Source organism: Brotaphodocola sp., assembly GCF_983179755.1.
This window is the reverse complement of the sequence record NZ_CFAHBC010000015.1, coordinates 1-57,671: the sequence shown is the minus strand read 5'-3', so window position 1 is coordinate 57,671 and position 57,671 is coordinate 1. Positions and strand designations below refer to the sequence as shown.

At 47.6% G+C, this 57,671-nt stretch carries 51 protein-coding genes and 2 pseudogenes (1 of these 53 running past the window's edge); 33 read left to right on the top strand and 20 right to left on the bottom strand.

Annotated elements, in window-relative coordinates; all coding sequences use genetic code 11:
- From AC4EVX_RS07425 to AC4EVX_RS07385, 9 genes are all read left to right on the top strand, one after another.
- On the top strand, window positions 1-81 hold the end of the coding sequence (locus AC4EVX_RS07425) for an ATPase (protein ID WP_177976955.1). The gene continues 231 nt to the left of window position 1, outside the view; 81 of the gene's 312 nt are visible here — the last part of the coding sequence; the start codon falls outside the window, past its left edge; its stop codon occupies window positions 79-81.
- A 4-nt stretch (window positions 82-85) separates the two neighbouring features.
- The gene (locus AC4EVX_RS07420; protein WP_177976956.1) at window positions 86-1,129 is read left to right on the top strand and encodes a V-type ATPase subunit; all 1,044 of its coding nucleotides are present in this window, start codon (window positions 86-88) and stop codon (window positions 1,127-1,129) included.
- 14 nt (window positions 1,130-1,143) lie between these two features.
- Window positions 1,144-3,081, top strand: coding sequence for a V-type ATPase 116kDa subunit family protein (locus tag AC4EVX_RS07415; RefSeq protein WP_177976957.1), 1,938 nt, complete (start codon window positions 1,144-1,146; stop codon window positions 3,079-3,081).
- Window positions 3,082-3,257: 176 nt separating this feature from the next.
- Window positions 3,258-3,686 carry an ATPase gene (locus AC4EVX_RS07410; protein ID WP_177976958.1) on the top strand — a complete coding sequence of 143 codons (429 nt, stop codon included), beginning with the start codon at window positions 3,258-3,260 and terminating at the stop codon, window positions 3,684-3,686.
- A 4-nt stretch (window positions 3,687-3,690) separates the two neighbouring features.
- Window positions 3,691-3,999 carry a V-type ATP synthase subunit F gene (locus AC4EVX_RS07405; protein ID WP_177976959.1) on the top strand — a complete coding sequence of 103 codons (309 nt, stop codon included), beginning with the start codon at window positions 3,691-3,693 and terminating at the stop codon, window positions 3,997-3,999.
- Between the two features lie 81 nt (window positions 4,000-4,080).
- Window positions 4,081-4,686 (top strand): ATPase, encoded by a 606-nt coding sequence (locus tag AC4EVX_RS07400; protein WP_177976960.1) that lies wholly within the window; start codon window positions 4,081-4,083, stop codon window positions 4,684-4,686.
- Window positions 4,679-6,445 (top strand): V-type ATP synthase subunit A, encoded by a 1,767-nt coding sequence (locus tag AC4EVX_RS07395; protein ID WP_490159888.1) that lies wholly within the window; start codon window positions 4,679-4,681, stop codon window positions 6,443-6,445. Before AC4EVX_RS07400 ends, AC4EVX_RS07395 begins: the two co-directional genes overlap by 8 nt.
- Before the next feature lie 24 nt (window positions 6,446-6,469).
- Complete coding sequence (locus AC4EVX_RS07390) at window positions 6,470-7,909, top strand: V-type ATP synthase subunit B (protein WP_177976962.1); 1,440 nt, start codon at window positions 6,470-6,472, stop codon at window positions 7,907-7,909.
- 22 nt (window positions 7,910-7,931) lie between these two features.
- Entirely contained in the window at window positions 7,932-8,549 is a 618-nt protein-coding gene (locus tag AC4EVX_RS07385) for a V-type ATP synthase subunit D (RefSeq protein WP_177976963.1), read from the top strand.
- 51 nt (window positions 8,550-8,600) lie between these two features.
- Here the strand turns inward: AC4EVX_RS07385 and AC4EVX_RS07380 are convergent, their stop codons facing one another.
- From AC4EVX_RS07380 to AC4EVX_RS07365, 4 genes are all read right to left on the bottom strand, one after another.
- Window positions 8,601-9,383 carry an HAD-IC family P-type ATPase gene (locus tag AC4EVX_RS07380; protein ID WP_490159887.1) on the bottom strand — a complete coding sequence of 261 codons (783 nt, stop codon included), beginning with the start codon at window positions 9,381-9,383 and terminating at the stop codon, window positions 8,601-8,603.
- Between the two features lie 380 nt (window positions 9,384-9,763).
- Window positions 9,764-10,567, bottom strand: coding sequence for an alpha/beta hydrolase (locus AC4EVX_RS07375; RefSeq protein WP_490159886.1), 804 nt, complete (start codon window positions 10,565-10,567; stop codon window positions 9,764-9,766).
- 52 nt (window positions 10,568-10,619) lie between these two features.
- Window positions 10,620-11,921 (bottom strand): 2-hydroxycarboxylate transporter family protein, encoded by a 1,302-nt coding sequence (locus AC4EVX_RS07370; protein ID WP_490159885.1) that lies wholly within the window; start codon window positions 11,919-11,921, stop codon window positions 10,620-10,622.
- Window positions 11,922-12,442: 521 nt separating this feature from the next.
- Complete coding sequence (locus tag AC4EVX_RS07365; RefSeq protein WP_490159884.1) at window positions 12,443-13,273, bottom strand: LysR family transcriptional regulator; 831 nt, start codon at window positions 13,271-13,273, stop codon at window positions 12,443-12,445.
- Between the two features lie 271 nt (window positions 13,274-13,544).
- Between AC4EVX_RS07365 and AC4EVX_RS07360 the strand changes: the two genes are divergently transcribed.
- From AC4EVX_RS07360 to AC4EVX_RS07350, 3 genes are all read left to right on the top strand, one after another.
- A complete protein-coding gene (locus AC4EVX_RS07360) occupies window positions 13,545-14,522 on the top strand; it encodes a substrate-binding domain-containing protein (RefSeq protein WP_177976967.1) in 978 nt (325 codons plus the stop codon).
- 192 nt (window positions 14,523-14,714) lie between these two features.
- Entirely contained in the window at window positions 14,715-16,685 is a 1,971-nt protein-coding gene (locus AC4EVX_RS07355) for a sucrose-specific PTS transporter subunit IIBC (protein ID WP_177976968.1), read from the top strand.
- 111 nt (window positions 16,686-16,796) lie between these two features.
- Window positions 16,797-18,335: a glycoside hydrolase family 32 protein gene (locus AC4EVX_RS07350; RefSeq protein ID WP_490159883.1), complete on the top strand. Its 1,539-nt coding sequence runs from the start codon at window positions 16,797-16,799 to the stop codon at window positions 18,333-18,335.
- A gap of 148 nt (window positions 18,336-18,483) precedes the next feature.
- Here AC4EVX_RS07350 and AC4EVX_RS07345 read toward each other — a convergent pair.
- The 3 genes and pseudogenes from AC4EVX_RS07345 to AC4EVX_RS07335 all read right to left on the bottom strand — a co-directional run.
- Window positions 18,484-18,540, bottom strand: a pseudogene (locus tag AC4EVX_RS07345) (helix-turn-helix domain-containing protein); the annotation flags it as partial.
- A gap of 37 nt (window positions 18,541-18,577) precedes the next feature.
- Window positions 18,578-18,988, bottom strand: coding sequence for an IS200/IS605 family transposase (gene tnpA / locus AC4EVX_RS07340; protein WP_177976970.1), 411 nt, complete (start codon window positions 18,986-18,988; stop codon window positions 18,578-18,580).
- A gap of 80 nt (window positions 18,989-19,068) precedes the next feature.
- Window positions 19,069-19,701: a trimeric intracellular cation channel family protein gene (locus tag AC4EVX_RS07335; RefSeq protein WP_177976971.1), complete on the bottom strand. Its 633-nt coding sequence runs from the start codon at window positions 19,699-19,701 to the stop codon at window positions 19,069-19,071.
- A 410-nt stretch (window positions 19,702-20,111) separates the two neighbouring features.
- Between AC4EVX_RS07335 and AC4EVX_RS07330 the strand changes: the two genes are divergently transcribed.
- The 6 genes from AC4EVX_RS07330 (at window position 20,112) to AC4EVX_RS07305 (ending at window position 26,906) form a co-directional block, all read left to right on the top strand.
- On the top strand, window positions 20,112-21,038 hold the full coding sequence (locus AC4EVX_RS07330; RefSeq protein WP_490159882.1) for an ABC transporter permease: 927 nt from the start codon (window positions 20,112-20,114) through the stop codon (window positions 21,036-21,038).
- A gap of 38 nt (window positions 21,039-21,076) precedes the next feature.
- Complete coding sequence (locus AC4EVX_RS07325) at window positions 21,077-22,039, top strand: ABC transporter permease (protein WP_490159881.1); 963 nt, start codon at window positions 21,077-21,079, stop codon at window positions 22,037-22,039.
- A 107-nt stretch (window positions 22,040-22,146) separates the two neighbouring features.
- Window positions 22,147-23,154, top strand: a complete 1,008-nt coding sequence (locus AC4EVX_RS07320) for an oligopeptide/dipeptide ABC transporter ATP-binding protein (RefSeq protein ID WP_177976974.1) — start codon at window positions 22,147-22,149, stop codon at window positions 23,152-23,154.
- Between the two features lie 35 nt (window positions 23,155-23,189).
- The gene (locus AC4EVX_RS07315; RefSeq protein WP_490159891.1) at window positions 23,190-24,170 is read left to right on the top strand and encodes an ABC transporter ATP-binding protein; all 981 of its coding nucleotides are present in this window, start codon (window positions 23,190-23,192) and stop codon (window positions 24,168-24,170) included.
- A gap of 104 nt (window positions 24,171-24,274) precedes the next feature.
- Window positions 24,275-25,951: an ABC transporter substrate-binding protein gene (locus tag AC4EVX_RS07310; protein WP_177976975.1), complete on the top strand. Its 1,677-nt coding sequence runs from the start codon at window positions 24,275-24,277 to the stop codon at window positions 25,949-25,951.
- A gap of 16 nt (window positions 25,952-25,967) precedes the next feature.
- Complete coding sequence (locus AC4EVX_RS07305; protein ID WP_490159880.1) at window positions 25,968-26,906, top strand: S66 peptidase family protein; 939 nt, start codon at window positions 25,968-25,970, stop codon at window positions 26,904-26,906.
- Between the two features lie 293 nt (window positions 26,907-27,199).
- Here the strand turns inward: AC4EVX_RS07305 and AC4EVX_RS07300 are convergent, their stop codons facing one another.
- Window positions 27,200-28,513, bottom strand: coding sequence for an SLC13 family permease (locus AC4EVX_RS07300; RefSeq protein ID WP_177976976.1), 1,314 nt, complete (start codon window positions 28,511-28,513; stop codon window positions 27,200-27,202).
- Between the two features lie 15 nt (window positions 28,514-28,528).
- Window positions 28,529-29,683 (bottom strand): PrpF domain-containing protein, encoded by a 1,155-nt coding sequence (locus tag AC4EVX_RS07295; RefSeq protein ID WP_177976977.1) that lies wholly within the window; start codon window positions 29,681-29,683, stop codon window positions 28,529-28,531.
- Between the two features lie 417 nt (window positions 29,684-30,100).
- On the opposite strand from AC4EVX_RS07295, the gene AC4EVX_RS07290 reads away from it, so the two are divergent.
- Window positions 30,101-31,009, top strand: coding sequence for a LysR family transcriptional regulator (locus AC4EVX_RS07290; protein ID WP_490159879.1), 909 nt, complete (start codon window positions 30,101-30,103; stop codon window positions 31,007-31,009).
- Between the two features lie 101 nt (window positions 31,010-31,110).
- Here the strand turns inward: AC4EVX_RS07290 and AC4EVX_RS07285 are convergent, their stop codons facing one another.
- From AC4EVX_RS07285 to AC4EVX_RS07275, 3 genes are all read right to left on the bottom strand, one after another.
- Window positions 31,111-32,316, bottom strand: a complete 1,206-nt coding sequence (locus AC4EVX_RS07285; protein WP_177976979.1) for an amidohydrolase — start codon at window positions 32,314-32,316, stop codon at window positions 31,111-31,113.
- A 94-nt stretch (window positions 32,317-32,410) separates the two neighbouring features.
- Window positions 32,411-33,556 (bottom strand): alanine racemase, encoded by a 1,146-nt coding sequence (alr, locus tag AC4EVX_RS07280; protein ID WP_177976980.1) that lies wholly within the window; start codon window positions 33,554-33,556, stop codon window positions 32,411-32,413.
- Between the two features lie 206 nt (window positions 33,557-33,762).
- Entirely contained in the window at window positions 33,763-34,683 is a 921-nt protein-coding gene (locus tag AC4EVX_RS07275) for a LysR family transcriptional regulator (protein WP_490159878.1), read from the bottom strand.
- A 242-nt stretch (window positions 34,684-34,925) separates the two neighbouring features.
- On the opposite strand from AC4EVX_RS07275, the gene AC4EVX_RS07270 reads away from it, so the two are divergent.
- Window positions 34,926-35,789: a DUF6282 family protein gene (locus AC4EVX_RS07270; protein ID WP_177976982.1), complete on the top strand. Its 864-nt coding sequence runs from the start codon at window positions 34,926-34,928 to the stop codon at window positions 35,787-35,789.
- A 14-nt stretch (window positions 35,790-35,803) separates the two neighbouring features.
- Complete coding sequence (locus tag AC4EVX_RS07265) at window positions 35,804-37,117, top strand: SLC13 family permease (RefSeq protein WP_490159877.1); 1,314 nt, start codon at window positions 35,804-35,806, stop codon at window positions 37,115-37,117.
- 131 nt (window positions 37,118-37,248) lie between these two features.
- On the opposite strand, the gene AC4EVX_RS07260 is transcribed toward AC4EVX_RS07265, so the two are convergent.
- On the bottom strand, window positions 37,249-37,854 hold the full coding sequence (locus AC4EVX_RS07260) for a 50S ribosomal protein L25 (RefSeq protein ID WP_177976984.1): 606 nt from the start codon (window positions 37,852-37,854) through the stop codon (window positions 37,249-37,251).
- Window positions 37,855-38,272: 418 nt separating this feature from the next.
- On the opposite strand from AC4EVX_RS07260, the gene AC4EVX_RS07255 reads away from it, so the two are divergent.
- From AC4EVX_RS07255 to AC4EVX_RS07245, 3 genes are all read left to right on the top strand, one after another.
- Complete coding sequence (locus AC4EVX_RS07255; protein WP_490159890.1) at window positions 38,273-39,004, top strand: TIGR01906 family membrane protein; 732 nt, start codon at window positions 38,273-38,275, stop codon at window positions 39,002-39,004.
- A gap of 230 nt (window positions 39,005-39,234) precedes the next feature.
- Window positions 39,235-40,485, top strand: a complete 1,251-nt coding sequence (locus AC4EVX_RS07250) for an ROK family protein (RefSeq protein ID WP_177977049.1) — start codon at window positions 39,235-39,237, stop codon at window positions 40,483-40,485.
- 118 nt (window positions 40,486-40,603) lie between these two features.
- Window positions 40,604-42,211 (top strand): D-alanyl-D-alanine carboxypeptidase family protein, encoded by a 1,608-nt coding sequence (locus AC4EVX_RS07245; RefSeq protein WP_490159876.1) that lies wholly within the window; start codon window positions 40,604-40,606, stop codon window positions 42,209-42,211.
- A 264-nt stretch (window positions 42,212-42,475) separates the two neighbouring features.
- Here AC4EVX_RS07245 and trpA read toward each other — a convergent pair whose 3' ends face one another.
- Entirely contained in the window at window positions 42,476-43,252 is a 777-nt protein-coding gene (gene trpA, locus AC4EVX_RS07240; RefSeq protein ID WP_490159875.1) for a tryptophan synthase subunit alpha, read from the bottom strand.
- Window positions 43,245-44,435 (bottom strand): tryptophan synthase subunit beta, encoded by a 1,191-nt coding sequence (trpB, locus tag AC4EVX_RS07235; protein WP_490159874.1) that lies wholly within the window; start codon window positions 44,433-44,435, stop codon window positions 43,245-43,247. Before trpB ends, trpA begins: the two co-directional genes overlap by 8 nt.
- An 833-nt stretch (window positions 44,436-45,268) precedes the next feature.
- Between trpB and AC4EVX_RS07230 the strand changes: the two genes are divergently transcribed.
- From AC4EVX_RS07230 to AC4EVX_RS07200, 7 genes and pseudogenes are all read left to right on the top strand, one after another.
- Entirely contained in the window at window positions 45,269-45,514 is a 246-nt protein-coding gene (locus tag AC4EVX_RS07230) for a hypothetical protein (protein WP_177977053.1), read from the top strand.
- A gap of 211 nt (window positions 45,515-45,725) precedes the next feature.
- Entirely contained in the window at window positions 45,726-46,259 is a 534-nt protein-coding gene (locus AC4EVX_RS07225; RefSeq protein ID WP_177977054.1) for a transcriptional repressor, read from the top strand.
- The gene (locus tag AC4EVX_RS07220; protein ID WP_490159873.1) at window positions 46,249-47,403 is read left to right on the top strand and encodes a metal ABC transporter substrate-binding protein; all 1,155 of its coding nucleotides are present in this window, start codon (window positions 46,249-46,251) and stop codon (window positions 47,401-47,403) included. Before AC4EVX_RS07225 ends, AC4EVX_RS07220 begins: the two co-directional genes overlap by 11 nt.
- Before the next feature lie 110 nt (window positions 47,404-47,513).
- On the top strand, window positions 47,514-48,311 hold the full coding sequence (locus AC4EVX_RS07215) for an ATP-binding cassette domain-containing protein (protein WP_177977056.1): 798 nt from the start codon (window positions 47,514-47,516) through the stop codon (window positions 48,309-48,311).
- Window positions 48,298-49,101 (top strand): metal ABC transporter permease, encoded by an 804-nt coding sequence (locus tag AC4EVX_RS07210; protein WP_177977057.1) that lies wholly within the window; start codon window positions 48,298-48,300, stop codon window positions 49,099-49,101. The genes AC4EVX_RS07215 and AC4EVX_RS07210 overlap by 14 nt, the downstream gene beginning before the upstream one ends.
- 101 nt (window positions 49,102-49,202) lie before the next feature.
- Window positions 49,203-49,736, top strand: a pseudogene (locus AC4EVX_RS07205) (DNA-deoxyinosine glycosylase); the annotation flags it as partial.
- A complete protein-coding gene (locus AC4EVX_RS07200) occupies window positions 49,734-50,144 on the top strand; it encodes a metal-sensing transcriptional repressor (RefSeq protein WP_490159889.1) in 411 nt (136 codons plus the stop codon). The pseudogene AC4EVX_RS07205 and the gene AC4EVX_RS07200, both read left to right, overlap by 3 nt.
- A gap of 24 nt (window positions 50,145-50,168) precedes the next feature.
- Here the strand turns inward: AC4EVX_RS07200 and AC4EVX_RS07195 are convergent, their stop codons facing one another.
- The 5 genes from AC4EVX_RS07195 to nikB form a co-directional block, all read right to left on the bottom strand.
- On the bottom strand, window positions 50,169-51,182 hold the full coding sequence (locus tag AC4EVX_RS07195) for an oligopeptide/dipeptide ABC transporter ATP-binding protein (protein WP_177977059.1): 1,014 nt from the start codon (window positions 51,180-51,182) through the stop codon (window positions 50,169-50,171).
- 65 nt (window positions 51,183-51,247) lie between these two features.
- Window positions 51,248-52,030, bottom strand: coding sequence for an ABC transporter ATP-binding protein (locus AC4EVX_RS07190; protein ID WP_490159872.1), 783 nt, complete (start codon window positions 52,028-52,030; stop codon window positions 51,248-51,250).
- Between the two features lie 41 nt (window positions 52,031-52,071).
- The gene (locus AC4EVX_RS07185) at window positions 52,072-53,697 is read right to left on the bottom strand and encodes an ABC transporter substrate-binding protein (protein WP_490159871.1); all 1,626 of its coding nucleotides are present in this window, start codon (window positions 53,695-53,697) and stop codon (window positions 52,072-52,074) included.
- Between the two features lie 203 nt (window positions 53,698-53,900).
- Window positions 53,901-54,770: a nickel transporter permease gene (gene nikC / locus AC4EVX_RS07180; protein WP_490159870.1), complete on the bottom strand. Its 870-nt coding sequence runs from the start codon at window positions 54,768-54,770 to the stop codon at window positions 53,901-53,903.
- A gap of 52 nt (window positions 54,771-54,822) precedes the next feature.
- Window positions 54,823-55,779 carry a nickel ABC transporter permease gene (nikB, locus tag AC4EVX_RS07175; RefSeq protein ID WP_490159869.1) on the bottom strand — a complete coding sequence of 319 codons (957 nt, stop codon included), beginning with the start codon at window positions 55,777-55,779 and terminating at the stop codon, window positions 54,823-54,825.
- Between the two features lie 443 nt (window positions 55,780-56,222).
- On the opposite strand from nikB, the gene AC4EVX_RS07170 reads away from it, so the two are divergent.
- Together AC4EVX_RS07170 and AC4EVX_RS07165 are read left to right on the top strand one after the other, a co-directional pair.
- Entirely contained in the window at window positions 56,223-56,579 is a 357-nt protein-coding gene (locus tag AC4EVX_RS07170; RefSeq protein ID WP_177977063.1) for a hypothetical protein, read from the top strand.
- A 67-nt stretch (window positions 56,580-56,646) separates the two neighbouring features.
- A complete protein-coding gene (locus AC4EVX_RS07165; RefSeq protein WP_490159868.1) occupies window positions 56,647-57,213 on the top strand; it encodes a hypothetical protein in 567 nt (188 codons plus the stop codon).
- Window positions 57,214-57,671: the final 458 nt, after the last annotated feature.

Here is a 57,671-nt window from a genome sequence, read left to right as displayed (position 1 = left end):
CTTGCGCAGATGCAGACGAACTACGACAATCACCATCGGACGTATGTCCAAAAACTGTTTGAACAGTTGGTAAAGGAGTGATGGTATGAGCCTTCTGACTTACAGTGGAATCACAACCAAAGTAAGAGCCATGCAAAGCCATCTGCTCTCAGAGGAACAGTTTCACGAGATGGCAGGACTTGAGGATGTCCGCAGTGCTGCCGACTATCTGAAACAGCTCCCCACCTATGCGGAAATCTTTGCAGGTGTAGATGATTCCAACTTGCACCGCGGTCACATCGAACAACTGCTCACGCTGTCCGAATACCGGGACTTTGCAAAACTTTACCGCTTTTCCAATCTCCCACAGCGCAGATTTCTGGATCTCTACTTCATGCACTACGAGATCAATATCATCAAGCGAATTCTCAGGCACGTCATGGGACATCAGGAGACCGTTCTCGATCTCTCGATGTTTCAGGAATTCTTTGATCGACATTCCAACATTGATCTGCCTGCACTTGCACAGTCAGAAAATCTGGAGGACTTTCTCTCACGGCTGAAAGGTTCCCCTTACTATGAGTTTCTGTCTGAGCTGGCTTCAAAAGAAACCTGCACGATGTTCGATCTTGAGATGAATCTGGATCTCTTTTATTTCCGGACACAGTGGAAGGTCAAAAACAAGATGCTCAGCCGTGAGGAACGCCACGCACTCGAACAGTGCTTCGGATGTCGTCTCGATCTTCTGAACATTCAGTGGATCTACCGCGCGTGCCATTACTATCACCTGTTGCCATCCGACATCTACGCACTTCTGATTCCGGTCAACTACAAGCTGAAACCGGATCAGATCCGACATCTCGCGGAATCCGCAGACAACGAGGAATTCTTCTCCGTCCTGCGCGAGACGTTCTACTGGAAATTCCAGAAAGGCGAGATCACCAGAAAACCGGATATTGAGACGCTCTACCATCAGATCTGTAACCAGATCTACGCAAATGCGGGGCGCAGATATCCCTACTCCGTCGCGATTCTCGACTCCTATCTCTATTCTAAGGAACTGGAACTTCAAAAAATCATCACCACGCTCGAGGGCATCCGTTACCGGCTTGACGCCGGCGAGATTATCGCGCTGGTAGAGAAACAATAAGGGGGGTCTTACCTGTGATAGAAAAAATGAAATTTCTGCGTATCACCGGTCCCAAGGATGACATCGACCGAGTCGTTGACCAGTATCTCTCCAAATATGAGATCCATCTGGAAAATGCACTCTCCGAGCTTAAATCGGTGTCAGGACTGAGACCATATGTGGAAAGTAACCCATACAAGGGAGAACTTCAGACTGCCGTAGAACTTGCTTCTGCGTTTCATGAACCGCTTCCGGCATCCCCGAAAAAGGAGGTCACAATCGAGGAAGCTGTACGAATTGTACACCACCTCGATGAGGAGCTGAAAAAGCTCTCTGCAAAGCGGGATGCTCTGATCAAAGAGCAGGACAGAATTCAGACATCGATCTCCAACATCATTCCGTTTGCGGATCTGAACTATGAAGTCCGTGATATTCTGAATTTCAAGTATGTCCGCTTCCGTTTCGGACGCATGACACACGAGTATTACGAAAAATTCATGGCTTACGCCTACGACACGATCGACACCGTCGTTCACAAGTGTCAGGAGGATGCCGAGTATGTCTGGCTGATCTATTTTGTGCCGGACTCCGTTCACGAGAAGATCGACGCGATCTATGCTTCCCTGCATTTTGAGCGCTTCTTCCTCCCGGATGAGTACGAGGGCACACCGGTCGACGCAACACACAGCCTTGAAAAACAGCTTGCAGACACTGATGAACAGCTTCGCAGTCTCGAACAGCAGATCAACGAGATTCTGAATTCCCATAAAGAAGATCTCGCCTCGGCGAAACATCGCCTCTCTGTGTATGCCTCGAACTTTGATGTCCGCAAACTCGCAGCCTGCACAACGAACCACGATCACACCTTCTACATTCTGTGTGGATGGATGACCGAGGAGAATGCAACCGCATTCTGCAAGGAGATCGAGCAGGATGCTGATACCTTCTGCTTCCTCGAGGACGATCACGAAAACGTGATCAGCAAACCGCCGACAAAGCTGAAAAACCCGGGACTCTTCAAGCCGTTTGAGATGTTTCTTCAGATGTACGGACTTCCGTCCTACGGAGAGATCGATCCTACGATTCTTCTCGGCATCACTTACTCGATCCTCTTCGGATTTATGTTCGGAGATGTCGGTCAGGGACTCTGCCTTCTGATCGGAGGCTTCGTGCTCTACCGGACAAAGAAGATGAACCTCGCCGCGATCATTTCCTGCTGTGGAATCTTCTCGACGATCTTTGGTTTCCTCTTCGGAAGCGTCTTCGGTTTTGAGAACATCATCGAACCGCTCTGGCTCAGACCGAAGGAAGCAATGACGAAACTTCCGTTTATCGGAAACTTAAACACCGTCTTCGTCGTTGCGATCGCGCTCGGAATGGGAATCATCCTGCTGACCATGATCTTAAACATCGTCAACAGCCTGCGCTCCCATGATCCGGAGAAAGCATATTTTGACAACAACGGAATCGCCGGTATCGTCTTTTACGGATCTGCGGTTCTCACGATTGTCCTTTACATGACCGGACAGACCCTCCCGGCAACCGGAATTCTGCTCGTTATGTTTATCCTCCCTCTGCTGATTATCTTCTTCAAAGAACCGCTGACCGCAGTTCTGGAGAAAAAAGCAAAAGTCATGCCGGATGAGAAGGGCATGTTCTTCGTACAGGGATTTTTTGAAATGTTTGAATTGCTTTTAAGCTATTTTTCCAACACTCTTTCATTCGTCCGTGTCGGCGCTTTCGCAGTCAGCCATGCGGCGATGATGGAGGTGGTTCTGATGCTTGCGGGCGCTGAGTCGGGTGGAAATCCGAACTGGATCGTCGTCATCCTCGGAAACCTCTTCGTCTGCGGAATGGAGGGATTGATCGTCGGAATTCAGGTGCTTCGTCTGGAGTACTACGAGCTGTTCAGCCGTTTCTATCGTGGAACGGGACGCGCCTTCAAGCCTTATGGGAAGTCGAAGGAAGCCTGATAGATATCCAAATTCAAAGCACGGCTCCAACGGCGAAAGAAGTCATGCAAACACGGGTTTGCATTGACCTTCTCGCCTTTTGTCGCCGTTATAACCACTACAAGTTATTATAAGTAAGCTATAAAAAGCAAAGTTTTCACTCTCAACATTCAATTTATATAAAGGAGAAAACAGTCATGACCTTATTAGCAAAAATCACTTTAGCCGTAGCACTTATTTTAAGCATCGCCATTCCGTTCGGAGCTTTCGCAGTTGGAGAGAAGACAAAGGGACGCTATAAGACCGCTCTCGCTGTCAATGTCTTCCTGTTCATGGGAACTCTCGTCGTAGCAGGCGCAATGATGTTCTCCGGTCAGGCATTCGCAGAAGAAACTGCAACGGCTGTATCAAGCGTCGCAGGTTTTGGTTACCTCGCAGCAGCACTTTCTACCGGTCTTGCCTGCATCGGTGGTGGTATCGCCGTTTCCGCAGCTGCATCTGCCGCTCTTGGCGCAATCAGCGAGGACAGCTCAATTCTTGGTAAATCCCTCATCTTCGTAGGTCTTGCCGAAGGTGTCTGCCTGTATGGACTGATCATTTCCTTCATGATCCTGGGCAAACTTTAATTCTATGAAAATGTATTTAATCAGCGACAACATCGACACCTGGACAGGAATGCGCCTGGCAGGTGTCGAAGGCGTTGTCGTTCACAAAAAAAACGAGCTCAAGGAAGCACTCGATAAGGTTCTGACCGACCGTGAAATCGGAATCGTTCTTCTGACTGAGAAATTCGGCAGAGATTATCCAGATCTGGTCAATGAAGTCAAACTCAACCACAGACACCCGCTGTTTGTGGAGATTCCGGACCGCCACGGAACCGGTCGCAAGCCGGACTTTATCACTTCCTATGTGAACGAAGCGATCGGATTAAAGTTATAACATTCCTTCAAAATTACAGATAGCGTAAAGATAACATTATAAAATCGCTATAATATAGAATATAGAAAGCAGGTGACCGTCTTGACAACCGAGGAAAAATTACAGCATTTTCTTGATACCTGTATGGAAGATGCCAGAACCCGAAGCAACCGGATGCTGGACGAATATATGAATGCTCTCGAGGAGACCTTTAAACAGCATCAGGCTGACGCAAAGCGCCGTTCCGCCATGCAGATCGAACAGGAGACCGAAAAAATCGAAAGAGAGATCAATAAGAAGCTCGCTGTGGAGCAGATCGATATCCGGCGTGCGCTCGGTCAGAAGCAGGAAGAATTGAAAGACAAATTGTTTGTGGAACTGAGAGACCAGCTTGCCAACTTCCTCGAGACCCCGGAATATTTGAAACTTTTGGAAAAACAGATTGCAAATGCCGTCGAATTTGCCGCTGATGACCCGATCACGATCTACCTTGATCCGGTTGATGAGGACAAACAGAAACGGCTTTCTCTTCATTATGGACACGCACAGATCAAGATCAGCGAATTCTCTTTCGGTGGTGGCACACGCGCAGTCATTCCGACACGCCATATCCTGATTGACAACTCTTTTCAGACCCGGCTTGAGGAGGCAAGAGAAAACTTCCATTTTGATTTAAGCCTTGAGGAAGGAGACAGCGCAGATGAGTAAAACAGGTGTTATTTACGGAATCAACGGCCCGATCATCCATCTGAAAGGAGATCCGGGCTTCACAATGAATGAGATGGTCTATGTCGGCAAGGACAACCTCGTCGGCGAGGTCATCGGTCTGAAATCCGATGACACGATCATTCAGGTTTACGAGGAGACGACCGGTATCCGCCCGGGCGAGATCGTAACCGGAACCGGAGCTCCAGTGTCTGTCACCCTTGCCCCTGGCATCCTGACAAATATCTTCGACGGAATTGAGCGACCATTGAGCGAGATCGCAAAGACCGGCGGTGCCTATATCAACCGCGGTGTCCATGTCTCTTCTCTTGACACGGAAAAGAAATGGAGGACCCATATGACCGTCAAGAAAGGGGACCGCGTCTTCGGCGGAACGATCATCGCTGAGGTTCCGGAGACTCCGGCAATCGTCCACAAAGTCATGGTACCGCCGGACAAAGAGGGATTTATTCTTGACGTGGTTCCGGATGGCGACTATACGATCAGCGATCCGCTCGTGACACTTCAATTTGCTGATGGAACCGAGGAGAAACTCACGATGACTCAGAAATGGCCGATCCGAGTTGCCCGTCCGACCTCAAAGCGTTTCCCGGCAACGCAGCCCCTTGTCACCGGTCAGCGTATCCTCGACACGATGTTCCCGCTCGCAAAGGGCGGTACTGCCGCAATCCCGGGTGGATTCGGAACCGGAAAGACGATGACTCAGCACCAGATCGCAAAGTGGTCAGATGCAAACATCATCATTTATATTGGATGTGGAGAGCGTGGAAACGAGATGACTCAGGTTCTTGAGGAGTTCTCCCACCTAGTTGACCCGAAGACCGGCAATCCGCTGATGGACCGCACAACGCTGATCGCAAACACTTCAAATATGCCTGTTGCTGCGCGTGAGGCAAGCCTTTACTCCGGTCTGACTCTTGCAGAGTACTACCGCGATATGGGCTACCACGTTGCAATCATGGCTGACTCGACCTCTCGATGGGCAGAGGCTCTGCGTGAGCTCTCCGGCCGACTCGAGGAGATGCCTGCCGAGGAAGGTTTCCCGGCTTATCTTGCATCCCGCCTTTCCGCATTCTACGAGCGCGCCGGCATGATGCAGAACTTAAACGGAACCGAGGGAAGTGTGACGATCATCGGCGCTGTCTCCCCGCAGGGCGGTGACTTCTCTGAGCCGGTAACGCAGAACACAAAGCGTTTCGTCCGCTGCTTCTGGGGACTGGACAAGAATCTCGCCTACGCGAGACACTTCCCGGCAATCTCCTGGCTGACAAGTTACTCCGAGTACCTGATCGACCTTGCGCCGTGGTACACCGAGCATGTCGACAAGCGCTTCGTCGACTACCGCAACCAGATCGTCTACCTGCTGTCTCAGGAGAGCAGTCTGATGGAGATCGTCAAGCTGATCGGTGCCGACGTTCTGCCGGACGATCAGAAACTGATCCTTGAGATCGCCAAAGTCATCCGTGTCGGTTTCCTCCAGCAGAACGCCTTCCACAAGGACGACACCTGCGTTCCGATGGAAAAACAGTTCAAGATGATGGATGTCATTCTCTATCTCTACAAGAAATCCCGCTCCCTGATCTCTATGGGAATGCCGATGTCTGTGCTGAAAGAGGACTCGATTTTTGACAAGATCATTTCCATCAAGTACGATGTTCCGAACGATCATCTTGAGATGCTTGACGATTACAAGAAACAGATTGACCGCTTCTACGACGATGTCGTGGAGCGCAATGCCTAAGAAAGCACAAGGAGGGATTTTATTATGGCAATCGAATATCTTGGCCTGAGTGCAATCAATGGCCCTATGGTCGTCTTAGAGGGCGTTCAGAATGCCGCTTACGATGAGATCGTGGAAATGACGGTCGACGGCTCGAAAAAGAAACTCGGCCGTATCATCGAGGCTTACAAAGATAAGGCAATCATTCAGGTTTTTGAGGGAACCGACGGTCTCGGACTCAAAAACGTTCACACCCGCCTGACCGGTCATCCGATGGAGCTTGGCGTTTCCGAGGAAATGCTCGGCAGAACGATGAACGGAATTGGTGTCCCGATCGACGGTCTCGGTGAGATCTTCCCGGAAAAAATGCTCGACGTCAACGGTCAGCCTTTAAACCCGGTCACCCGTGAGTATCCGCGAAACTACATCCGAACCGGAATCTCCGCAATCGACGGTCTAATGACGCTGATCCGCGGTCAGAAACTTCCGATTTTCTCCGGAAATGGTCTTCCGCACGACCAGCTCGCCGCTCAGATCGTACAGCAGGCTTCCCTTGGCGATGATTCTGATGAGGAATTCGCAATCGTCTTTGCCGCAATGGGTGTTAAGCACGATGTCGCAGATTTCTTCCGCCGGACATTTGAGGAGAGCGGAGTTTCCTCCCACGTTGCAATGTTCATGAACCTCGCAAACGACCCGGTTGTTGAGCGTCTGATCACGCCGAAATGTGCGCTGACCCTCGCCGAGTACCTCGCATTCGAGAAAAACATGCACATCCTCGTTATCCTGACTGATATGACCTCATTCGCTGAGGCAATGCGTGAGGTTTCTTCATCAAAAGGCGAAATCCCGTCAAGAAAAGGTTATCCGGGATACTTATACAGTGAACTTGCAGCTCTCTATGAACGCGCCGGTATCGTGGGCGGAGTCAACGGCTCTGTCACCCAGATCCCGATCCTGACAATGCCAAACGACGACATCACGCACCCGATCCCGGACCTGACCGGATACATCACCGAGGGACAGATCGTTCTCGACCGCTCATTGAATGGTCAGTCGGTTTACCCGCCGATCAGCGTCCTGCCGAGCCTGTCCCGTCTGATGAAGGATGGCATCGGTGAGGGATTTACGCGCGCCGACCATCAGGATGTCGCAAACCAGCTCTTCTCCTGCTATGCAAAGGTTGGAGACGCGCGAGCACTTGCCTCCGTCATCGGTGAAGATGAGCTCTCCCCGATCGACAAGCAGTATCTTGTCTTCGGACGCGAGTTTGAGCATCGCTTCGTCGGTCAGGATCCGCACGAGAACCGAAACATCATCCAGACACTGACAATCGGCTGGAACTTACTCGGTCTTCTGCCACGGGCAGAGCTCGACCGTATCGACACCAAGGTGCTTGACCAGTATTATCATCCGACGATGATCGACCACAACGGCGACCTCGTACCGGCTAACGAAACCGCTCGAACTTCTGATGCGGAATAAGTGAGGGGAAGGAGGTTCCTCTATGAATTTAAACACCTTTCCCACAAAGGGAAATCTGATTCTCGCAAAGAATTCTCTCGCACTCGCCAGTCAGGGCTATGTGCTGATGGACAAGAAGCGAAACATTCTTCTGCGCGAGCTGATGGGACTCATCGATCAGGCAAAGGACATTCAGGCGGAAATCGACGCAACGTTCACCTCCGCCTACAAGGCGCTTGAGCGCGCAAACATCGAGCTCGGCATCAACTTTGTTCAGGAGATAGCGACCTCAATGCCAGTCGACGACACGATCCGCATTAAAACGCGAAGTATCATGGGAACGGAGATTCCGCTCGTCCAGCATGACCCGACTCCGCCCGCGCTGACCTACGCGCTTTACAGCACAAAGGAATCTCTCGACGACGCCCGGATGCAGTTTGAGAAAGTGAAGGAGCTGACGATCAAGCTCTCAATGGTCGAAAACTCCGCCTACCGCCTTGCCGGAAGCATCCGCAAGACGCAGAAGCGCGCAAATGCACTCAAGAACATCACCATCCCGACTTACCAGAATCTCGTCACGAACATCACGAACTCCCTCGAGGAGAAAGACCGCGAGGAATTCACGAGACTGAAAGTCATCAAGAGGATGAAGGATTCGTAAAAAATCCCCTCCCTTTCCCATACAATCTGTACAGGAGAGAGAGGGGGTTTTTTATTTTTTCCTCCATTTCAATAATAAAGCTGAATTGATAATCACAAAGACCGAACCACTGTTATGAACGAGAGCACCGGCGACCGGATTCAAAATTCCGGTGATTGCAAGGACAATCGCGATAAAATTCAATGTCATCGAGAATGTCAGATTACAGCGAATCGCGAACATCATTCTTCTCGCGAGAAGCAGAAGATGCGGAATCTCGCGGATCTCATCGTTGACAAGCGCAATATCCGCAGCATCGACCGCGATGTCACTTCCAACTCCACCCATCGCAATTCCGACATGAGCTTTTTTCAGCGCCGGTGCATCGTTGATTCCATCTCCAATCATGCAGACCGGATGACTTGATTTCTGACGCTCCTCGATAAAGCGCAGTTTGTCTTCCGGAAGACATTCCGCACGAAACTGCTTAATTCCAATTCGGTTTGCGATCGTCTTCTTTGCATCCGGACGAACGGTGTCAGACAGTGCAAGAAATCCTCCTGCCCTGCCTCCAATCACGAGATAAATGATCGTACATCCCTCTTTCCGATAAGTATCTGCCGACTCCTCGATCTCCTGTGAAAGTTCGATCTTTCGCTCACGCAGAAGCTCCTCATTTCCCGCAAGAATCTCCAGATCCATCCAACTATCTCCAAAACCATTTTCATTCTTATCGCCCAGATAACCTATCCCGTCAATTCTTGCGCGCACTCCGCGTCCCGGAATCATCTCAAAGTCTGCGAGTTCGGCAAGAGCACTCTGATTTGCGCTCTTCTCCTTTTTGAAACAGCGCACAACCGCCTTTCCGAGCGGATGCTCTGACTTCTGCTCTGCACAGGCCGTAAGCCAATAGACGGTCGTCTCTAATCAAACATGAGCAAAGTGTATCCAAGTCCAAAGCATGTTAAGCCGAAGATTACCAATGCTACGAAATCCATAATACTCATATGGCATCCCCCTCCTCCTATATTTTTCGTTACATCAAAATGTAATCGGAGGGTACGCATGCCCTCCCAAGAGAGCCGGACCGCCTACCGTTATGGTAACATCCATCTTTGAATTTTATCATATTTCTTCCATTCAGAAAAGAGATTTCTACAAAACACAAAAACCTCCGGCACAGTTTTCCCTGTCCCGAAGGTTTAAAATCATTCTTATTTTCTTAATGGAACTATCTAAAACTCTGGAAATACCCAGCGAAGCGCATCCGGAAAACGCATTCTCCATTCTCTCTGGTTGTGAATTGCGTCCTGGTATACATTGTATTTCATCGTTTTCGGAGTCAGACCTCCGCGAACGAAATAACTGCGAATGATCTCCGAGCCTGCAAGAAATTCCTCCTTCGTCGTCATTCTTCCAAACTCATTTGTTCCTGTATCCAGATACAGTCTGCAAATATGGGAGTAATCCGCTGTTTTCAGCACCTCTTCCAGCTTGTCCATCCAGATGCATACCGCTGCGCTCATAATGATTGCCCGGTGAAATGTCTCCGCATGTGCAAGCAGTGCATAGGTGCTGATCAAACCACCCGTGCTATACCCACAGATTCCGATGTGATCTGCATCCGCCAAAGTCCGGTATCTGCGGTCAATCGCCGGCTTGAGTTCCTTTGTCATCCACTCAAGATACTCTACACCTTTTCCCTCAATATGCGGTTCAAACGTCTTTCCCTCCGGAACGACAAAATCTTTCGTAAATGGCGAATACTGCGCAGTACGCTTCGCGTGATCATTCGGCGACTCAATCGCCACAAGAATCACATCCGGCACAAATTTTCCATAGTCTCTGTAATACTGCTCAAATCTGAGACTCTCCGCTCCCCAGAATGTCTGCTGATCGCAGAACAGATCCTGCCCGTCATTCACATAAAGCACCGGATATTGTTTTTCTCCCGACTCATAACCATCCGGCGTAAACACACGAACCTTCACCTCTCTGTCAAGAGGTGTGATACAGAAATTTAATGTCTCAATCTTCATCCGTTTTCCCTCAAATCCTCTCATCCATCATAAACATTAAAAAAACGCTTTCCTACATAAAGGTACTGAACATAAAACTTGCAATGACGAGCATAATCGCTCCTCCAATTCTTGAAGAAATCTGTGCATAGCTCATCAGCTCCATGCGGTGACTTGCTCCAAGAACCTGAATATCGCCTGCACCGCCTCCGTTTGCCATGCAAAGTGCTGCCGTGACAACCGTCTCGATTCGGAAGAATTTAAAGATCGGAGCCATCAGCCATGCGCCAAGCGTCGCACCAACGACAACCGCTGCAATGACAACAAGACTCTGGAAATTCAGTACTTTTACATAGTCCATCAGGTTCGTTCCGATTCCAACCGTAACCATAAGCGGAAGGGACATATACTTTACAAAGAACTGTTGCATTCCTCTTGTACCGGCGCGCACATTGTCCGGAACCAGACCGGAAATATTTAAGAGCGCTACAAGAATAATCATAAATGCAAACTGGTGAATCGAGAATCCAAGACCTGCATGGTTGATGATCGAAATCTTGGAAGAGTAAAATCCACTGAATACAAAACAGAAAAGACCAAGTGCCAGCCCCGATGCATAGTCAGCCACCGTCGGTTTGATTTCTGCTTCCTGTGTTCCCAGATCAGCCGGAGTTTTCATCAGCTCTCCGTTTCCGGTAAATTCCGGTTTCTTCTCTCCAAGTTTATTCATCAGAGCAGCAATCAAAACGGCAATCATGTTTCCAAGACTAAGCGTTGCAAATGCAGATGCATACCAGATCTGCGGGTCCTGTCCGCTTGCCTCTCCCCAGATCTTGCTCATTGGGATTGCGCCAGCACCATTTCCACCTCCCATAATCGGAAGTGCGTAATTTAAGATCGCATTGATCGGTCCGATCCCAACAACAATTCCTGCTATTCCTGCAAACAAAAATGCAAATACAATCGCAGAAAGAATGCACGGAATATATCCACCCAGAGAACGAATCAGGAGCTTTCTATTTACGGATAAAACCGATCCTGTGACAAGAACCAGAATATAGAGATTCAAAAATCCGGTACTGCCATTAAATGTATTCAGAGTCTCAACAAGGGAATCAGGAATCAGGTGGAACGTGGACATTGCTCCAGCTGCCAAACAGGTCAGAAGCATGCCTCCTCCGAGCCAGTCCTTCCAGATTGGAATCCGATCTCCAATAAATCCAATAAAAGTTCCAACAACAGTTGCAAAACAAAGTGCACCTACCATATCGCCCGGAATCGACTCCGTCATTCCAACTCCCCAAGTTACCACAAGAAGAATTAGGAACATCCAAAGTGGCATTCCAAGCAGTTTTACTTCTTTCAGCTTGCTCATCTTTTTATCCTCTCCTATTCACCCCGACAACACCCAGAAATGGTTGTTCTCTCATTTCGTTCATTTTTTTGTTTCGTTTGCTTTCACCGGTAAAAACGTTGCCTGTATTATATATAAATTTCTTTGAATTCTGCAATACTTTCGACTGCCCTCAGCTATTCAGGTTTTCCCCACCTCCCATAACCATTTTCTTATCCATTTTTGCCTGTCCTCCATTCCCTATGGAACTTTTTCTCCCTTAGTTCCTCATACCGCTCCTATTTTCTTCCATAATTTCTCAAAATTCACATAAAATAAGATAAAAAAGAAGTACCTGTCCTTCACTTGGACAAGCACTTCTCTCTCATTTCTATTTTCCCTTATTCCTCTTTCTTACACAGTCCATTCCAATTCGTTATGAACTCAAAAGGATATTTATGGGGTATTTACGGGGCAAACCTCTGACCCACCATAAATTTCCAGAAAAGTTCTGCTCCCGTTGACAATTTCCTTCCGCGTTTCTTTGCAATCACCACATATCGCTAGAAGGATTCTCCCTTTATCGTCGCATAGACCACTTGGTTATTTGTATAAAGAGATTTCACTGTCTGCAACGGCACCATAACAATTCCACCACCTCCACAGGCGATTGCGTAGCGCGTGTCGACATGATCTACATGAAGTGCATTTCCCATATGAATTCGACAGCGACGGAACATCTCCTGTTCTGCGAAAAAAAGACTGTGAGTCGATGTGGAAAGAACAAAACGGTTATTCGGTCTTCGCAGACACTTCACATCAATTTCTAATGGATTCTGATACGAATTTTCCCCGATCTCAACTCCCTCAAGTGCCGGACTGTCCTTCGGAATCACAAGAAGAAGTGGATCTTCCTCCAACGGGAGATATTCAATCCAGTCAGACTGAACCGGGTCTGTATAGACTGCAAGCTCCCTCTCCTCACTCTCAAGCATCTCCTCACAACTTCTCGCATCCGTATTGTGATACTCCACATGAATTTCCGGATGCGCATCAAGAAACGCCGAGGTGCGGACACCCGCATACATTCCTCCTCTACTCGTCGTCATCACAATCAAATCCTGATGTTTTTCTCCAGAAACGGCATCCAGTTTCTGTTGAAATTCTTTTTCCAGTTCCAGATATCTCCCGGCAAAATCCAGAAAGATCTCTCCCTGTTCCGTAATCCCGAGAGGATTCTTACTCCTGTCAAAAATCTGAAAACCAAGTTCCGATTCCAATTTTCCAATCTGTTTTGTCAGCGCAGGTTGTGACAGAAACAGCGTTCTGGCGGCAGATGAGATTGTCCCACATTCTTCCACTGCTACCACATAATGAAATAATCGACTGTCCATATCGTTCTACTTCTTTCCTCGTCATTTCTATGACCATTAATCTTTTTGCTTTTTATTTGCAACTCTATTTCCACTTGTTTTTGTGTAACTAACATTATAGCAACATTCTCCCTCTGTCGCAAACATATCCTCCGCTCCCCAAACACTCATCAGCAAAATCAACTTCCACCACAGTATCATACAAATTTTTCCCTTCACAAAATTCCTACCCGTGCACTGCAACTCGTGATATACTTGCATTACAAAACATTCCAAGGAGTTGACAGCATCTATGAAGAAATTTACTATGGCGGACATCGCTGAGATGTCCGGTGTTGGAAAAAGCACAATCTCCCGCTACTTCAACGGCGGCTATGTGAAAGAGGCGACTCGGGAGAGGATTCAGGCTGTGATCCGTGAATGCGGATATATGCCGAACTCATTTGCCCGCCTCAATGCCCGCGAGAGCAACATCATCGGCGTCGTCGTGCCGACTTTAAATTCCAAGATTACGGGGCGCGTCATCACAAGCATTGACCGTTATCTGCGCGAACAGGGATATGAAACGCTTATCAAGAGCTCTGACCACCAGATCGCCCTCGAACTCGACAATATTCGCCGTTTGATCAGTCTGAACGTCGGAGGAATTCTTTTAAGCTCGATCTCGATCACCGATCAGCACCGTGAGCTGATCGCAAACAGCCCGATTCCGCTCGTCGTGATGGCTCAGGAATTTGATGCCGGAATCTCCGTTGTCGATGACGATTATCAGGCCGGTTTTGAAATGGGAAAATACGTCGGCAAATCTCACCCAGAGCATGTTGTCTGGCTCGGAATCACCGACACAGACCGCGCCGTCGGAATCGTCCGCCGTCAGGGCGTTCTCGATGGTCTGAAATCCTGCGGAGTCTCCGACATTCGCCTTTTTTCCGGTGATTACAGTTATGAGAGTGGACAGAAGATGGCAAAAGAAGCGCTCGAGAATGGTCCTGTCACTGCAATGATCTGCGCGACCGACCGTCTCGCATTCGGCGCCTACCACACACTTGCACAGTTTGGAAAACGGATTCCCGATGACGTCTCGGTTGCAGGTTTTGGCGGATACGATGAGAGCGAACTTCTCTCCCCTGAACTCACAACACTGAAATTCGACTCCTATGCCCTCGGTCAGCTCAGTGCAGAGACAATCCTGCGCTTAATCCGCAATGAACCTGTCCCGGTCAAGCAGGTTATCGGCTTTCAGCTGATCTCCGGAAAGAGTGTAAAATGACGGTGCACGGTTTTGTACGTTTTGCACAAAAAATCATCTGATTTTTTGGTGGCTCAAACATGGTATCGATTCCATATTTGTATTGACTTTACGGCAAAAATGCTGTATGATTCAGCTATGGAACCGATACCATATTTTGTTTCATGGTTCATCGTTCAACTTATTCATCACCACAAAAAAGGAGAGGTTTTTATGGATTATGCAAAAATCGCCAGTGAAGTAATCCGACTTGTGGGCGGAAAGGAAAATATCCGCTCCGTTGCCCACTGTGCAACCCGTCTGCGCTTACAGTTGCGCAACAATGATCTGAGAGACGAGAGTGCTCTCAGCGATGTGGAAGGAGTCAAGGGGGTCTTCCTTACACAGTCACAGTTCCAGATTATTTTCGGAGCAGGCACCGTCAATCTTGTCTGCGATGAGGTTCAGAAACAGCTCGGTATCCAGAGTGAGGCAACCGAAAACGAGGCAGAGGAGAAAAAAGGCAATCTGCTTCAGCGTCTCGTAAAGATGCTGAGTGACATCTTTGTTCCGATCATCCCGGCAATCGTTGCCGGTGGTCTTCTGATGGGTATCAACAACATCCTGACCTCCAACCTGATTCATGGTCAGTCAATCATCGCTCTGTATCCGCAGTGGGCAGGACTTGCAACCGCAATCAACCTGTTCGCGGCAGCACCGTTCACCTTCCTGCCTGTTCTGATCGGCTTCAGTGCCGCAAAGAAATTCGGCGGTAACCCTTACCTCGGCGCTGCAATGGGTATGATTATGGTTCACCCGGATCTGATGAGTGCTTACCAGATCGGTGTCGGCACTCCGCCGGTATGGGACATCTTCGGACTTCATATCTCGGCTATCGGCTACCAGGGCACTGTACTTCCGGTTCTCGCCGTTTCCTGGATCATTGCAAATATCGAGAAGCGTCTTCACAAAGTCACCCCGTCCTGGCTCGACAACCTGACCACCCCACTGATCTCCATCCTTGTTACTTCCTTCCTGACCTTCATCGTCGTAGGACCGGTTCTGAGAGAGGCAGGAAACCTTCTCGCCGCTGGAATCACCTGGGTATACAACTCCCTTGGCTTCATCGGAGGAGCACTCTTCGGTCTTGTATATGCGCCGATCACACTGACCGGTATGCACCACAGCTTCATTGCGATTGAGACTCAGCTAATCGCAGACAGCGTTCACACCGGCGGCAGCTTCATCTTCGCAACCGCAAGCATGAACAACGTCGCTCAGGGTGCCGCAGTTCTGGCAGTTCTGATGATGACCAAAAACGAGAAGATCAAATCGATCTGTTCCGCTTCCGGTATCTCCGCTCTGCTCGGTATCACAGAGCCTGCAATGTTTGGTGTTACTCTGAAACTGAAATACCCATTCTACGCAGCAATCATCGGATCTGCTGTCGGAAGTGCTTACCTTGCAGGAACAAAGACTCTTGCTCAGGCAATGGGCGCTGCCGGACTTCCGGGCTTCATCTCCATGAAACCGGACCACTACCTGTACTTTGCAATCGGTCTTGTGCTCTCTATGGGCGTTTCCTTTATCCTGACCGTTGTATTCTGGAAGAAATTTAACATGGGCGCTATGGAAGGCGAGGGAACAACTCCTGCAAAATCCTCACAGACTGTTGCTTCTGCTTCTACTGCAACCGCTGTAACTTCCGCAGCAACAGAAACCGTTGAGAGTTCCGCAAATGCAAATACCGACGACGAAGTTCTCTTTGCACCGATGGCAGGTGAGATCCTTCCAATCTCCGAGTCCGCAGATGAGGCATTTGCAGCCAAGATGCTCGGCGACGGAATCGCTATCAATCCGTCCGAAGGCACAATCTACGCACCGTGCGATGGAAGCGTGAGCCTGCTCTTCCCGACCAAACACGCAATTGGCATCACAACCACCAAGGGAACCGACCTTCTGATCCATGCCGGTATCGACACAGTCAAGATGGAAGGCGACGGATTTGAAGTCTTCGTAAAGCAGGGCGACAACGTTCGCAAAGGCGACAAGCTCTTAAAAGTTGATCTCGAGAAAGTTCGCACCGCCGGATACAATCCTCAGACGATGATGATTCTTCCTCAGGCATCTGCCGATGTCACCTTAGAGGTTCACGCATCCGCAAATGCTGATCAGACCTGCAAGGCAATGACGATTAAACACTGATCGCCTGTCTTTAACAAACTGACTACAAATATCAGTCAGACGTAATTTCAGTTAATGCTAATCAACAAAGTATCAAGGAGCAGACACTTCCGTGTGTCCGAAGGAGGATTTATGAAATTTGAAAAATACCACAAAGTGACCAGAGAAGACTACGAGAAGTGGTATCAGGAAGAAGCAGATTTTCGCAAGTTCGTCAGCGAAGATCCCTGCCGACTCCATTTTCACCTGATGCCGGAAACCGGATGGCTCAACGATCCGAACGGACTTGTTCAGGCAGACGGCGTGTACCACATCTACTTTCAGTACACCCCGTTTGAGCCGACCGGCGAACTCAAACTGTGGAATCACTGCACAACCCGCGATTTCATTAACTATGAGGATCACGGCCCTGTACTCTTTCCGGATCACGACTTTGACGCACACGGTGTCTACTCCGGCTCCGCTTTCCGCGAGAACGGAACGATCCACTATTTCTACACCGGAAATGTAAAATACTTCGACCGCCCGGACTACGATTATATCAACGCCGGACGCGGAAGTAACACTGTCCATTTCGCAAGTCAGGACGGAACACATTTCTCCGAAAAAGAACTCCTGATGACGACCGACGATTATCCGTCCGACATCAGCTGTCACGTCCGCGATCCGAAAATCCTCAAATACAAGGATGCCTACTATATGGCACTCGGCGCGCGCGACCATGAAAGCCACGGTCTCGTCCTGCTCTATCGCTCAGAAGACCTCACCCACTGGTCTTACTTCAGCCGTATCCAGACCCTCCATCCATTCGGCTACATGTGGGAATGTCCGGATCTCTTCTTCCTCGACGGCACGCTCTGCCTGATCTGCTGTCCTCAGGGAGTCACACAGCAGGGTGTGAACTACGCAAATGTTCATCAGTGCACCTTCATGAAGATCGATGCCGATTTTGAAAATCGTAAGTTCCGTGTTATAGAGGAAACCCCATTCCAGCAGGTTGACCGCGGATTTGACTTCTATGCTCCCCAGAGCTTCGAGGATGAGCAGGAAAGACGGATTCTGATCGGATGGATGGGAATCCCGGAAGCTGATTATACAAACCCGACAACTGAGCAGGGCTGGCAACACGCGCTTACCCTCCCGCGTGAGCTCCATGTGCGAAACGGCAGACTGATCCAGCAACCGATCAAGGAGCTTCTCGACCTTCGCGCCGAGCACGCACACTTTACCACAAAAGAAGATCTCAATCAGGCAGATTCTCTCCCCCTTGAGAATTCCTTCGGATTCCCGGTCTTCGAGACGGAACTTACCTTCTCCGACTGCAAGCAGATGGAACTGGCGCTCCGCGATGGAGTCACCCTCTCTTTCTCCAACGGAGTTCTGACACTCGATCTCAAAAAAGGTGGCTTTGGGCGAACCTCTCGCAGTGTAGAACTTACCTCGCTGAGTCAGCTTCGTATCTACTCTGACACGACCTCCCTTGAGATCTTTGTAAACGGTGGTGAGGAAGTCTTCACAACCCGACTGTACAGTCAGATCAGCGATCCCTCAAATGATCATGATCTGTCCACCAACAGCAATGCCCGCCCCCTCACACTGACCGGAGATTGCAGTGCCACAGTTGATGTCTGGAAACTTCGTGCCTTTGAGGTTTCCAGAACACAGAACTAACCCCTCCCCCATATATAAAAAGGAGAAAAACGAATCCCCCTCGTTTTTCTCCTTTTGCTATTCCTGACTCTTTGCCACTACATTTATTCCATTTCCAGAGCCTCTATTTGACATTGCTCTCATGTTCAGACTTTCTGCACATACAACATCATACTGGATTGTAAACCTTTCGGCAACAACCAAACGTTTTTACAAAAAGTTCCGCTTATTCTTTGGTCGGATATAGTCGATATTTGATTGCTTTATTTGCTTTTCCTTTTTTCCCCCTGCGTTTGGATGTATTCTCTGACAATTTCTACGGCTGCATCTCCCGTTGTAAGCAGACAATAGCTTTGTGACCAAAACATCTCTTTCCATAAAGACTTTCTTATCATGGGAAATTCTTTTTTAATAAGGCGACTACTTGCGGATTTATATGCATTAATAAATTTACTGATTTCGGTATTTGGCTGTCCTCGAAACAAAATGTGAACATGATCAAGCTCATGGTTCCACTCTTCTAATTCGATATGATAATTCGGTGCTATATATTCAAAGATTTCCTTTAAACGACTCGAAATCGAATTATCAATCACTTTATTGCGATACTTAATGCACATAATCAAATGATAATTTAGTAAAAATACTGAATGATTATTTGTGTCAAGATTCATATTATAAATACCTCTTATGCTAGTTACGACTGAATGATAAAAATATTATAATGCAACCAAAAATAAAAGTCAACGCCGTGTTAAATCGCCCTCGGCAGATTCCACTTATAATGGCGTGCCAGCACACGGATCACCGTGACCAGAATCGCACTGACAACCATCGCCGGACCTTCCCCGGTATAATTCATCAAAATCACATAGCAGACCGCCCCGGCAATCGACGCACACGCATAGACATGCTTTCTCAACACTGCCGGTGTCTGCCCCGCCATCATATCTCTAAGGATTCCTCCGCCAACTCCGGTGATAACTCCGAGAAAAATCATCAAAAATTTATACTCTCCAAATCCCGCTCCAACTGCCGTATCAATTCCGACAACCGTGAACGCACCGAGTCCAATCGCATCGAGAAGATTTAAAACCGCCTCATACATCGGAGATTCCAGAATATCTGCCGACTGGTAAAAATATTTGACTGCCACAAACAGCACCATCACCGATACAAAAGCCGCAATCACATAAATCGGATCGACAAACAGTGCCGGCGGATGAATCCCGATAATAATATCACGGATCATTCCTCCTCCCACGGCAGTCGTCTCCCCGAGCACGATAATTCCCAAAAGATCAAGACGCTTTTCGATTGCCACCATCGCCCCCGAACAGGCAAACGCCACTGTTCCAATCATTTCCATAAGAAAAAATACATCCATTTCCGCTTCCCCTCACTCTCCCTGTCCCCCAAAGGGACAGCACAACTTATATAGTATAAGTGAACGTTCTCCTCCATGTCAATGTTCTGACTTCCCGCTTTTCTTTTTTAAGTCCGACAATGATTTTCCTATCCACTCTTTTTGGAATTTCGTCAAATCAGTACACTTGACTTTCTAAATGACGGTAGTATAATGATTAATAATATATCCTGGCAATGGCGTGAGGCTTCCTCAGCTATTGCCTTTTTTGTATCATCTGTGCAATCCACCGACCTCACAGACATCATTGCCGGATTATACAGAAAATACTCGTAACGATTCAATACCTTCTATATTTTCTTACGGTCAGCACAACAAATGCGCAGACCTACTGAACCGTTACAACTATTCAAAGAAATCGGGGGATTCTTATGGCAAAATACATTCTGAAACGTCTCACAGCAGGAATCGTATCTCTGTTCATTCTTGTAACCATCACATTTTTCCTGATGCACGTCATCCCGGGGGGGCCGTTCAGCCCGTCCGAACAGCGAAATGTCCCTGAAAAAATTCTCGTACAGATCTCTGACAAGTACGGACTCAATGACCCGTTGATCGTTCAGTACGGACGCTACATCGGCAACCTGCTCCACGGAGATATGGGAATTTCCTTTAAAAAGCAGGACACTACCGTCAATGAGCTGATCGCCACTGGATTTCCGGTATCTGCCCGCGTCGGTGCTCTCGGAGTCTGCACTGCTCTGATTGTCGGAATTCCGCTCGGAATCATCGCAGCTGTCCGGCGAGGCAAACTTGCAGATGGATTTTCGATGGTATTTGCGACGATCGGTGTCTCCGTCCCAAGTTTCGTCATCTGCGTTTTGATGATGTATTTATTCTGTGAAAAATGGAAAATCTTCCCATCCTACGGACTCAGATCCTGGAAGGGATACATTCTCCCCGTTTTCTGTATGGCATTTTCCCAGATCGCCTACATCACCCGACTGATGCGCTCGAGCATGCTTGAGACATTACGTCAGGACTACATCCGCACCGAGCGCTCTAAAGGCGTTCCGGAATTTCAGGTAATTGGAAAATATGCACTGAAAAACTCGATTCTTCCCGTAGTGACCTACGTTGGACCGATGGTGGCAAGCCTTCTGACAGGAACCTTTATCATCGAAAAACTGTTCAGTATTCCCGGTCTCGGACGCTATTTCGTGTCTGCAATCACAGACCGTGACTATTCCGTTGTCCTTGGACTGACCGTCTTTCTCGGTTCCATGATTATCATCTGCAACCTTGTGGTAGATATCATGTACGCAGTCATTGACCCGAGAGTAAAAATCACTGAGTAAAAACTGATCACCAGAAAGAAAAAGGAGGATCTTCCAAGATGCCGACGATTGAACCAAATGAACCAACCCACTCTCTTTCCATGACTGATGAGATTCCGGAGGCTCTGCTTGCCCCGCTCTCCGACTCGGAACGTGAGAAAGAGACGATCAGCCGTCCAAGCGTTTCCTACTGGAAAATGTGCTGGATGCGCTTAAAAAAGGACAAACTCGCAATGCTCGGGCTCACAGTTCTCGTGATTATGACATTGTTAGCAATCCTTGTCCCAATGTTTTCCCCATATACCTACGATCAGACCGATTTCGCCCATCCGCTTGAATGGCCAAGTGCCCTGCACCTGTTCGGAACCGACAAAATGGGACGAGACATCTTCGTCCGCACGATGTACGGAGCAAGAATCAGTTTGACAATCGGATTTACCGCTGCCGCAATCAACATGGTTATCGGCGTTCTCTACGGAGGAATCGCCGGATACCTCGGCGGTATGGTTGATCTCGTGATGATGAGAATCGTGGATATCCTGACCGGAATCCCGAGCCTGATCTACATGATTCTTCTGATGATGTTCCTCGGAAATAATATTCAGAGCATTTTGATCGCGATGTGTTTAACTTACTGGATCACGACCGCGCGCATGGTGCGAGCCCAGATCCTCACACTCCGCGAACAGGATTTCGCCCTTTCCGCAAAAGTCTGCGGACTGAGCAAATGGCAGATCCTGATCCATCATCTGATCCCGAACAGTATGGGATCGATTATCGTCACTGTCACCTTCCTGATTCCATCCGCAATCTTTCAGGAGGCCTTCCTGAGCTTCCTTGGAATCGGCATTCAGGTTCCGATGGCAAGCTGGGGTACTCTCGCAAACGACGCGATCGAGTACCTGTTCTCCTACCCATACATGATGCTCTTCCCGGCAAGTGCGATCAGCATCACTATTTTCTCTCTGAACTTCATCGGCGACGGACTGCGCGATGCACTTGACCCGAGACTGAAGAAATAAAAAAAGCAGAAAAGAAAAAGCGAGAAAGAAAAAAGTAAAAACAACTTGAACAGGTACAAACAGAGAAATAGAAACAAACGATAGAATAGGCGATAGGCGGAAAAACTATGAGTGAAAAAACAGGCGAAACATTACTAGAAGTCAAAAATTTGAGAACCAGCTTTCAGACTGATGCCGGCATTGTGCAATCGGTCCGAGGCATCAGCTTTCACGCAAACCGCGGAGAGAGCCTTGGAATCGTCGGAGAGTCCGGTTGCGGGAAAAGCGTGTCGATGCTCTCAATCATGCGCCTTCTCGCAGACAATGCTCATCTCAAAGCAGACAAGATTCTCTTTAACGGCGAAGATCTTTTACATAAAACAGCAAAGGAAATGCGCTCGATTCAGGGCAATCGAATCGGCATGATTTTCCAGGACCCGATGACGAGCTTAAACCCACTGTTTACGGTTGAGGAACAGCTCTGCAACCCGTTGATGCGCCACTTGAAACTCTCCAAAAAAGAGGCAAAAGCTCGCGCCCTCAAGATGCTTGAGGACGTCGGCATCCCAAGTCCGGAAAAACGACTCTCGCAGTTTCCTCACGAGCTCTCAGGCGGTATGCGCCAGCGTGTGATGATCGCAATCGCGATGTGCTGTCAGCCGGAGCTTCTGATCGCAGATGAGCCGACGACAGCCCTCGATGTGACGATTCAGGCGCAGATCCTTGATCTGATGGCACATATGAAGCAGGAGTATGGGACCTCCGTCATCCTGATCACCCACGATCTCGGCGTAATCGCAAGCATCTGCACCCGCGTCCTCGTCATGTACGGCGGACTCGTGATGGAGGAAGGCTCGATCGAGGACATTTTCTATCGAACCGGTCATCCATACACAGCCGGTCTTCTCGCCTCGATTCCGAAAGAGACAAAGGAAAAACTGATTCCAATTTACGGCACCCCGCCGGATCTCTTGAATCCACCGAAGGGCTGTCCGTTTACCGCAAGATGCCCTCACGCTATGGAGGTTTGCAGACAGTACCAGCCACCACTTGTTCCTCTCGGTGAACACCACAGCAGTGCATGCTGGTTGCACCATAAATCCGTAAAAGCAAAAATCGGGGAGGTGAAGCTCTGATGACAACATCGATGACAGAACATGCGACAGCGAACATGTCAGTGACCGAAAAAACCTGTATCGAAGCGCAGGATCTCAAGATTCATTTTAAACTCAAAAGCGGGCTCTTCTCAAAACCCCGCTACTTAAAAGCAGTCGACGGCGTTTCATTCTCGATCACACAGGGAAAGACGATGGGACTCGTCGGAGAGTCCGGTTGCGGGAAGAGCACCGTCGGACGCGCACTCCTCCGCCTGTATGATCCGGCAGGTGGAAAGATTCTCTTTAACGGAGAGGACATCACCCATTCAAGCGATGCTCAGATGCAGCCTTACCGCAAAAAGATGCAGATGATCTTTCAGGACCCTTACACCTCGCTCGATCCGAGAAAAAATATCCGCGACATCATCGCGGAGCCAATGTGGGCATTAAGACTCCACGAGGGAAAGGAGCGCGAGGACCGCATTCGGGAACTGATCGAGATGGTCGGATTAAAGCCGGACCATTTAAACCGTTATCCACATGAATTTTCAGGTGGTCAGCGACAGCGAATCGGCATTGCCCGCGCGCTCGCAGCCGAGCCGGAATTCATCGTCTGCGATGAGCCGATTTCGGCACTCGATGTCTCGATTCAGGCACAGGTCATCAACATTCTCGAGGAGCTTCAGGAAAAATTTCATTTCACCTATCTCTTCATCTCCCACGATCTCTCGATGGTTCGTCACATCTCGTCGGAAGTCGGCGTGATGTACCTCGGAAATCTTGTGGAGTATGCTCAGGTTGATGAGCTCTATGACAATATGATGCATCCGTATACAAAGTCCCTGCTCTCGGCAGTTCCGGTCGCAGACCCGATTCGAGCTTCTAAGAGCCAGCGAATCATCCTTCAGGGCGATGTGCCCTCCCCGATCGATCCACCGTCCGGATGCCCGTTTAGAACCCGATGCGCTTATGCAAAAGACATCTGCGCAAAGAAAAAACCACTTCTTCAAAATATAAATGACAAGCATAAAGTTGCCTGTCATCTATATAAATGATTATGAAACCGTAATTCAGAGTCGACTGGATTATTACGGAAACTCATAAATCATTCATTACAAATCATGCCGGAAAAATCCGGTAAATCAAGGAGGTTACGATTATGAAAAAAAGTCTGTGTGCACTTCTCTTCAGTGTGGCAATGGCAACTGCACTGACCGGCTGTGGCGGTAACTCAAACTCTGGTTCCGCGTCCTCCGCCGGTGGTACCGAAACATCCGCTTCTGCTTCTGCCGGAACCGATTCCTCCGCAGACGGAAAAGTTCTCAAGTACGTCATGTCAAAAGAGCCGGAAACTCTTGATCCGAACATGAACAACTACTCCACCTCTTCCTCCGTCCTTCAGAACCTCTTCACCGGTCTGATGCAGGTTGGCGCAGATGGAAAACTGATCAATGGCTGTGCAGAAAAGTATGAAGTCAGCGATGACGGTCTGACTTACACGTTCACACTCCGCGATGGTCTGAAATGGTCTGATGGTTCTGACCTGACCGCAGGCGATTTCGAGTATGCATGGAAGCGTGCTCTGAATCCTGAGACCGCATCCCCGGGCGTTGCTTATCTCTACTATGTAAAGAATGGACAGGCTTACAACGAGGGAAATGCAACCGAAGATGAGGTTGGCGTCAAGGCAGTCGATGACAAGACTCTTGAGGTTACGCTTGAGAATCCGACCGCTTACTTCCCGGATCTGACCGCTGTAACTGTATACTTCCCGACGAAGAAGGATGTCGTTGAGAATTCTATCCCGTGGACAAAATCCGCTGACACCTATGTCTGCAACGGTGCTTTCCGTCTGAAGGAGATTAATCCGCAGGAGAGCTACATCCTTGAGAAAAACCCGGAATACTATGATGCAGAGAATGTCAAGCTCGACGGTGTTGACATCATCTTCATCGAGTCCGCAGAGGCTGCTCTCTCCGCTTACAATGCCGGTGAGGTTGATGTCCTCGACAACGCAGTTCTCGGAACTCAGGCTCGTAGCCAGTACGATGGAAGCGATGAGCTTCAGTCCTACGATCTGATCGGAACCCGTTACTATGACTTCAACTGCTCCAAGGAATATCTGTCTGATGCCCGCGTGAGAAAAGCTCTCTCCATGGCTCTGAACCGCGAAGTCATCACCCAGACGATCGAGGCTTCCAAGCCGGAACCGGCTTACGCTTTCGTTCCTCACGGAATCACTTACGAGGGTTCTGATAAGGACTTCCGCGACACCGTCGGTGATCTGTTTGAGGAGAATGTTGACGAGGCAAAGGAGCTGATGGCTGAGGCAGGATATCCGAACGGCGAAGGTTTCCCGACCCTGACTCTGATCACACAGAACGATCAGGAGCAGAAGGATATGGCTCAGGCCATGCAGGCAATGTGGAAAGACAACCTCGGTGTCAATGCAGAGATCACAACCTACGAGTCCAAGGTATACTGGGATGAGCAGAGAAACGGAAACTTTGATATCTGCTACGATGGCTGGGTAGGCGACTATCCGGACGCAAGCACGAACCTTGAGTGCTTCACCCTGACAAAGAATGACTATCAGTGCCGTTGGCTCAACGATGATGCTCAGAAGTATAACGACATGCTGATGGAGGCAAGAAGCCTTGCAGACAACACAAAGAGAATGGAGCTCTTCACCGATGCAGAGAAACTGCTGATCGATGAGATGCCAATCATTCCGCTCAACTATCGTAATGCACAGCTCCTTGTAAAGCCGAACTGCCAGAACGTTCTGAAGACTTACATCGGACACACCCTGCTGAAATACGCAGACAAAGAATAATTTCGGAGGCATACCTATGATCGTTTTTCCATCTCCATTAAAGCCGGGCGATACCATCGGTCTTATCGCTCCGTCTTTTCCGATCAAAGAGGAAGAATTAAAAGACTGTATCGCCCTTCTTGAGGCGATGGGATACCACGTTAAGGTTGGAGGAGAGCTCGCAAAGCTCTCCAACTTCCACAACTATCTCGCTGGCGAAGCAAAGAAGCGCGCTGATGACATCAACGCGATGTTCGCAGACCCGGAGGTGAACGCCATCTTCTGTGTGCGTGGCGGATACGGAAGCTCGCAGATCATGGAATTTCTTGATTTCGATGTGATCCGCGCAAATCCCAAGATTTTCGTCGGATACAGCGACATCACAAACATCCTGTCTGCTCTTCAGATGTATGGAAACCTCGTCGCCTTCCACGGACCGATGGTCTGCTCCAATATGAGAAAGCATTTCGATGCATACACGAAAGAGAGCTTCTTTAAGGCGCTGAATCTCGGTGAGGAACCGATCAGCTTCACGAATCCACCGGACGAGGACGGTTTTCACACGATTAACCCTGGAACTGCGTCGGGTATGCTCGCCGGCGGAAATGTCTCACTTCTCGGCAGAGCCTGTGGAACCTTCTATCAGCTTGAGACCGCCGGAAAAATCCTCTTCCTTGAGGACGTTGAGGAGTCCATCCCGTCGCTCGACATGTATCTGACGCAGATGCGGATGACTGGTCTTTTCCAGAATGTAGCCGGAATTCTCCTCGGAGATTTCACCGACTGCACGAATGACCGCTACGATGGAAGTTACAAGATTGATGAATTTCTTCAGGACTGGTTCGGAAAACTCTCCGTTCCGGTTATGAGCCACATCCGCTCCGGTCACAGCAAACCGATGGGAACTCTCCCGATGGGAACGCTCTGCCGGATGGATGCAGACAAGAAAACGATTACGTTTGAGAAGTTTCGATAGGGACACACCCGAATCATATATCTGAATAAAATAAATCATATATTCAGAGTTACCATGATTCAACAGAACTTTAATTTAAGATCATTTCAGATTTTTCACAAGACACAAGAGCTCCTTCGACAGAACAGGGCATGCAAACACGCTTTCGCTCCGGGTTCGACGTAATGGTTCATAAGACTGCAAACTACGCAGTCTAAACACCAACGTCTCACACGGGTTTGCATTGCTCTTTCTGTCTCCGGAGCTTTTTTTCTGATCTTACATGAGTGTTATATCAATGTATCAGTCGTTTTTTACAGGAATAAACCGCCGAGACTGAACACTCCAACGACTGCCATCAGAACATTAATTAATACGTTTCCAACAGACAGCAGGAACAGCGTATAGAACATCTTGTTCATCTCCTCGGTTGTCGTCTCTCTCGCTGCGGAATAGGAGGACATGATGATCGCTCCACCTGTGGAAAGCGGGCTGATTGCTGCTGCAAAAGAAGTTGCGGTAATTGCAGAAATCAGTTCCACATAATTGACTCCGGCAAATCTCTGGCAGATCTCTGCAGAAATCGGATACAGAGTCGGCATCACGACTGCGGTTGTCGAGCTTACCCAGGAAAGAATTCCTGATGTTGCTGCCATGATCGGAGCTGCGGTACGCGCCGTCATGAAAGAAGCCAGCGTATCGGAAATCAGATCAATTCCGCCCATCACACTGATCATATTTACCAGAACCCCCACTCCGCAGATCATAATCAAAGTTCCCCACGGAATGCTCTTGATTGCCTTCTTCTCATCGGCACAGCCAAGCAGAATCAGCACAGCTGCCATGACGAAAGCGAAAAGACCGGTATCGAGTTTAAATCCGATACAACAGATAACCATAATCACAATCGAAGCCATCGTGATCTGCTGTTTCCGATTGAACTTCGGAATTTCAGAGAGTTTCATCGGATTGTCCGCTTTTACTTTATATCCTTTATACAGAATATAGACAACCAGAGTAAATACAAATCCCGACAGAAGCGTGCTCAGAAACAGATGAAGAGAAAATCCGTCATATCCGAGCGGAGTGGAGAGTTCTTTTGCAAGAATTCCCGTCAGGGACAGCGGAGATGCACAACCCGCATTTGCTCCAAGTTTTGCGTACAGAGCAGTCGCCATCGGATTGATATCCAGCTCAAGTGCCAGATAGACGGCGAATGTCGTCATCAGAATACCTGCTGCGATATGACCCGGACCGATTGCGGAAATAAATGCGGACAGGAAGAACATCAACACCGGAATCAGGTAGGTTCTCTTTCCGACAAGTGCTACAATCTTCTTGGAAAACAGATCAAGCGTGCCATTCTGGGAAGCCATTCCAAACAGAAACGTGACTCCGACCAACGTTACAAACATGGAACTTGAAAAACCTTTCGTCACATCACTTGCCTTTAATGCACGCATCGCTTCGCCCGCAGGAACCTGAAAATCGACCGCCATGCCAAGAAGCATCAGCAGAAATGCTGCACCGATTGAGAAAAATCCAATATTAATTTTTTTGATAAATCCAACTGCAATGACTGCTACCAGTACCAACAAAGAAATCTGTGGCAGAAACTCTCTGATCATTCTCCTCTTCCCCCTTTATCTTCTGACCATCGCTACGCCTTCCATGAGAAGGTTTGCCGTGCGAAAACCAAATGTATCCTCAATCACAGGCTCATCATCCTTTTTCTGGTAATCCACCCCACATTCCAGAATTCCTCCCGGATGACCAATGCGGATAAACTGTGTATCCACATTCGGATTTAATACCTGCTGTACCACACTTCCCGGAACCACAGCGGCACCTGCCGTACACATCGCCCCTGTCATCGCATAACTCGGATGTGTCTTCTGCATGGACATCATTCTTGAGAGAAGATCAATCTGGTCTTTCTCGATTTTCGTCCCATCTGAAGTCACATACGTTTCCGGTTCTGCGACAAAGGTCATTTTCGGAATTCCCGGTGTCTCCCAGGCTGATTTCGTGTAATCTTCAATCAACCCAAGTTTGACTGCGGAAAGTCCCCGGATCGTCTCAAGAAGATTCAATTTTTCTTCATCGGCATTCAGCTCATCCGGAAGTTCTTTTCCAGTAAGACCTAAATCTTTTGCTTTCACAAACACAAGCGGATTTGCTGCGTCTACAATGGAAACTTCAACCTTACCGTATCCCGGAACCTCCAAAATGTCAACTGCATGTCCGGTCGGCAAAAGTCCGTGTCCAAGAGTTCCTGCCGGATCAATAAATTTCAGACGGATCGGGGAAGCACTTCCCGGAACCCCGGCAATCTGAAAATCTCCGTCGTAAACGACAGCTCCCTCTCTCGTCTGCACATCTTCAGAAATAATTTTATCCGTGTTTGTGTTATAAATCCGGACGCTCGTCGTTTTCCCGTCCCCTTTTACCAGACCTTTCTCAATTGCAAACGGTCCGACTCCCGAGGAGATATTTCCGCAGTTTCCCTTGTAGCTGACGATCGGCTTGTCCACAGACACCTGTGCAAATGTGTAATCCACATCGGCATCTTCCCGCTTCGACACCCCGACAATCGCAACCTTGCTCGTCACGGACTGAGAACCGCCAAGTCCATCAATCTGTTTCTTGTCCGGACTCCCCATCATTCTCAGAAGAAGCTCATCCCATTCTCCACGATCCTCTGGCATGTCCTTCTCCAAAATATACACTCCCTTGCTTGTTCCGCCTCTCATGATTGTGACTGGAATCTTCGTCACATTCGACTGTTCTCCCCACATGAAATCCTCGCTCCCCTTCCATTCTCTTTCCTGTCCATCAGATTAATCTCTATTTCCTTTATTCACCGGCGTTGATTTCATTATAGGGAATGTTTTTATCTTTGTACAATTCATTGTTTTTATTTAAATTATAGTTTGAAAGAATAGTTTTTTGCATTTTTTCTGTTCTTCTCACATTTCCCCCGCATTTTTCACGGATTTTCAGCGAAAAGGATGTGGTCAAAATTCATATTTTTTATTATTTTCATAGTTTTTATGCATAATAGTAAAACAGGAGCTCACAGAATTTTTTTTTAAAATAGAATCTCGCTCTCAAATATGCTACATTTGTATTGTTCAAATAATGGTGGCAGTTCCATCATTCATCTTCACTCACACTACACAACATATTACATATAACACATAACGGGGGATTTTATGGATTTCAAAGATTTATCATACGTTCTTGCGATTGCAAAATATCAGAATATCACAAAAGCAGCCAATGCACTGTATATCACTCAGCCGACGCTGACAAAGTTTCTCCAAAATTTGGAGTCCGATCTCGGTCAGAAACTTTTCCGTAAACTCGGTCATCGCTTCGTCCTGACCTACGCCGGAGAACGATACGTCGCAAAGGCAACTGAAATTTTAAACTTAAAAAAAGAGCTGGATCAGGAGATGGGAGACATCATCAAGGACAATCACGGTTCTCTCAAGATTGCCTTTCCTACCATGCGCGGAACCTACATGCTTCCCTGCACGCTCCCGATTTTCAACTCTCTCTACCCAAACGTTCAGCTCAATATTTTAGAATCACACTCCAATCAGCTCGAGAGCATGATTCTGAACGGAGAGAGCGATCTCGCTTTTTTTAATCTTCCGATCAAAAGCCCTGATATTGACTACGAAATCATCAGCCACGAAGAGGTTCTTCTGATCATGCCCGACCATCACCCTCTCGCTGAAAAAGGAGTCCATCGGGATGGATGCAAATTTTCATGGATGGACATGAACCTGATGAGAGAGGAAAAATTTATTCTGCAAATTCCGGGACAGCGGACGAGACAAACCGTCGATCACCTCTTCAAGGAAAGTGGATTTACACCAAACATCAAGCTCCAGACTGCCAACATTCCGGCTATGATTCAGCTCGTCGCAAAGGGATACGGATGTGGGTTTGTCACCGAAACTCACTTAAAACACATTCAGCCACCGCCATCGGTTGTGCGCTTCTCTGTCGGAAATCCCTGCACAACCGTGGACTTTGTCGCCGCCTATCGGCGTGGCAGTTATCTTCCCTACCACGCGAAAGAATATATCAGCATCGTGAAAAATTTTACCTGATTTTTTATTCAGGTCGACACTCACAAAGACCTGGCGCGTGATTCTGGTCAGCTCTGCCGACATCTTCCAATCAGACAGAATCACTGCACATTCTCGCGGTTTTATCTGGTCAGAAGCTTCAGCACAAGCTCCGTCTGCATCCGCACTCCAATCGGAAGACAGCGCTCATCAAGATCAAAATGATCGCTGTGCAGAGGAGCTGTGATTCCCCGCTCTTTGTTTGCGCATCCCAGATGATAGAAGGCACCCGGTGCTTTCTCTAAGAAAAACGAGAAATCCTCAACGCCGAGACTCGGAAATTCTTTCTCGTGAACGTGCTCCTTTCCGAGAATTTCTGACGCTGTCTCTGCGATGAGATCCACGATCTCACTCGTGTTGATCAAAGCCGCATATCCCGGGACAACTTTAAGCCCTCCGCTTCCACCAAAGCCCTCGCAGATGCACTCGACCTGACGGCGGATCGTGTCGATGCAGAACTGTCTCGTCTGCGGATCGGTCGTTCGGAGTGTTCCGGTCAGCTCGACCTCTCCGGCGACGATATTTCCGGCTGTTCCTCCCTGAATCTTTCCGAGTGTGAAAACCGCATTGTTCAGTGGGGACACATTTCGACTCACAAGGCTCTGGAGCGCGTTGATGACTGTCGCTGACATCACGATCGCATCAACGCCCGTCTCCGGATAAGCGCCATGACAGCTCTTTCCGTGGATATAAATGTGAATCTCATCTGAGGATGCATTCAACTTTCCATGACGGACCTCGATCTCGCCGACCTCATACGTCGGCATCACATGAAGACCGAGCACATAGTCGACTTTCGGATTCTCCATGCATCCCGCCTTGACCATGCGGTCGGCACCTCCGATCGTCTCCTCCGCCGGCTGGAAGAAGACTTTCACACATCCGCTCCACTCGTCCTCATGCTCCTTGAGAAGTTTTACCGTTCCGAGCGCAATCGTCATGTGTGCATCATGACCGCACGCATGCATGACTCCCGGATTCTTCGAGCAGTAGGTTCTCGATGGGTCTTCATTTAACGGAAGCGCATCGATGTCAGCGCGCAGTCCGATCGTATTTCCCTTCTTCCCGTTATCGGCTACCGCCTTCTTTCCTTCGAGCTTTGCGACGATTCCCGTATCTGCAACCGGAAACTCATACGAGATTCCCCACTGATCGAGGTACTCCCGAATCTTTTCCCCAGTCCAGTGCTCGTTTGTCCCCAGTTCCGGATGCTGATGAAATGTCCGGCGAATCTGCGTCAATTCCTCCTGCTTTTCTTCGATATGTTCCAGCTGATCTCTGATTGTCATCTTTCTCCCTCAACTTTCTGCTGTCATCCTGTTGTCTTTTCCGTTGTTCTTATTCACCGTTCACGTTGACTTCGGCACTCAATATTTCTTAATTTCATTTATTCATACCCTGATCTCCATGCGTGTAGATTCTTGGAGAACGCCGTGTCAGGCGAGATACAATCTCATTCTTGTTCGTCCCTGCGAGCGTGCTGACCTCCTGCACATCCGGCGTGTTCTCACTTCCATCGCCGTAAATGATGACCTCATCCCCGATCTGCGCCTCCGGAACATCCTTCAAGTCGACCATACACTGATCCATGCAGATCACACCGACAATCGGAACCCGTTTTCCGTGAATCGTCACGATTCCTTTTCCGCGAAGGTTTCTTGGGTATCCGTCCGCATAGCCGAACGGCAGAGTTCCAATCCTTGTGTCCTCCGGTGTTGTCCACAGGAAATCATAGCTGACTCCCTCTCCCTTTTTCAGCTCCGAAATATGGCTGATTCTCGTCTTAAATGTCAGAGCCTGACGAATATCAAGCTGACCCTTGTGGAAGCCTTTCAAACCGTAAATAATCGCGCCTGCGCGGATCATATCCATGCGGTACTCCGGATAGTCGACCGAAGCGATGCTGTCCGCAATATGGCGGTACTTAAAACGGCAGTTCTCTTTTTCAAGCGCATTGAGAACTTTCGTAAAGCGCGCAAACTGCTCCTTGTTCGACTCATCATCTTTCAGAACGAGATGCGTGTAAATTCCCTCCGCCTCGATCCACGGCAGACGGCAGACGCTCACAATCTCTTTTATGCCGTTTTCTGTATCCGGAAAACCCAGTCGATGAAAACCTGTATCGAGCTTGATATGAATAACTGCCTTCTTTCCGCGCTTATGCGCCAGTTCATTTAAAATCTCTGCCTGATGAAGCGTGTCGATTGTCTGGATAATCCCATAATCTGCGACGACAGAGAGCAGACGATCCGGCGTCAGTCCCATAATCAGAACCGGATAATCCGGGTATGCCTCTTTGAGTTCAATCGCCTCCGAAAGCGTTGCAACCGCCAACAGGGTTGCGCCGTTTTCCATCAGCGTTTTTGCAATCCCCACTGCGCCATGACCGTACCCGTCCGCCTTGACAACGCCCGCAACCGCAGTTTTCTCTCCCACCATCGCTTTAATTGCTCTCATATTTCCGGCAATCCGATCGAGATCCACCTCAATCACCGTATCTCTCAAAATCATTTCTTCGTCTTTCTTCATTCTTCTTTATGCTCCTGTTTCCTGAGAAGACTGGCGATCCTCCATCTGTCAATGAGGAGTCATCCTCCCTGAGTTATTTAATGTGCTCTCGAAATCTCACAGTTCTGGTATCATTATAAAACTTTACACTGAAATTTCAATTTGCTTTTGTTTTCTCATACTTGCAGAGGAAATCCGAAGAAAGTTTCGACAAAATTTATAGTTCATCAATCATTCGATAAAATTTTCAAGAGAACCTCCTGCAAGGCCAACGCTGCCTTGGAATGATATCGTCCCGGCGGAAGCGCTGTCGCCAATTTTATAGAGGCAAGATCTGCTCCCAGAGATAGAAATTTGGCATCCCGGAAATAATGACGCGAACTGTAATAAGTAAAGGCAAGTCCATGACCGGCGGCAGCCAGAGCAGAGGCCATCAGCGCCGTGAGAGACTCATTGCAGGTAATCGGCTGGAGTCCGTTTCTGTTGAAAATATGGCGGGCTTCCCGACCAAGAATCGTATCATAATCACTCAAGAAAAATTCATATGGAATCGCATCTGCCAGATCTACATATTGCGGAATCCGGGAAATTTTTTTTCCTGTCGGTGCAAATTTTTTAGCCTTTTTCAAGATGGGATGATTTTCATGGGCAATCAGACAAATCTCATCATTCATGACAAAGGTCGGCTGAAGTCTGCTATCTGAAACAGGAAGCACCAACAAGGCGAGATCAATCTCTCCATTCAGCAACATCTGCTCGAGGATCATAGAATTTTGTTCCACAATTTTCACCCGAATCCCCGGATAATCCAGCTTAAACGCATTCAATACCGGTGGAAGCAGGTACGAACCGCGAAAACCGCTGATTCCAAGAATAACGCTTCCGCTTTTTAGTTCTTTGAGATCCTGAATTTCGTCCTGCGTTCGGTGATATTCCGCCAATGTGGCATACGCATATTTCACCATAATATTTCCCGCTTCCGTCAGACGCACACCTTTGGACGTCCGGACAAACAATTTGCTGTCCAAATTACTTTCCATCGTCTGCAAAAATTGACTCAGACTGGACTGTGCCATATAGAGTCGGTCGGCAGCTTTTGAGATACTCTTCTCTTCCGCAATCGCAATCAGATAATTTAATTCTTTCATTTCCAAAATAGCTTCTCCTCTTGTTCCCGGCTTTTATTCTCAGTTCCTATCATTTTTGCAGGATACCACTCTCTTATAACGCTCTTGCAATCCCATTTTCGCAAGATATGAGATCGGTTTTTCCGATAGGAAGTATAACATATTTTGCCTTTTCCTGCTATCAAAAAGCATTTACAATAAACGTGCTTAAGCAAATGAGACTCAAAAAGTAACACAATCAAGACAGAAAAAGAGGGAAATGTATGGGAAAAGTATCTTTGCAGGGTGTATGCGATATGCATGTGCATACAAATCCAGATTTAAGATTAAGAGCCTACGATGACTTTGAATTGGCGGATGCCGCTATCCGCGTGGGGGCAAAAGCCATCGTAATCAAATCGCATCTCGGTTTTACCGTCAACCGTGCTTATTTGACAAATCAGTATGTAAAACGTGTATACGGAGAGAACACCGGATTTACAATGTACGGCGGTGTTGTCATGAACAAGGTAGTGGGTGGCATCAATCCCGAAGCCGTAGAAAAGGGATTAAAACTCGGAGCGAAAGAGATCTGGCTTCCCACCCAGTCCGCAAAACGCCATCTCGAAAAAATGGGACAGAATCCGGCAAACGGAATTGAGCTGGTGCGGGATGGAAAAGTCGTGCCGGAACTGAATGACGTCTTCCGCTTAATCAAAGATTACGATGTGGTGCTCGGCACTGCACACGTTTCTCCGGAAGAAGCGTTTGTAATCATTGAATCGGCAAGAAATGCCGGGGTGAAAAAAATTGTTGTAACACATCCGGAATGGTGGGTGGTCGACATGAGTATCGACGACCAGATCCGCCTGGTAAAAGATTACGATGTCATTCTCGAACGTTGCTATGCTCAGAATATGGGCGGTGGCAAATATAAGAGCAATCTTCCGGACAATCTGGATCTCATTCATGCCGTTGGATATGAACATGTGATGGTCGATACAGATGGTGGTCAGACTGAAAATCCTCACTGGGAACTGGCTCTCGAAGAATATATGCAGTACCTTGTAGATCATGGAATTCCAGAAGAACAGGTTTATCATATGACAAAAACGATTCCATACAGACTTCTTGGAATTGAAGAATAGGGGAGGGAAACGCAATGTTGAGTGTAGCGATTATTCTAGCGATTGCACTGGCAATCTTTTTGGGGTACAAAACGAAAATCAATACGGGACTTTTCTGTATCGTATTCGCCTATATCATCGGCTGTTTCGTCATGGGGTTAAAACCAAAGCAGGTGATCGGTTACTGGCCAACCAGCACAATGTTTGTAATTTTATCTGTATCTTTGTTCTATAATTTTGCAGCGATCAACGGAACTTTGGAAAAAATGTCAGGAGCTCTTTTATATACGTGCCGAACCTTCCCGGGTCTTCTGCCGTATGCACTTCTCGCAGTGGCAATCATTCTCTCTGTTATGGGTGCAACTTACTTTACTGTACTGGCATTTCTCGCACCGATCACTCTGGTGATCTGCGATGAGTCCAAGATGGATAAATTAACCGGCGCAGTTGCAATCAACTGTGGCGCACTGGCAGGTGGAAACTTCCCGACCTCAAACCTCGGTGTCATTTTCCGTGGTCTGGCAGATACGGCATTTGAAGCCTCTCCTGATGTAACCGCAGTAGAAACCTTCGGCATGGAAATGAAAATCTTTCTTTTCTCCGTGCTGTTCTCTCTGATTCTTGTCACAATTTTCCGCTTTGGTTTTAAGGAAAACCGCAACATCGGAAAAGGCGTTACCTTCAAAAAACCAGATGCATTTACGAAAGATCAGAAAACAACTCTGACCCTGATGATGCTTATGATGGTCATCGTTTTAATCTTCCCGCTTTTGCAGGTTCTGATGCCTGGAAATTCTGCAATCAAATACATCAGCAGTAAAGTAGATGTCGGTCTTGTTGCAATTATTTTTGCAGTGATTGCTTTGTTATTAAAACTGGCACCGCAGAAAGAAGCAATGGCAAGAATTCCGTGGAACACGATTGTCATGATCGCAGGTGCTGGTATGCTGATTGCAGTTGCCGTAGAAGCCGGAACGATCGACGAGCTGTCCACCTGGATTGGTTCCAATGTTCCAAAACCTCTGGTGCCAATCGCATTCAGCATTGTCGGCGCAATCATGAGTTTCTTCAGCTCCACGACAGGCGTCGTTGCCCCGGCACTGTTCCCGCTGATTCCAAATCTGGCTGCATCCGCAGGCTTGAGTTCCTCTGCACTTTTTGCATGTACCGTAATCGGTGCGCAGTCCAGTGCCATCAGCCCATTTTCCTCCGGTGGTTCCTTAATCCTTGGATCAACTCCGAAGGAGGAAGATCGAAATATGCTGTTCAATCGTCTTTTGATGGTAGCCGTTCCGATCAGTGTCATCTCTGGAGCCATTTATAATTTTGCACTTGCAATGATTTTATAAGCACCAACATTTTCTTATCTTGTCGATATATCTTGATATACATATACAACACATAAAAACGGAAGCAGGACACAGCTTGCGCTATCTCCTGCTTCCGTTTTTTCATTCAAACCGACACTCACAAAGTTATTTTACTTTGATGCCTTGGCATCCTTTTCGTCGCCGTCTGCTTCCTCATCATCCGGAACGTCTGCGCTCTTAGGAGCAACAACCGATACAACAACAGCCTCCGGATCGGTCTTCAGATGAATGTTCTTATTGCTTGCGATCGGCAGATCTGCAACTTTCAGAACATCTCCCGGCTTCATATCGCCGACATCAATCTCAACCGTCTCAATCATCTCTGACGGTACTGCCTTATAAGAAATCTCTTCAAGAATCAGCTCTACGACTCCGCCGACAACCTTTGCCTCATTCTTCAGAACAACCTCTGCAACAGAATGAACAGCCTCGCCGCTTACAAGTGCCTGGAAATCAATCTCTTCAAGCTGACCCTTTACCGGATTGTAATCAATCTCTTTTACCAGAACATCCATCTGCTCACCATCGACATCCAGCATGATCTGACTGCCTTTCTTCTTTGTCTTGAACAGACGCTCTGCATCTTTCTTCTCAATCTTAACCGGGATAGAACCCTTGATTGCATGGCCAAATACGTTTCCGGTCACATAACCTTCTCTTCTCAGTCTCTTTGCCTTTGTTGACATGTCTCTTTTCTCAGCCTTTAAAGTATCCATATTATCTATTCCTCCAAAATACTGATAGTCCGCAGACCTGCCATTTCATTTCTGCAATGGTATGTGTCTCTGTTTCCTGTCTCTTTCTTGTTACGTCTGTATTATAACACACAATCACAGAAAAGATTTACCAAAAGGTAATTTTTTTCTGTGAGATTTTCCGCTATTTTTTCTGTCCTGATTTTCTCTTTGTTGAATTTTTCTGTATTCTCTTTTCAAAAATTTGTCACTGTTTATGCATTGCAAAATTTCCTCCCCGTGTACCGTAACAACTTCTTTACTTTTCCCTCTCAAAACATTAAAATGAAATCCATAACTGTACACGAAAATTCGTGTACAACTGTGCTCTAAAGTTCCAGAGCGTCTTTGATGTGCAGAGCAAATAAAATATAAAAGAAAGGACACGATTTTAATTATGATGAAAATTCTTCACAGCGCTCTCGGCATCATCTTTGCCTTTGCGCTGATGTTCACTCTTCTCATCACTTCCGTGGAAGTCGTCACCTACTGGACTCCCGGTTACTACGAGAACGAATATGAAAAATATGATGTGTTAGACGATGTTCATATGGAAATGGATGACCTTCTCGACGTCACCCATGAAATGATGGCATATCTGCGGGGAAATCGCGCGGATCTTCATGTTCCGACGATCGTAAATGGTCAGCCCCGGGAATTCTTTAACGAGAGGGAAATCGCCCATATGGAGGATGTGCGCGGGCTCTTTCTCGGTGCGATTGCCCTGCGCCGGATCTGTCTCGTTTTGATGGCGGTCTGCCTTGCACTTCTCTTTGCATTAAAGGCAAATGTGCGCAAGGTACTTCCTCAGACAGTCTGTGTCGGAACTATTTTGTTTTTCATCGTTCTGGCAGTCCTCGCAGGTATCATCTCCACAGATTTTAATAAGTACTTTATTATTTTTCACCATATTTTCTTTAACAATGACCTGTGGATGCTCGACCCGAATACCGACCTTTTGATCAACATTGTGCCGGAACCATTTTTCATGGATACTGCCGGTCGAATCGCGATCACCTATGCGATCAGCGTTGTCGCTGTCTTTGCGGGCTGTGCCGGATGGCTGATCCATTTAAAGCATTTGCCTTTGAAAAATTTAACTAAATACGGGCAGGATACTCCGGCCTCTTAGGTCGGGGATGGTTACTGTACACGGGTAGGCATTTTCTGAACTGAAAATGCCGTATGATACAGTGGTGGTAGCAGATTTTGCCGATTTGGAATGCGAAGCATCGGCAAAATCCGTTGCTGTTTGCGCAATGCGTGAACAGCAACCGGGGAGGAATGCCCGCTACACCTCGCTTTCTTGAATTCTAGATTCTTAGTAAAATATATGATAAACTATTATTATTGAGGTTTTTTATGCAGGAAAAAATAAACGGAAAAAGCGGACAAAACCAGATCAATATGCAGGATTCCAATCGGGCGGAGGTGCTTCGCTTTCTCGCTCTCCACCCGGGATGTTCGCGTGCGGAACTCGGAGAGGCGACGGGACTGACTCAAGCCTCGATGACGAAAATTGTCCGCTCTCTGACAAAATCCGGACTTATCTACGAGACCGGATTTACAGCGGGAAAAAAAGGACGGCGTTCCGTCGGTCTGTCCCTGAATTACAACCGCTACAAAGTGCTTGCAATCCGCCTTTCCGCACACTGGCTGGAAATTCAACCGCACGATTTTCACGGACAGCCGTGTGGTCATCTTTTGTCCGTTCCGATTGAGGCGATAAGCGAGGAAAATATGCCCTCAATTATTGAGCAGATCGCAGACGGCGTGGCAACATTTCTGAAAGATTTTCCGGAACTCACGGCTACTGCAATCGCCGTTCCTGATCCCTGCCGTCGCGTAGATGGATCGATCCTGATTTCATCGATCTCATCTGGCACTGCCACTACTCTCTTTCCGCTCTGTAAAAAACTTGGAGAGCAGATTTCTCTCCCTATTTTCCTGATTCATGATGCCGATGCCGGTGCAATTGCCTGCTGGCACAACCTGCCCGACAAAAATACAGGCGAAGTCATGCTTCACATTTTTGCAGACGACAGCGTTGAAGTCGGACTGACCCGTGGCGGACTCTGTCTCCACGATTCACGCATGCTCTCGATGGCAGGTCATCTTCCGATCGATCCACATGGAAATGTGTGTCCCAAATGCGGGCGAACTGGATGCCTCGATTCTCTTGTAAGCCTGTCCGCCCTCGAATCAAGGGCAACCCAGGAACTGTCTGCATTTCCGGAAAGCCTGTTAAATCGCGTTTCCGCGATCTCCGCCCGTTCTGTCTTCGAGTCAGCGCGCCAGTGGGACCCGCTCGCGATGAAACTGATTCGAGACTGCGGGCACAGTCTCGGCCTCGGAATTGCATCTCTGCTCTCCATCTGTACCCCCGACCGCATTTTCATTAGCGGAGGAATAACACACGGCGGAATGCTTTTGCTTGAGGATGCCAGAAAAACAGCGAACGAGCATCTTGCCTCCTACCAGGCACTTCCGCCAATCGGGCTTGTCTCATCGGATGAGAAGCGAATTCTGACAGGCACAGCTTATTTTGCAATTCAGCAACTTTTAAACGCCCCGTCCCGCTACCTTCTCCCACCGGAGTCTCAAACAGACTGATTGATTTTACCATATTATGTCCTGTCTCCTCTCTGTCACTGGAAGGATTTTTTAATGGGAAGAGTTTTATTTTTATCAAAAGATTTTTTAAAGGACTTAGAAAGGACTTATTTTATTTATGAAACGAATCGCTTCGTTTTTTCTCGCCCTTGTCCTGCTGACAGGGCTGATCTTCTCGCCCCCGGCCTTTGCAAGTACCGTTCCATGGCCGGACAATGTGGAAATTTCCGCTGAGGGCGGCATCCTCATGGATGCTGGTTCCGGCGCTGTCCTCTATGGCAAAAATATTCATCAGGCTTACTACCCTGCAAGTATCACAAAGATTTTGACTGCTCTGATCGTAATCGAAAACTGTGATCTCGATGAGACCGTGACATTCTCCCACAATGCAGTCTACAACGTGGAATCCGGAAGCAGTTCTGCTGGAATCGACGAGGGTGACCAGCTGAGTGTGCGCGACTGTCTCTATGCGATGCTTTTAAAATCAGCAAACGAGTCGGCAAATGCCCTCGCAGAACACACTGCCGGTTCGATTGAAGCCTTTGCAGAAATGATGAACCAGAAAGCCCAGTCGCTCGGCTGTACAGATTCCCATTTCAACAATCCGAGCGGACTTAACGATCCAGATCACTACACCTCTGCTCACGATATGGCGCTGATCGCCTGTTCTGCGTTTGAAAATGACACCTTCGTAGAGATCGACTCAAGCCGTTACTATGATCTCCCACCGACCAAGCGAAATCCGGAAGGAAGCCGTGTCTACCCGGGACACAAGATGTTGAAAAAAAATCTTCCTGAGTACTATCCCGGAATCCTTGGCGGAAAGACCGGATACACCTCTCTAGCGGGCAACACCCTCGTTACCTGTGCGGAAAGAAATGGCATGCGTCTCGTCGCCGTCGTCCTGAACGGTCATCAGACACATTACAGTGACACAAAGACCCTGCTCGATTTTGGATTTGCAAATTTTTATTCAGTAAACGTCTCCTCGGAAGATACGACATACTCGTCTCTCGCAAACGATATGACGATTGCGGGACTCCCGGCAGCAGATCTCTCAATCCTTCACCTTCAGGATGACAGCAGAATTACCCTGCCGAACAATGCGACGTTTGCGGACACAACCTCCTCGATCTCTTACGAGCTTCCTGCTTCTGCACCAGATCGAGTAGTTGCACAGATCACTTACGGTTACGGAGGACATGATGCCGGTTACACATGGCTTTTGAGAGCATCAAAAACTTCGGACTCAGAAAGTGCAGAAAATGATTCCAAGCAAGTTTCTATTCTGGAAGATCATGCAGGATCCGCAGAAAATTCCGCTGGCGAAACTTCCACTTCTATCAGCGAAACTGGTGAATCTGCCCTGTCTTCCACCTCCGTGGAAACCTTGGAAAATAGGGAAAACAATGCAAATTCACAGGTTTCACCACTTGAGATTCACATTCCGCTTGGATTCTGGATTGCTCTTGGGATCATCGGAATTATCGCCGTTGTCCTTGCGATCATAATGTTTGTGAAATTTCACATCGAAAAACGTGAGGAAAATGAGCGCGCCGAGCGTTATCAGCGCCGTCAACAACGGATACAGGATCTTGGAATGTCCCCCACAGAGTTTGATCTGATTATGGAGGAAAAACGTTCCGGATCTGCACTTCGCTCAAGCGGAGGCAGACGGCGCTCCAGACGGAGAAAATCGCCAGTTTATTTTTTTAGAAAGAAATAAAAAAATTTTATCCCAAATAACATAACAGATCTTACACAGAAAATAAAATTAAAAAAACACTTAGATACGATACTTAAATTCAATACTTAAATACTTGGATGGCTCCTCCAGAGAGCGGGGTTGCAGAATCTTTCTCTCTTCCGGAGCCTGTATTTTATTCAAATCCATATTTCTGAGAAGTTTACACGATTTCACTTATAAGCACACAATCCGGATTAACTCAACTGACATCATTTAATCAAAATCACTGCAAAGCCATATAACTTATAAACTCCTCAACGCATCCTTCATCGACTTCACATACTCCGCCACATGAGGAACCGCATCTCGTCCGTATTTTTCCATCAGTCGCACAATTGCACTTCCGACAATCGCTCCATCGGAAACCTTTGCCATCTTCGCTGCCTGTTCCGGGGTTGAGATTCCAAATCCAACCGCACACGGCACATCGGTGACAGCACGAATCTGTTCCGTCAATGCACCGATGTCCGTCGTGATTTCACTTCTGACTCCGGTTACACCGAGAGAAGAAACCACATAAATAAATCCTTTTGCTTCTTTTGCGATCATCGCAATTCGATCAGCCGAAGTCGGCGCAATCAGCGACACAAGTTCCAGACCATGTGCTTCGAAAATTGGTGCAAATTCTTCTTTTTCTTCATACGGAACATCCGGAAGAATCACTCCATCCATTCCAACCTGTGCACACATCTCGGCAAATCGCTCTGTTCCATAAGAAAAAACTACATTTGCATAAGTCATGAAAACCATCGGAATCTTCACGTCGTTTCGGAGTTTTTTTACCATCTCAAAAATCTTGTCTGTCGTCGTTCCCGCTGAGAGTGCGCGCACATTTGCACTCTGGATTACCGGTCCCTCTGCGGTCGGATCAGAAAATGGAATTCCAAGCTCAATCAGATCCGCTCCTCCCTCCGCCATTGCGCGGACTGCCTTTGCCGTTGTCTCAAGATCCGGATCTCCGCAGGTGATAAATGCAACAAATGCCTTTCCATGATCAAATGCTTTTCTAAGATTACTCATTGATATCCTCCCCTCTGTAATGCGCGATTGCTGCGCAGTCTTTGTCGCCTCGTCCTGAAATATTGATTACCATGATCTGATCTTTGCCCATTGTCGGTGCGAGTTTCATCGCATACGCAACCGCATGTGCCGACTCAATCGCCGGAATAATTCCCTCTGTGCGTGCGAGATACTCAAATGCATTAACTGCCTCATCGTCAGTGACCGGAACGTACTCGGCACGTCCCTGATCATGAAGCATCGCGTGTTCCGGTCCGATTCCTGGATAATCAAGTCCTGCCGAGATTGAGTAAACCGGAGCAATCTGTCCGTATTTATCCTGACAGAAATACGACTTCATGCCATGGAAAATTCCAGGTTTTCCGGTTGCAATCGTCGCTGCGGTCTCCGCGGTATTGACTCCACGTCCTGCTGCCTCACATCCGATCAGGCGAACTTCCTTATCGTTGATAAAATTGTAAAATGCGCCGATTGCATTGGAGCCACCGCCAACACAGGCGAGAACCGCGTCCGGAAGACGTCCCTCTTTTTCCAAAATCTGCTCCTTGATCTCCTTTGAAATCACGGACTGGAAATCCCGCACAATCGTCGGGAACGGGTGCGGTCCCATCACTGAGCCGAGGCAGTAATGTGTGTCATCGATGCGGTTTGTCCACTCACGGAAGCACGCTGAGCACGCATCCTTGAGCGTTCCTGTTCCCGTTGTTACCGGAATCACCGTCGCCCCGAGAAGACGCATACGGTAAACGTTAAGAGCCTGACGCTTCGTGTCTTCCTCTCCCATGTAAACCACACACTCCATTCCCATCAGAGCCGCTGCCGTAGCCGTTGCCACACCATGCTGACCAGCTCCGGTCTCCGCGATCAGACGGGTTTTTCCCATCTTCTTCGCAAGAAGTGCCTGACCGAGCACGTTGTTGATCTTATGTGCACCCGTGTGATTCAAATCCTCACGCTTCAAGTAGATTTTTGCACCTCCAAGGTCTTTCGTCATCTTCTCTGCGTAATAAAGTCGGCTCGGACGACCGGCATACTCGTTAAACAGTTCAGTCAGCTCCGCCTGAAACTGCGGATCATTTTTATAATGGTTGTAAGCTTCCTCAAGCTGAATCACTGCTTTCATCAGCGTTTCCGGGATATACTGTCCTCCATGAATTGCAAAACGTCCATTTTTATTCGTCATTCCTGATTCTCCTTTTTCAAAATCTTTTCCAAAAAATCGTGTGTTCTGACTTCTGCCTCTGTTACCCTTGCTACTTTTTCAGTTAAGTTACAATATCTGATCCTGCCAATAAAGACATTCTTCGCGGAGCATTTTTGTATGATAGGACCATGAAACAAAAAACCGCCCCTGACAAATCTCATCCAATAAGATTTATCAAGGGCGGATATTCATTCCGCGGTGCCACCTTAATTCACAGGATTGATACGAAGATACAAAAAACCTGTGCGCTCTGCATAGTACTATCATACTACCGGCTGATAACGCCAGCCTTAACGTCGCAGAATACTCAGCCATTTTACCGGCTTTTGACTGCGCCCTCAGCGGTCCATTTGACAATCTGGGTTCTGCCTGCTTTCCACCATCGCAGGCTCTCTGGGAGTCCATAACTGCCGTTATCTCCGCTTCCACGGTTTTTCATATGGAATTCAAACAGCTCTGAAACAGATGCTGTAAATAAATTATCGTTACTATATCACCAGAATTCCGGTACTGTCAAGAATTTTCTTAAATTATTTTTATTTTTCAGCAAGAATCTCTTATTTTATAATATTTAACAGTTAATTTTATTCCTGTCCATAATAACTTTTTAAAGTGAAAATTTTGTATGATACGATACCGTTGTGACAGCAGATTTTGTGAAAAGATCTCCGTTGAACTCTGAACGATTTTAGAGTATGATAGAATATGATTATAGTGTTCATATTACGATGTTCACGGAATGGAATTCCAGATTTCTCCCACTGTTTAAAACGACAGGAACACTAAAAAATAACAGGAAAGGATGAATAAGCATGAATAAAATGAATCGTAGCTATCGCTTATTAAAGAAAATCAATCAGGAGCAGGCAGATGCAATCATAAAAGAAATCAGCGAGCTTCCGATGGTAAAGGGAACCGGCTTCAACGAGGATCTCACTCTTCTGAATATGGTAGTTGAGGAAGATTGCTATCCGGAGATTATGTCCCGCGTAGTCAACATCTTCCGCAGACTTGCCGGTGGCTGTGATCTGTCCTTCGATCACTTTAACTTTGACTAAATAAAATCTGATCGACTTTTTATTTCGCCCCTCGGCGGGAGGTTTTTCATCGTGATGCCTTCCTGCCGGGGGCACTTTTATGCGACGACAGCATTTTCAGTTTAGGAAATTTGGTTTTATTTTCCAGTGGATTCGCCTTGACAATTTTTCACTCCCTGCTATAATATGAAAACAGAAATCATTTTCAATTTGAAACGGGGAGTGTTTTTTTATGGCAGAAAGAGGAAGATACCGCACCAGACAGCAGGAGCTGATTCTGGACTGTCTGCGGGAACAGAAAGATGTATTTCTGACCGTTGATCAGTTGATGGTCTATCTCGGTCAGAAGGAGATCCAGGTGGGACAGACCACCGTTTACCGGACTTTGGACCGACTGACCGGCGACGGTGTCGTGATCCGGATTCCATCGGTAAATGGCTCAAAAGCTCAGTACCGCTACCTCGGAGAAGATGAGACGAGTGAACCGGGAAAAATGATCTGTCTCAGGTGCGGACGGATCGTTCCTCTCGAATGTTCCCATTTAAAAGAATTTTCCAGACATATTCGGCAGGAACACGGCTTTCTCTTAGAGCCGGAACACCTGATTCTCTATGGGTATTGCAGTCAATGTGGCGGAGGACTTGCAACCGGACACATGACAGATTCTCATACTTCGATCAGTCCGGCAGGAATGCAGGTTCACTCCTGCCACCATTCTTGTTCCTGTAACAGCAGTGAGGGAGATCATCATAACAATGAAAAATAAATTACACAGACTGACAACGGCAATCACCATTGCACTGACCGCTGTCCTGTCCCTATCCGGGTGTAGCAGACTTGCCCAAAGCGATCCTCTCCCTTCTTCTTTTGAAAATCTTGAGGATGGAAAATTGAAAGTGGCAGTGAGTTTCTATCCCATGTACGACTTTGCCTCAAAAATCGGTGCCGATCAGATCGATCTGATTAATCTCGTCCCATCCGGTACCGAACCGCATGATTGGGAGCCATCCGCCTCCGATCTGACAAATCTTGAAAAAGCTGATGTTTTTGTATACAGCGGTGCAGGTATGGAGCACTGGGTCGACCGCGTGCTCAACAGCCTGACGAATGAAAATTTGATGGTTGTTGAGGCTTCTAATGGCATTGCGCTCCGGACAAATAGTTCCGATGAGGACGAGGAACACGATGAGCATGATAATCATGATAATCATGATGAACACGATGAGCATATCGAAAGTGAGGAGCACGAATTTTCCGATCATGAAGATCACGACCACAGTGAAGGTGAAGATCATGCAGATCATGATCACGATCATGACAGCGAATCGACCGGACTGTTTCATTTTCACGCTTCTGATTCAGGACATTCCCACTCGCACGATGGTGGACTTGATCCCCATGTCTGGCTGAATCCGGAATATGCCAAAAAAGAAATGGAAAACATCAAAAATGCATTCGTCTCCGCTGATCCGAAAAACAAAGACTTTTATGAAGCAAATTATGAGAAATATGCCGTAGAATTCGACAAACTCGATGAAGATTTTCACAACACAATCGCGGCACTTCCGAACCGGGAAATCGTTGTCGCACATGAAGCCTACGGTTATCTCTGTGATGCCTACGGACTGACTCAGGTCGGAATTGAAGGTCTGACCCCGGATTCTGAGCCAACTCCCAGACGCATGGCACGGATCATCGATTTTGTGCGGGAACATCATGTCAAAGTAATCTTTTTTGAGGCTCTGACAAGCTCCAAATCCGCAGACACCGTTGCAGCCGAAACAGGAATTATAACCTCCGTTCTCAATCCTTTAGAGGGACTCAGCGCAGAAGAGATTGTGGCTGGAAATGATTATCTTTCTGTTATGAGAGACAACTTAAATGCGCTCTCTGAAGCTCTGAGCGAATAAAAAACAGACTCAAAATGAGCACAGGAGAAATACACAGCGTAAGCAGATAAATCAACTTAAAAATGAAATACAGAGTATAAATGAACAATAAGACAGAAAGGACTTTCATCATGGAAATGATCAACATTTCAGACATCAGCTTTTCCTACGGAAACAGTCAGATTCTGGACCATGCCTCTCTCCATGTATCAGAGGGACATTTTTCTGCACTGATCGGTTCAAACGGTGCCGGAAAAAGTACCCTGATGAAGCTGATGCTTGGTGAAATGCGTCTCGGAAAAGACAATGGAAGCATTCAGCTGATGGGGCAGGATATTCGCCAGTTCAAAGACTGGAAAAAAATCAGCTACGTCCCCCAGAACGGCATGGTTTCCTACCGGGATTTCCCGGCATCAGTTGAGGAGATCGTGATGGCAAATCTCTACTCCCAGATCGGACGTTTTCGTTTCCCGGGAAAGAAGGAAAAAGAGCAGGTTCATCAGGCTCTCTGTCAGGTCGGTATGGAAGACTACCAGAACCGCCTGATCGGACGCCTTTCCGGCGGACAGCAGCAGCGCGTTCTGCTTGCCCGCTCCCTCGTCAATCATCCTCAGCTTCTGCTTCTCGACGAGCCGACTTCCGGAATTGACGAACAGAATACCAACGAATTTTACCAGCTCTTACAGCGCCTGAATCAGAAGCGTGATATGACGATTCTCATGGTCACCCATGATCTTCAGTCTCTTCACGATCTTGCGGACGATGTGTGGCTGTTGGAGGACGGAAAGACCCGTCTTCTCCCGCACGAGGAAGTTCCGGGAAATTCTTCGGAAACGGACATTTCATCAAATATGAACACCACTTGCTCCGTATCAGACGGGCGATTTAATGAATCAGAAAAGGAGACCTCTGCACATGGAAATCTTTGAGTACGCATTCATGCAACGTGCATTTATCGTCGGAATTCTTCTCGCGATTGTGATTCCCTGCATTGGCATCGTCGTCGTGTTAAAACGTCTCTCAATGATCGGAGATGCGCTCTCCCATGCCTCTCTGGCAGGAGTTGCCGGTGGTCTTCTGATCGGCATGAATCCGGTCGCAGGCGCTGCGATCGCCTGTATTCTGGCTTCTCTCGGCATTGAGGCGATTCGCAGAAAGATTCCGCGTTATTCGGAGCTTTCGATCTCCATCATGATGTCTACCGGTGTCGGTCTTGCCGGTGTACTCTCGGGATTTGTCGGAAATGCCGCCAATTTCAACAGCTTTCTTTTCGGAAGCATTGTGGCTATCAGTGATCTTGAGCTTTACCTCGTCACCGGAGTCAGCCTTGCAGTTCTTCTGACGTTTCTGCTTCTCTACAAAGAACTGTTTTACATTGCTCTCGATGAGCGCAGTGCCCGCCTTGCCGGAATTCCGGTTTCCGCCGTGAATTTCATTTTTACGATTCTGACCGCAATCACCGTTGCCGTCGCTGCCCGAACCGTCGGTGCTCTGATCGTATCCTCAATGATGGTGATTCCGACTGCCTGTGCAATGCAACTCGGAAAAAATTACTGGCAGACGCTCCTCTACGCAATCGGTTTTGATGTGCTTTTCATGATCATCGGTCTGTTTTGCGCCTACTACCTTGGGTTGAAACCCGGCGGTACGATCGTCCTCGTCGGCGTCATTCTTTTGATTTTGATTTTAACTGCAAAAAAAATCATGAAAGTCGAATAAGAAAGATTATAAAATTTACATTTTCAGAAAGGAGGACCGTCTAACGACGGAACGCATTCCTCCCACGACCAAAAGGTCCGGGTATCCTGCGCCAAATTTAGATGAATACACACCAGAATCAAACACAACCTGCTATTCCGGATTATCCGGAACCTGGATTTACACGGGTCTCCCACACATTCGCTCCGGTCTATGATGAACACTCGGAAATCTTGATTCTCGGCAGTTTTCCGTCCATTAAATCAAGAGAGAATCAGTTCTACTACGGTCATCCACAGAATCGTTTCTGGAAACTGCTCGCCCGAATTTTTGGTGAGCCAGTCCCAGAAAGCATCGAGGAAAAAAAATCGCTTCTGCTCCGTCACGGCATTGCCCTCTGGGATGTTGTCTTCACCTGTGACATCAAAGGTTCCAGTGACAGCAGTATCCGAAATGTAATCCCATGCAATTTAAAACAAGTCCTCGACACTGCCCCGATTCACACGATTATCGCAAACGGCGACACGGCTTTCCGACTCTACAATCGCTACTGTGAGACACAGACTAAAATCTCTGCCATCCGATGCCCCTCCACAAGTCCGGCAAACGCCGTCTTCACTCTTGATCGCCTTGCTGATGAGTGGGGTAAATATCTGCATGAGCACAGTCACGACCATAAACTCGATGATTTCCTTAATCATGAATATGAACATGATCATAATCATACTTGCGATCATGAACAGAAGTCAGAAGATTTACTTACCCATGAACATAGTCACAGTCACAGCCACAGTCATACTCACATTCATAAAGAAACGAAAAATGAACTGAACCGAATCGCAAAAATCATCGGTCATATGAATGCGATCAAAACAATGGTAGAGTCTGGACGGGATTGCAGTGAAGTCCTGATTCAGCTTGCCGCAGTCGATGCCGCAATCAAGAGCCTGAGCCGTGTGATTTTAAAAGATCACATTTCCACCTGCATCATTGATGCCGTTCAGGACGGCGATCAGACTGCTCTTGAAGAACTGAATCGGGCGATTGACAAATTCATCAAATAATAAATAATACGACAGTTTATATTGTTATCTTTGCGTTTCGATTTTTAAACACGCAACGAAATGTCCGGGGCTGACCATGTTAAGCTCCGGGCGTTTTTTTCTGCACTCTTCATCTGCTTTTTCACATCTCGCACAAAACGCACAGCCCATACTTTCCAAGGTTCCATCCCTGCCATTTTTATTTTGATCTAAGCCTGATCTACCACCCTCCTCCGGAAGAAACGGAATCGGCTTGTCCGGCTCATCATGAATTGAAAATACCGAATCGAGAAGCAGTCTCGTATACGGGTGAAGTGCCTCGCGTTTTAAATGATTTCCATTCAGCCACTCCACAATTCTTCCCCGGTACATCACAGCAATCCGATCCCCAAAATTTTCCGCAAGTGCAAGATCATGACAGATGAAAAGAACACTGCACCCACTCTCCTCGACATGCTCCCGAATCAAATCCAGAATCTGTTTCTGAACAGAGACATCAAGCGCACTCGTCGCCTCATCGCAGATCAAAAGCTGGGGATGGAGAGCGATCGCTCTCGCCACACAGATTCGCTGAAGTTCTCCGCCGGAAAGCTGATGCGGTCGACGTTTCAGATAACTCTGATCCAGACCGACTCTCTGAATCGAATAGCGAACCACCTCGTCGGCCTCTCTCCTGCTCTTGTGCTCAAAGCAGATCCACGGTTCTCTCAGAAATTCCCCGATTGTCATTCGCGGACTAATGACATGGGCGGAATCCTGAAACACCATCTGCACCTGTCTCCGATACTGGCGAAGCTCCTCCCCGCGCAGATCTGGCACATTTTTTCCATTAAAAAGAATTTTTCCACTTGTCGGCATCTCAATCCCGGAAATCATCCGGACAAGTGTACTCTTTCCGCATCCGGACTCTCCGACAACCATCACGCGCTCCCCATGGCACATATTAAAAAAAAGATCCTCCACAGCTCGAATCTCTCTCTGATGTCCTAACTCAAATACCTTGCTTACATGCTCCACACTGAGCATCTCCGTATCTTCCTGTTTTTCCGTCTTCCTCACCTCCATTTCCTGTCTCTCTGCATCTCATTTCGTCCATTCGTCTTTTTATGTCCTTTTACACACTTTTACGCTTCCAGCTCCGGAACCGCCGAGAGCAGGTATCTCGTATATTCATCCTGGGGATGCTCAATCACCTGCTGTCTCGTCCCATACTCTCTCTGCTCCCCATTTTTCATCACCACAATGTGATCTGCCATCCGGGAAGCGACTCCGATGTTGTGCGTCACAATCAAGATCGTCATCCCAAACTGTTTTCTCATCTGAAGCATCTCCCGGACAACCTGAGCCTGCACCGTCACATCGAGCGCACTCGTCGGCTCATCTGCAAGGAGAAGTTCCGGCTCTAAACTCAGCGCCATTGCAAGCGCAACTCTCTGTCTCATTCCACCGGAAAGCTCAAACGGATATGACTGCATAATACGGTCGGGATTTGCAAGATGAAGGCGCTCAAGCATCTCAAGCGCACATCCACGATGCTCTCTCTTCGTCCCCGGAAGATGATATTTCATCATTTCCAGATATTGACTTCCGATTTTTCGTCTCGGATTCAGATATTCCCCCGAATTCTGAAATACCATCGCAATCTTTCTTCCTCGGATCAGGCGCGCCTCCTCCCAGTTTAATTTCACCAGATCTGACCCGTTATAAAGAATTTTTCCTCCACGGATCGCTCCACCCGCCGGAATTAAGCCCAGAATTGCCGATAGAAGCGTTGATTTGCCACTTCCCGACTCTCCCACCACCGCCATGATTTCTTCACTCTGAACGGCAAAATTTGCGTTTCTGACGACCCCCGCACGTTCCGGGTAATCAATTGTCAAATCCTGAATTTCTAAAATAGGTTTCATTGTCATTCTTCGATGTTATTCTTTTATTTTTTGTTATTTTGTTATTCTTCGACTGTAATATCTTTTGTGATAAAGTAATAATCCGCTACTGGCTGAACCGCCTGCTTCACTCTTGCGGAAGAAACCATGTTCAAGTAAGAGTTTGTCAGATAAAGATTCGCTGCCGTCTCATTGAGTTCCTGAGATGCCTCCGATGCAAGCCGATAGCGCGCCTCCTGATCAAATGTCTGATTCATCTGTGCAACAATCTCATCAATCTTATCGTCCTGAAACGAGGTCAGATTCTTTTTTCCGGACACTCCAAGTCCTGTATACATCGTCTCAAGCCAGAGTTGGGGATCTCCCGTCGGCGCGGAATTATCATTTCCCGTGTAAAAATCAAAATTCCCCTGTGACTGATATTCGGAAAGATTCTCCACAGACAAAATCTCCATATCGATTCCAACTGCTTTCAGATCCGACTGAACCGCCTGTGCAAGAATTGCAGAATCCGCTGATCCATGATCCGCTGCCTGAAGGTAATGAAGCGTCATCTGCGATCCATCGGTCATCTCCCTGATTCCGTCTCCATCCACATCGCGATAGCCCGCCTGTTCAAGAATCTGCTCTGCCTGATCTTTGTCATAAGAGAACGAGCAGATTGTCTCATTTCCAAATGGCGTTGCATCTGAGTATAGACCATGCGCCGGACTTCCTCCGATCAACTCTGCATATGCCTCCCGATTAACTGCATAGCTGATCGCCTTTCTGAGCTCCACATCATGCAGGGGACTACTCTGTGCATGGTTCATATAAGCCACATTCACACGCGGACTGATGATCGAGGAAACCTGATAGTCAGGATTATTTTCAAACAGCGTCGTGCTCGTCTGATCAATCGTATTTGTCAGATCAATCTCCCCGGACTGGAGCGCCATCGCTCTCGCATCGGAATCTGCAATCTGTGTCACTTCAATCCGATCAAGCCCCGGCTCCCCATCCCAGTAATTCTCATTTTTCACAAGCTCCACGCTCTGCTCCGACCGGAAATCTGCGATCTTATACGGTCCCGTACAAACCGGCGCCGTCTTAATCTGATCTTCGCTCTGCGTCGCATCAACAATGTCAAAAACAGGCTCGACAAGATTGCTCAACAGACCCGCATTCGGTTCACTTGTCCGAATCGTTAATTCCTGTCCATCTGTCTCCATCGACTCGACCTTCAAATACTCAGAGGCTCTGTCATTCATTGAGATTGCACGCTCAAGTGATGCCCGACAGACCTGCGCCGTCACAGGTGTTCCATTGCTGAACATCGCTCCCTCACGAATATGAAATCTCCATGTGAGTTCATCTACATTCTCCCATTCATCCGCAAGACACGGCTCTATTTTCAGCTCATCATTCAGGCGCACCAAAGTCTCCCCGACTCCGAGACGAGAGGTCACCCAAGCATTGTAATCATTTGCCGGATCAAGATCCGCACTGATCCAGAAAAATGCCACGCGCATCGTCTTTTCATTCTCAGACGCACTCTCAGAATCTCCCGCTCCCACATTTTCACTTCCACTCTGAGCACTATTCTTACTTCCATTCTGACTGCTATCGGCAGAAGTCTGACCACCACAGCCTGCAAGCGCCAGACTCATCAGCATTGCAGTAAAAACTATTACCTGTTTTCTTCTCATTCTAATTCGTTTCCTTCCTGTGTTTTTATTTCTGTAAATTTTACTATTTCTATTTTCTATGCTTTGCGCTTTGCTTTTCCATTTGGGGACTTAGACTTCCGCTAGGGCGCCACAGCGAAAAGGCAATGCAAACCCGGAGCGAGAGCGCGTTTGCATGGCTTATTCACTGATGGCGCCCCATAAAATCATTCCGTGAGCACAACTTACTCCCACTCCTTCGGGTCGAGAACATCTCTCAGACTGTCCCCGAGAAGATTAAACACCATCACCGTCAGAAAAATCGCAAGTCCCGCAAAAATCATGATCCACGGAGCTGTCTGCAGGTACGATTTTCCCTCATAGAGCATATATCCCCACTCCGGCGCCGGTGGCTGAGATGCCAATCCAAGAAACGACAGTCCCGCAAGTGAGAGCATCATTCCCCCCACGTCGAGAGCCGTCATGACAATCACCTGCGGAAGAATATTGGGCAGAACATACCGGAGCAAAATCCCCGGCGTTCTCACACCCCCGAACTGCGCCTGTATCACATAATTCTGATTTCGGATCACCGCCGTCATTCCTCTCGCCATCCGCGCATATTTCGTCCACCACACAAATGCCAGTGCCACAACTGTATGAAGCAACCCCGGTCCGATCATCCCGACAATCGCAATCGCAAAAATCGTATCCGGAAATGCAAGCAAAATATCCGTTATTCGCATCAACACCGTATCCAGAATTCCTCCAAAATATCCCGAAATAATCCCGACCGCAGTCCCGATCACGACGACAATCGCAAGCATCAGAAAAACGAGTTTAAACGAATTTCCTGCCCCACACAGCACGCGTGACAGAACATCCCGCCCGACATTATCTGTTCCAAACGGATGCGCCATACTGGGAGGCATCAGTTTCTGCGTAAAATTCGTCTCAAGCGGATCATACGGTGCAAAACGGTATCCCCAGAATGCCACTGAGACAATTCCAAGAGCAAGAAGCGCAAAACAGGCACAGCGAATGTTCTTTCTCTTTTTTCGATTTTCCATCTGACTGCTCATCCTCTCTTTCGCCTCTCTTCCTACTCTCTTCATTCCATCTTTGTCTTCATCCGATTTATCTTTATTGGACTTCATTTGACTTGACTTATCTTTTTATCCTTATCTGATTGATTTGATTCAGGCGGATTTTCGGATCACAAAACTGGTAGAACAGATCAACGAGCAGATTGACGACCACATAGATCACCGCCATCCAGATTACATACCCTTGAATCAACGGGTAATCACGAACTCGAATCGCCTCCACCACCATATTTCCAATTCCCTGCCACGAAAAAATAGTCTCGATAATCGCTGTTCCTCCGAGAAGTTGTCCAACCGACAAACCGATCAGCGTGACCACCGGAAAGATTGCATTTGGAAGCACATGACACAGCAGAATCACCGGTTCCGGAATTCCTCTCGCCCTCGCTCCGGTGACATACGGCTGACTGAGTTCTTCCAGAAATGCCGTTCGGATCTGCCTCGTGTAACTGCCGATCATCGAAATCGAGAGCGCAACTGCCGGAAGCACGATTCCACGAAGATCATTCGTGCTGACCACGCGAAACCATTTCAGGCGAACTGCAAACACATACATCAGCAACAATGCCATCCAGAAATTCGGCATCGAGATTCCAAAAAATGAAAAAAAGCGAATCAAAATATCCGCGACTCGATTCTTCTTCACCGCCGAGAGAATTCCAAGTGGAAATGAAACTGCAATCACAAGAATCATGGCGACTCCCGCAAGCTCCAACGTGTACGGAAGTTTCTTCATCATTTGAGTGAGTACCGGCTCACTGAATTTTGAAGAGACCCCTAAATCCCCGCGAAGCGCGTGAATCATCCATCTTCCATATTGAACTAGTATCGGATCATTCAGTCCCATCTCCTGCCTCGTCTGCTCGAGCAGCTCCGGTGACGGCATCATCCCCATCGACACATATTTCATCTCAGCAGGATCGCTCGGTGTCATCTGCGTAATCATAAATGTCAAAAACGTCACGCCAAACAATACCACGATCAGCTGAAACAGACGTTTTGCCGTATATTTCGCCATCCGCACGCATCCCCCTGTTTCTTTAATATTTATATATCTACTTAATCTGATTTCTGATTTCTTTGTTTTAGGTCTTAGACCTTACTGTTCTTCGTCTTACTTTTCTTTTCCTTACTCTTCTTCGCCCTATCTATCTTGATTTTTCTCTCATATTTCTTTCCTTTTCGGTGAATTTTATCATATTTATTTTTACTCAGACAAGCCTCCCGGGGGGATAGATTTTGAAAAAAAAACCAATTTTTCAAAACTAAAAAATTTTTTCGTTTTTTCGTTTCATTTTCAGCTTCATTTTAACTTTCTCTGATAAACTTCATGACATCGAAAGGAAATAAATCAATTACCGTTCACACATTACACAAACAGCAACTGAAATCTCCTTCCGATAAACAAACACCAAACAACCAGACAATGAATCTTCAAATTCAGAAAGGATGGTAATGACTATGAGAAAACATGTAAAAGGACTTTTATTATGCGCTTCGGTTTGTTCCCTTGCAGTTGGTGCTGGTATGATCAGCTATGCTTCCACCACCACCTCTTCGAGCACAGAAAGCAGTTCAGAAACTCACACTCCGCCGGAGGATGATGGAAGTGTGATGGCAAAGATTGTATCTATCGATGGTAACACGCTCACGATCTCCACGGCTGACAAGCCGGATCACAATGGCGGTCAGAAACCGGCTGACGGACAGACTCCACCGGAAAAACCGGCTGATGGCGAAACCCCGCCAGAGAAACCGGACGATGGCGACAACAGCAATCGCCCGGAGATGAAATTCCCTGACACTGACCGACTGTGATCTGACCGGCGATATTCCGGAAAACAGCCAGAACGACTGCAACTGGAACGTCATCCTCTACCAGAGCATGTCCGGTGATTCCGAAGTTGGAAATGCCACCTTCTCGATGACCGGCGGTAGCCTGACTGCAAAAAATGGCGGTATGCTCTACACGACAAATACCGAGAGCACCTTCTACCTGAAAAACGTTGCCATCACTCCGTCAGCAAAAAACGACTTCTTCTTAAAGTGCACCGGAAACTCCAATGCGCGCGGATGGGGACAAAGCGGAGCAAACGGTGCTGACTGCAAGTTCACCGCAGACACACAGGAAATGACCGGCGACGTGATCTGGGACAGCATCAGCACGCTTGATTTCCAGATGACAAACGGCAGCACACTCACCGGTGCCTTTATTCAGGATAACTCGAATGCCGGATCGACCGGATCAGATGGCTCTGGCAAGGCAAACCTGACGATTGATGCAACCTCCACATGGACCGTAACTGCCGACTCCACCCTGACCACGCTGACCTGCAAGGGCACAATTCAGGGTGCAGATGGAAAAAGCGTTTCCATTGTCGGAATAGACGGAACCGTATACGAGAAAGGAGACAGTGCCTATACGATTACGGTAACTTCTTACAGCAAATAAAAAAATATAAACATTTATCCACATAAATCTCAATCCTTAAAACTCTCTATCATCACAATGATGATGAGCGGGATGCAGATCTCTCACTTCTGCATCCCGCCTTTTTTATTTCTTTCTATATTTTTTTATAACCAATTTCATTCTGTTTTCTTCTCTGCTTCTCTCTTTCTCCTAACTCCCATACAAAAAACCAAATAAAGTCATAAAAAAAATTAATAAGTATTTTTAATAAAAGACTTGCGTTTTATTTGTTTTTTGTATATTCTATATAGGAACGAAGCAACCAACGCAGAATCCCATGTTTGACGAACACAGTCAACATGGTCATTCATACACAGACACACCGGACTCCGTTTTTCGGAGTAACCGGAAATACATGCACACAGAGAGGATAAGAAGATGAAACCTGTTAAAGAAGGAAAGGTACGCGAAATCTATGACAATGGCGACAGCCTGAT

Coding starts and splice junctions, on each gene's coding strand:
- AC4EVX_RS07290 (WP_490159879.1), top strand. CDS start 30,101: ATGGATTTCAAAGATTTATCATACGTTCTTGCGATTGCAAAATATCAG.
- AC4EVX_RS07295 (WP_177976977.1), bottom strand. CDS start 29,683: ATGTGGGGAGAACAGTCGAATGTGACGAAGATTCCAGTCACAATCATG.
- AC4EVX_RS07335 (WP_177976971.1), bottom strand. CDS start 19,701: ATGGATGTATTTTTTCTTATGGAAATGATTGGAACAGTGGCGTTTGCC.
- AC4EVX_RS07310 (WP_177976975.1), top strand. CDS start 24,275: ATGAAAAAAAGTCTGTGTGCACTTCTCTTCAGTGTGGCAATGGCAACT.
- AC4EVX_RS07190 (WP_490159872.1), bottom strand. CDS start 52,030: ATGAAACCTATTTTAGAAATTCAGGATTTGACAATTGATTACCCGGAA.
- AC4EVX_RS07260 (WP_177976984.1), bottom strand. CDS start 37,854: ATGGATACTTTAAAGGCTGAGAAAAGAGACATGTCAACAAAGGCAAAG.
- AC4EVX_RS07390 (WP_177976962.1), top strand. CDS start 6,470: ATGGCAATCGAATATCTTGGCCTGAGTGCAATCAATGGCCCTATGGTC.
- AC4EVX_RS07275 (WP_490159878.1), bottom strand. CDS start 34,683: ATGAAAGAATTAAATTATCTGATTGCGATTGCGGAAGAGAAGAGTATC.
- AC4EVX_RS07315 (WP_490159891.1), top strand. CDS start 23,190: ATGTCAGTGACCGAAAAAACCTGTATCGAAGCGCAGGATCTCAAGATT.
- AC4EVX_RS07350 (WP_490159883.1), top strand. CDS start 16,797: ATGAAATTTGAAAAATACCACAAAGTGACCAGAGAAGACTACGAGAAG.
- trpB (WP_490159874.1), bottom strand. CDS start 44,435: ATGACGAATAAAAATGGACGTTTTGCAATTCATGGAGGACAGTATATC.
- AC4EVX_RS07325 (WP_490159881.1), top strand. CDS start 21,077: ATGCCGACGATTGAACCAAATGAACCAACCCACTCTCTTTCCATGACT.
- AC4EVX_RS07370 (WP_490159885.1), bottom strand. CDS start 11,921: ATGAGCAAGCTGAAAGAAGTAAAACTGCTTGGAATGCCACTTTGGATG.
- AC4EVX_RS07410 (WP_177976958.1), top strand. CDS start 3,258: ATGACCTTATTAGCAAAAATCACTTTAGCCGTAGCACTTATTTTAAGC.
- AC4EVX_RS07210 (WP_177977057.1), top strand. CDS start 48,298: ATGGAAATCTTTGAGTACGCATTCATGCAACGTGCATTTATCGTCGGA.
- nikB (WP_490159869.1), bottom strand. CDS start 55,779: ATGGCGAAATATACGGCAAAACGTCTGTTTCAGCTGATCGTGGTATTG.
- AC4EVX_RS07320 (WP_177976974.1), top strand. CDS start 22,147: ATGAGTGAAAAAACAGGCGAAACATTACTAGAAGTCAAAAATTTGAGA.
- AC4EVX_RS07245 (WP_490159876.1), top strand. CDS start 40,604: ATGAAACGAATCGCTTCGTTTTTTCTCGCCCTTGTCCTGCTGACAGGG.
- AC4EVX_RS07225 (WP_177977054.1), top strand. CDS start 45,726: ATGGCAGAAAGAGGAAGATACCGCACCAGACAGCAGGAGCTGATTCTG.
- AC4EVX_RS07365 (WP_490159884.1), bottom strand. CDS start 13,273: ATGGACAGTCGATTATTTCATTATGTGGTAGCAGTGGAAGAATGTGGG.
- AC4EVX_RS07420 (WP_177976956.1), top strand. CDS start 86: ATGAGCCTTCTGACTTACAGTGGAATCACAACCAAAGTAAGAGCCATG.
- AC4EVX_RS07395 (WP_490159888.1), top strand. CDS start 4,679: ATGAGTAAAACAGGTGTTATTTACGGAATCAACGGCCCGATCATCCAT.
- AC4EVX_RS07215 (WP_177977056.1), top strand. CDS start 47,514: ATGGAAATGATCAACATTTCAGACATCAGCTTTTCCTACGGAAACAGT.
- trpA (WP_490159875.1), bottom strand. CDS start 43,252: ATGAGTAATCTTAGAAAAGCATTTGATCATGGAAAGGCATTTGTTGCA.
- AC4EVX_RS07230 (WP_177977053.1), top strand. CDS start 45,269: ATGAATAAAATGAATCGTAGCTATCGCTTATTAAAGAAAATCAATCAG.
- AC4EVX_RS07170 (WP_177977063.1), top strand. CDS start 56,223: ATGAGAAAACATGTAAAAGGACTTTTATTATGCGCTTCGGTTTGTTCC.
- AC4EVX_RS07270 (WP_177976982.1), top strand. CDS start 34,926: ATGGGAAAAGTATCTTTGCAGGGTGTATGCGATATGCATGTGCATACA.
- AC4EVX_RS07250 (WP_177977049.1), top strand. CDS start 39,235: ATGCAGGAAAAAATAAACGGAAAAAGCGGACAAAACCAGATCAATATG.
- AC4EVX_RS07255 (WP_490159890.1), top strand. CDS start 38,273: ATGAAAATTCTTCACAGCGCTCTCGGCATCATCTTTGCCTTTGCGCTG.
- AC4EVX_RS07165 (WP_490159868.1), top strand. CDS start 56,647: ATGTCCGGTGATTCCGAAGTTGGAAATGCCACCTTCTCGATGACCGGC.
- AC4EVX_RS07355 (WP_177976968.1), top strand. CDS start 14,715: ATGGATTATGCAAAAATCGCCAGTGAAGTAATCCGACTTGTGGGCGGA.
- AC4EVX_RS07285 (WP_177976979.1), bottom strand. CDS start 32,316: ATGACAATCAGAGATCAGCTGGAACATATCGAAGAAAAGCAGGAGGAA.
- AC4EVX_RS07220 (WP_490159873.1), top strand. CDS start 46,249: ATGAAAAATAAATTACACAGACTGACAACGGCAATCACCATTGCACTG.
- AC4EVX_RS07330 (WP_490159882.1), top strand. CDS start 20,112: ATGGCAAAATACATTCTGAAACGTCTCACAGCAGGAATCGTATCTCTG.
- AC4EVX_RS07375 (WP_490159886.1), bottom strand. CDS start 10,567: ATGAAGATTGAGACATTAAATTTCTGTATCACACCTCTTGACAGAGAG.
- nikC (WP_490159870.1), bottom strand. CDS start 54,770: ATGAAGAGAGTAGGAAGAGAGGCGAAAGAGAGGATGAGCAGTCAGATG.
- AC4EVX_RS07265 (WP_490159877.1), top strand. CDS start 35,804: ATGTTGAGTGTAGCGATTATTCTAGCGATTGCACTGGCAATCTTTTTG.
- AC4EVX_RS07185 (WP_490159871.1), bottom strand. CDS start 53,697: ATGAGAAGAAAACAGGTAATAGTTTTTACTGCAATGCTGATGAGTCTG.
- AC4EVX_RS07300 (WP_177976976.1), bottom strand. CDS start 28,513: ATGATCAGAGAGTTTCTGCCACAGATTTCTTTGTTGGTACTGGTAGCA.
- AC4EVX_RS07305 (WP_490159880.1), top strand. CDS start 25,968: ATGATCGTTTTTCCATCTCCATTAAAGCCGGGCGATACCATCGGTCTT.
- AC4EVX_RS07385 (WP_177976963.1), top strand. CDS start 7,932: ATGAATTTAAACACCTTTCCCACAAAGGGAAATCTGATTCTCGCAAAG.
- AC4EVX_RS07405 (WP_177976959.1), top strand. CDS start 3,691: ATGAAAATGTATTTAATCAGCGACAACATCGACACCTGGACAGGAATG.
- AC4EVX_RS07360 (WP_177976967.1), top strand. CDS start 13,545: ATGAAGAAATTTACTATGGCGGACATCGCTGAGATGTCCGGTGTTGGA.
- tnpA (WP_177976970.1), bottom strand. CDS start 18,988: ATGAATCTTGACACAAATAATCATTCAGTATTTTTACTAAATTATCAT.
- alr (WP_177976980.1), bottom strand. CDS start 33,556: ATGAAGAAAGACGAAGAAATGATTTTGAGAGATACGGTGATTGAGGTG.